The sequence below is a fragment of the Nitrospirota bacterium genome, from assembly GCA_035516965.1.
In the GTDB taxonomy this organism is placed as follows: domain Bacteria; phylum Nitrospirota; class UBA9217; order UBA9217; family UBA9217; genus MHEA01.
The window spans coordinates 1-45,240 of sequence record DATIZR010000030.1 but is presented as its reverse complement, the minus strand read 5'-3'; the positions used below and the strand labels follow the sequence as shown (position 1 = coordinate 45,240).

The window sequence follows — 45,240 nt, the reverse complement described above, 5'->3', positions numbered from 1 at the left end:
TGCCTTCATGTCGGGAACGCCAAGCTGGGCCATGACGCAGCCGTCGATGTACTCCACCATGGAATGGATTATGCTCTGGGGATGGATATGTACGGATATATTCTCGGGCGGCATAGCGAATAGCCACTTTGCCTCTATAACCTCAAGGCCCTTGTTCATCATGGTTGCAGAATCGATGGTGATCTTCCTGCCCATGCTCCAGTTGGGGTGCTTGAGGGCCTGCGCCAGGGTCACGCCGGCCAGGTCCTTTTTCGTAAAGTTCCTGAAGGGGCCGCCCGACGCGGTCAGGATGAGGTTCCTGACGTCCTGGTTCGCGCCGGCCCGCAGGCACTGGAAGATCGCGCTGTGCTCGCTGTCCACGGGAAGGAGCGCCACGCCCCGGGACCGGCACTCGGCCATGACCAGTTCGCCCGCCGTGACCAGCACTTCCTTGTTCGCGAGCGCGATCGTTTTCCCCGCACGGATCGCCGCCATGGTCGGCACCAGCCCGGCCGTGCCGACGATGGCCGAGACCGTGATGTCCGCGGCCTCGGCAGCCGCGACCTGGATCATGCCTTCGACCCCGGAAAAGATACGGACCTTCACGTCCGAGCAGCGCTGTCGCAGCATCCCTGCCGCTTCGGCGCTTGCGACCGCGACGCTCTCCGGCCGGAAGCGGCGGACCTGACGCTCGAGCATCTCGATGTTGTTCCCCGCCGCAAGAGCGACAACGCGGTACCGGTCGGGGAACTTTTCGACGACCGAGAGCGTGGATTGCCCGATGGACCCGGTGGAACCGAGGATGGAGATCTGCTTGACCATAGTGAGGAGTCAGGAGTTGGCAGCCGGGAGACAGGTTACGGACAACAGCGCAAAGACCGTTCTTCCGTATTCTGCCTCGCGGCTCCCCTCTTCCAAATGCTTCATCTCATCTTCAAATAATAGTACAGCACCGGCGCGGCGAACAGCATGCTGTCCATGCGGTCCAGGATGCCGCCATGGCCGGGAATAATGCTTCCCGAATCCTTGACCCCGGCCGCGCGCTTGATGAGCGATTCCACCAGGTCCCCGGCGGTGCCGATTGCGGCAAGCGCCAGGGCAATGCCGACCGCCTCCGTGACGCCGAGGGACGGCATGAACCAGGACCTGCAGATGAGCGCCATCCCCGCCGCTGCGGCCAGCGCGCCCAGGAACCCCTCGACGCTCTTCTTCGGGCTCACCTTTACGTACAGCCGGTGCTTCCCGAAGGGGATCCCTATGGAATAGGCGCCGATATCGGACGCCCAGATGATGAAGAACAGGAACACGAGCCATTGTTTCCCGTCCGCCAGCATGCGGACCGCCACCTGGAAGCTGAAGAGAAAGGCCACGTAGAAAACGCCCAGGGCGGTCACCGAGATGTCCTCCAGGGCTCCGTCCACGGACCGGGGCGAAAAAAGCCTGCCGATCATGACCGCGAGCATGATGGCCGCAAGGGAATACCGGAGTTCGCCGGCGGGGACCGGATGATAGGACTCCAGGACCACAAGCGCGCCGAGGATCATTCCGAGCACGCTGTCGGGCGTGATCCCCCGCGCCTTCGCCATCCGGTAGAATTCATGCTGCCCGACAACAACAGCCACGAGCACGAGCGCCGTGAAGTAGACGGGGTGCAGCCTCCACGTCACGAGGTAGAAGACCGGAAGGAACAGCAGGCCCGAGAGTATCCTTTGTGTGAGCATTCTTGTTCTCCCCGGACCGGGGTCCGGAACAGGTGGATTGCCCGCGCCGGCTACTTGCGGACGAGCTGGTCCTGGGTCAGACCGAAACGCCGCTGCCTGCCCTGGTAGTCCGCGAGCGCGGCCAGGAGGTCCATCTCTGCGAAGTCAGGCCAGAGCGTGTCGGTGAAATAAAGCTCGGCATAGGCGGCCTGCCATAGAAGGAAGTTGCTGATGCGCTTTTCGCCGCTCGTTCGGATGATGAGGTCGGGATCGGGCAGGCCCGCGGTGTCGAGGCATGCCGAAAAAGCCTCCTCGGTGACGACCAATGCCGATCCGTTTGCGGACCACAGCCGCCTGATCGCCTCGAGGATCTCGCCGCGGCCGCCGTAGGAGAGCGCCAGGTTCAGCACCATTCCCGTGTTGTCCGCGGTCTCCGCCATGGCCTTCTCGATCCAGGTCCTGGCCGATGCCGGCAGGCGTTCGATCCTGCCGATGGCCCGGAACCGGATGCCGTTCGTCTTCATCGTGGTGATCTCGGCCTTCAGGAATGTGCCGAGCAGGTCCATGAGGAATCCCACCTCCTCCTTGGGCCTGCCCCAGTTCTCGTCGGAAAAGGCATAGAGCGTCAGCACCGATATGCCGAGCCGCCTGCACTCTTCGGTCACGCGCCGCACGGTCTCGACGCCGCGCTTGTGCCCCGCGAGCCGCGGCAGCCCTTTTCGCAGCGCCCAACGCCCGTTGCCGTCCATGATGATCGCGACATGCTTCGGAAGTCCGGCCCCATCGACCCGGGCGCGCAGTTCTTCAATCGTCGGATGTTTTGTCTTCATTCCTCTGCCGGGTTTCCGGTCGCCCTCAGCCTGCGGCGCCTCGCGCACCCGGCCTCCCTCACTTTATGGTAAAGGTCATCACCTGCTGCTGGTCCTTGGTGAACAGGCCGCCCTTCGTCCTGACCAGCGCCGCGATCCCGGCTCCCTGGCCCGAGGGCAGGGCGCGGAAGTCGTAGACGGGGCCGGGCACGCCCTTGTTGCTCCAGACCGTGTCGAACCGCGCCCCGGTCCAGCCCATGCCGTACAGTTCAGCGCCCGTGAACCCGCCGAGGAGCAGCGAGGTTGTGTTCTTGGGCACGAGGATCTCATCCTTGCCGTCTCCGTTCAGGTCGAGAGCCACCACCCTGCCTCTGAGCCGCTCACGCTGGCCCTTGTCCGGCTGTTTCCCGAGCGCCGCGGAGATGCCCGTAACGGGCTTGTACACATAAAAGTCCATGATGGGATAGGTGTCCGCGCTCTTCCATGCCATCATATCGCCGGAATAGACAACCAGCCGGTCATCTTCGTCGAGCGCGACGAGCAGCGGCTGGCGCTCTCCGACATTCGCGTAGGTCCATCCGTAGAGCGGCAGTCCCTTCGGCAATGCGAGTTCCTCGCCGGGCGTGTATTTCCCCTGGGACCAGACATACTGCCTCGGCTGTCCGGCATAGAAGGTCGCCGGATCGTACGCCTGTCCGAGCAGGATCGTACCCTTGCCCGGGTAGTTGACGACGCGCAGGAAACCCGGAACATCGGCACTGCGGCGGTAGGCGCCGTCCTGGAACTCGATGACCCACGAGACGACCTTTCCGTTCACCATGGCCGTCACGAAAAGCTCCGGCCGTCCATTGCCGTTGATGTCCGCGGCATCGAGATTGATGAGCTGGATCGCATTGATTTCCTCGGTGACCGTGGTCTGGCCCTGCCACTCCATGACTGCGCCAGGCTTGTGCGCGGGGATCTCGGTCCATACCTCGCGCCAGCCCGAGGGTTCGTTCCGGTACACATGGACCCTGGTCCCGTCGGAAAAGGCATATTCCAGTCTGCCGTCGCCTTCGAAATCCGCGGAAACAAAGGACTGTGCCACAAAGGGCAGTTCCGCGCTGATCGTACTTTCCTCCTTCACGGGGACGAAGTAGGGCTTGATCTCGCCGAGCGAAGTCTTTTTGGACTGGAGATTGAGCATGGCCACGATCGTGTCGAGCTGGCTCGCGTCCTCGGTGTAGAAGATCCGCGCGGTCACCATGAGCCTGCCCTCGGAAGGATACATGCCGAGGGAAATGACGGCGTCCAGGCCGAAGGCGGTCCCCAGTTCCTTCACCGTGGAGGTGCCCATGGTCTTGCTGTTCCTCACGAAGGCATACACTTTGTCCGGGTCGAGCACGTTGAACCTGCCGAACTCGTTCAACCGCTCGACGAGGGTCCGGACGATCTCCGGATGGTCCGGCTGGATCGGAAGGACCGCGAGGTTGATCCGCCGGGGAGTGATCCGCGCCCGGTCTCCGACCGCCGGGTCCTTCAGCTTTTTCTTCATGATTGCCGTCGAGGACGCCTCGCCGACGCTGGTCACCTCGATCGTGCCGATCTCGTCCTCGGCCCTTCCGATCACCGCGTTCGTCACGGGGTGCAGGATCTCCTTGCCGTCGCGCCAGAGCGTGAGCATCATGCCGGGGATGATGCCGTCCTTCTTCGCGAGCGACAGCGTCAGACGGTCGCCCTGAACGGCCTTCACGTCGCCCTGGGCCTTGGGGAAGTACGTCGACAGGGACACGGCGAGCTCCTCCACCGACGTGAACTCCTCGACGCCGAGCGGCTTGTCCGCGGCGATTGCTGCTGAACCGAGGAACAGGACGAACAGAAACAGAACTATGATCTTCTTCATGCTTATTACAACCTCGCTTCTCTGACCTTTATGACCCTTCTTCATTTTTCATTGTCCATTCGTTACTCGATGGCAACCGTGATCGTCGTTTCCCAGGCCGCGCCCGGCCTGAGCGATATGCGCCAGAGAGGCATCACCATCGAGCTCTGGTACACGCGCTCGAATCCCGCTTCGGACTGAGAGACGGTCTCCACCGGCGCCCGCCAGAGCGCGGCCGGCTGGCTGAAGGCGAGCGTCAGCTTGAGCTTGAGCCACTCGTCGACGAGGCTCACCCGGCTCACATTGTTCGTTTCGCCCGTGGACGCGAGGTTCCTCCTGTCCAGCACATGCCCCGGGATGTCGTAGTAGCGGTCGGGGGCGTTCCCGGCAAGGAGCGAAATGTTGAACTCCGAGCCGAAACTGGCATTCAATTCTTCTTTGCTGCGGTTCGTGATCTCGTAGTGGACCGTGAACTCCGGAGCTCCGCCGGCGAGCGAGATCTCTTTGTGGAGCTTCACGGCCAGCCCGGAAACGGCTCCGTCGCGCTCAAGGACCACCGATGACCGGGAGCCCGTCTTTTTCGATCGCATCACGTACGCGCCGGTGAGAAAATCGCCGGCCTCGGGATAGTCGGACCGCATGAAGCCCTCGAGGTCCGCGCCCGATCCCAGGAAATGGTCGAGGAGCGACCCGCGGCTGTACCGGTCGTACGTGAGGTGGTCCTGAAGCCCCTCCTCCTTCACGGCAACCCGCTCATGGATCGTTTTCGCGCCGCCCCCGGACTGGCCTGCCGCAGCGTCCCTTGCCAGCTGGAGCAGTTTCTCGTGATAGACCTCGTTCCTCCGGGTCAGCGTATTCGCAAGGTTGAAGGAGCGGGGCTTCCAGTCCAGCTCGGCGAGCCTGCCGCCGTCTGCCGGATCGACAAAGAGGTTCAGGAGCTCGGAGTTCAGCATCACTTCTTCGCGGCCGTCCGCGTCGAAATCCCCGGCCTCGATATCGAGCCAGGACGCCTTTTCTTTCCGGGTTGTCCCCTTGCCCCCTGCCCCTTCCGCCCTGCCCGTCTTGAGCGCCTTGTCCGCAAGATACTCCGCCTGGATCAGATGCTCGTACACGGCCGACCTCAGGTGGGGCAGGTAGAGCCCCCCGAACACGCCGTGCCAGTACGCGTCATTGCACTGGGACTGGTACAAATGGTCGACCATGCGCGATGCCTCGGAGCCTTTCCTTCCCGTATCGATCGCCTCGCGCACCTTGCGGCTCACCATCAGCATGCGCTTGTGCATGTGGTTGCTTTCCGGGTACTTGGAGAGAAAATTCCGCCAGAAACCGCCCTTGATGAAGGGACGGATCAAATCGAAGTCAGGGCCGCTCTTCGCCCTGGCCAGGACGTCGTCGTACTCCTTCATGGCACGCGGCGGGAGCGACCACTCGCCCATTTCCATGTAGGATGCCGTGGGCAGGTAGATCCTTCCAAGCGCCGGCTCCTTCTGCAAATACCCGGAAAAGGTCGTGGTCTCGAGCCAGCCGGCATTCTGCTCGATCAGGGTAAAGAACCGCTCGAGCCAGCCTTCTTCGTATACGGACCGGTAGGTCTCCGGCCAGACGCCGAACTTTTCCCCGTCATCGGCCATGACCGCCAGCCTGTTCCGCTCCGGGGAGCGGAGCCCGGAAAGATGGGCGATCGTCTCCTCGGGCTGATGGAACGGGATCAGGTAGCGCAACCGCTCGCTCCCCGGGAAGATACGCACCACCGCGTCCTGCTCTTCCGTCAGATAATAGCCGTCGAGCTCGTCGTCGTGGAGGCCGGCCATCTTGAAGTGGAAGTCGTCCACCACAACGTGATTGATGCCGGCCGCTGAAATGAACTTGGGCATATGCGGCTCCCAGACGCGCTCCGCGAGCCACATGCCTTCCGGCTGCCGGCCGATCACGCGGCCGATATAAGCCGACAGCGCGCGGATCTGGCCGACCTTGTCTTCGTCGGGCAGCACGGCGAGGATCGGTTCGTAGAACCCGCCGGAGAGGATCTCCGCCCTTCCGTCCGCCGCGAGCCGCTTGAGCCGGTCGATGAAATCGGGATGATGCTTCTCAAAGTAGCGATAGAGAATGCCCGTGTAGTGAAGGGTTACCCTGATCCGCGGGTGGCGCTCCAGCAGTTCAATGAACGGAAGGTAGGACTTGCGATACGCCTCTTCCGCAACGAAATCGAAGTTCCCGACGGGCTGATGGTTGTGGATCGCAAAGATGAATTGGACTTTGGGCATTCTGGAAATCCTCTATTTTCATGGTGTTTTGACCCGCGGGCAGACCGAAAATAGATTGAAATATTAGCCTCATGGGCGCGAAAAGTCAATCGAAAAGGGGGAAAGCGGCAAGGAAAGGACTTGATTTTTATCTACAAATCTATGGCTGAATAATAGCCGGCAGATCTCAAGATCGCTTAAAGGCGGGAAAACCGCATGGACGAGTGTTCTCTTTTCAAATGGCCCTTCAACGGAGGTCCCCCTGAGAGAGGCTTGATTCCTCGTATGACATATTGAAGTATAAGAAAGGACCGGATCGATTCCGGAAGCAGGGAAATAAAGATCCTCGATTTTTTTGTTTTGCGCTCCAGACCGGTAGTACGAATCATATCGACATCAAAACCTGCAGATTCAACAAGCTTTATTGCGGTTTCCCGAACAAAAAACCGCAAATGCGTTTTATCGAGAATCCCAGCTTCAGTATATTCCCATTTTCCCTTGAACAGAAGCGGGAAGAGGATCCTTCTGTTCCTGATGTTTGGAACACTAATGATCAGCGAGCCGCCGGGCTTGAGTAACCTCTGGAGACTCGAGGTGACCTGCCAGGGATCTACCAGGTGTTCAAGAACATCCAGGCAGAGAATGAGGTCCAACGTTGAAGGGAGTATCGGAAGATCGAGTTGTTCGATGTTCCCCTGGTATAAAGCATCCAGTTTGGCCGCTGCTTGAGTTGCGGCCGCACGGTTCATTTCCACACCGCCAATCCACTCGCACCCGCGATTTTCCTTCAGCCATGCTAAAGTGTTCCCGGTACCGCAGCCGACTTCCAGGACCCGATTGAGCTGAGCAGGCAACAACGGCAAAATATCTTTTCTTATATTAGAATAGTATTCGTTCTCTGTGGTCATCGAAGGCGCCCTTTGATCAGACTTTTCACGTGATGACAGTAGAATAATTCAGTGCAGGATGCTCGGCGCTCTGCACATTACCGCGCATTCCTGTCTGACGAGAACGGGGATGTTCTCTGGTACGAAGCCGATGACGACAGAAAGGACGAGTTGTCGTGCCTGATGCCGGAATTCTTCCGTGCGAGCACGATGATGTGATAGGGCAGGACTGTTTGCAGGTCCAGGATCTCAAGACCCGAGTAGTCCACAATGCGTACGACGAGATCGGTATCGAACACATGCTGATGCAGGCAGCGGTTCTCAATGTTCTGCAGGGACCGCCGCCGGAATGATTCGAAATCTCCCGAGGGCGGGTCCATAGCCAGATCATGATGTTCCAGTATCTCCGGGAGATGTCCGAGGTCGCCCTCCCCGGTCGACCGATCATAATCCAAAATAAGATGTTCCAGCGTCGTCAGGGGCCTCTTATGATCGAAGGTCCCGTCCTTATGAGGAACAACCAGCACCAGCATGCCGCCGGTCTTCAAGACCCTGATCCACTCAGACAGGGCCTTGATTGGATTTGCGCTATGCTCGATACAGTGGCTCGACAGTACTGCGTCATATGTTCCCGGGGCAATGCCGTGCAGGCCTGTCGCCTCGAGCAGGTATTGATACCCGCCGGGCCTCTTATTGTGATATTGGTAATTTCCGGCCCCCTGCTTAAGCGTTCCCTGCCATATTGTCTGTTCACAGAAGTTACAGCCGTCAATGCCTCCCATGACCCGGTAGAGCGGGATCAGTCCGCGATCGGTAAAGATGTGCGAAGGTCCGCCAATCTCGAGCCCGTTCTTCCCGTTCAGAGACTCAGCGTAGAGCGAAAGTTTTTTTATTCGCTTCCTTCGAAACAGCATGGACATTCCTTCGTGATAGGCGCCACACCGCGTACCCGGAAAGTATGCGGTTGAGAATTGTGCTTTTTTAGTGACCTGATGAAAAGTGTCGGTAAATTGAGCCGATCCCGTAGCTTGTGAACAAGCCTTTTTTCGCTTTCCACCGGAGGAGCTATGAGGACAGCATCGGCATTTTCTCTGCAGCGGAACGCACCGTGAGCTGTTACCTCCAGATGCATTTACGGAAAGAAATGTTAGCCTCACCGGGGTAAAAAGTCAATGGAAAAGGAGGGGTTCGAGGGTGGAGGAGGTCATCTGCGGTCAAGAATCCGGGGCCTTTATCATATAAATTTAGAAAGAGGCCGCCGGTCTCCTCTCATGCGGATGTGCGATGAAGCCATACCAGTGGGCGTCCGGCATCAGACTTCACTATTGGCATTTTTGAGGTTATCGAGATTCTGCAAAAGATCGTCCACGGCTTTCTTTATCACCCGGTCAGGCCGCGAATACATTGTTACCGACACGGGGTCTTCTCCGACGAACCCTTCGTCACTCCGCAGCCGTTGGTCGAGGTTGCATACCCATCATCTCTCGTGAGCTAAAACTTGGGACGCCATATTCTATTTCTTTTTCTTCAGCTCCGCATCGATAATTTGCTGGAAGTCTTCGAGAGAGCGAATTTTAACAAGCTTTCCGTTCATGAACATCGTGGGCGTTCCGCGCACGTCTGCCTGGCTGCCATCTTTTATGTCCCGATTAATGATATTTTCGATGGCCGGGTCTTTTAGATCCCTGTTGAACTTCTCGAGATCGAGGCCCAGTTCTTTGGCAATGTCCTGAATCTTTGCATCGTTCAGGGACGGACCTGCCTCAAACAACTTCTGGTGATACTCCCAGAACTTGCCTTGCCGGTTCGCGGCCAGGGCGGCAAGGGAAGCTTTCCTTGCGAACTGATGCATGGGTAGCGGAAAGTTCTTGAACACGAGCTTGACGTCTCTGGGGTATTTCTCCAGCAACTGCTGGAGTGCCGGCTCAAGCCGGGCGCAGTAGGGTCATTGGTAGTCGCTGAACACAGCGATCGTGACCGGGGCCTTCTCCGGGCCTTTGAAGGGAAGGCCTGCAAGGTCGAACTTGTACACTACGTCCAACTGGACAAGTTTGAGCGTTTTTCCCGAAGAACTCGTGATGATGAGCGTGTTGTCCGGCGCCGAATGCGCTATCCTGTCGAATGATTTATCCACGGGAATACGATTGACGATTTTATCTTCCGGCACGGAATAGACAAGTATCTCTCCCGAAGCAAGGACGTATATCCATTGACCGTCCGGTGAGGAAGCAACATCAATCGGGGCAGCCTCGAGGCTCAGCTGCTTTTTGAGGTTCCATTCGATATCTGCGTAGCAGGGGCTCACGAACTGAAACAGAAAAGCCGCCAGAAGAAATACAAGCGCTATGTTTTTTTTATTGCTCATGGCATTCACTCCTTTTGATAGGAACCACGTCCACCTGCTCATATTTTCATGTCTCCTCTTCATGCCGCCTTCTTGACTGTGCGATAGGGTTGAATCAAAACTTCCGCCGGAATACCCAACCCTCTGTGCAGATTACGGATCATCTCCATCGTGATCGCTCGCTTTCGGTTGAGCACTTCGGAAACGCGCGCACGGCTTCCGAGAAATTTTTCCAGGTCGCGACGCGTCAGTCCCCTGCTTTCCATGTAATACTGAATGGCATCGATGGGATTCGGAAGGGGGACGGCATGATGCTTTTCTTCATAGACACTTATCAGCGCTGTCAGGACCTCGAGACGATCGCCATCAGCGGTGCCAGGCTTAGCATCAAAAAGGCGCTCGGTTTCTTTCAGAGCGGCTTCGTAGTCTCTCTTTGTTTTTATAGGTTTGATTTCCATGAGTACCTCACCATTATATGCTTCCGGCAGCGATAGTATCGTAATCCTTATGCGTACGGACAAACCGGATAAAGACTATGCCAAAGTCATATTGTACGGCAGTAACGAGCCGGTATTTATTCCCCTTGATGTTGAATACGACCCTGTTTTTGGCTAGAAAGCTGGCATTCCGATAAACCGCCTTGATATCTGCCGGACTCTGCCAGTCGGCATGTTTGACGTCATGGTACCATGCCTGTAACGGCTGTTCGGCATCAGCATGTATCGCCCAGAACTCACGAAGTGTTTTTCGCGATATGATACGCACAAGAGATTATACTAGGCTCCCGAATTGGGAGCAAGCACAAAATAGCATGCAGGACAAAAAAGCAGGACTCAAGACACGCGCCTCTGGCGGGGAGTGTTCAGGTCTTGCGGTTTGATTTTGGGGGGAACATACGGGACGTTGATACGCGACGTGCATTTAGTCTGGAGCACCAATGGGGTCAGGCTAAGTTTATTAGTTTTTATTCCCGCGCGTGAGGTGCCCCTGCAATGCCGTCAGGTCTCCGGTGAAGAGGTCCCGCTTCCGGTCATATGCAGATATCGACGGCGGCTCTTTATCCAGATATCCTGCAATCTCGATCCCTCTATACCCATGCGCTTTTGCTGCAAGCGTGAAGAGACACCGTCCGGCCGATAATGACCTGGTCCTTTCCCGGGAACGCAGCGCCTGCGAATGTAACTCATAGAGTTTCGCGACTCCTTCCGCGATCTGGTCCAGGGTGTGCTCCTTCTTCCATGGCTTCACAGGGCCCGGGAGCACCAATGGGGTCAGGCTAAGTTTATGGGAGCACCAATGGGGTCAGGCTAAGTTTATTAGTTTTTATTCCCGCGCGTGAGGTGCCCCTGCAATGCCGTCAGGTCTCCGGTGAAGAGGTCCCGCTTCCGGTCATATGCAGATATCGACGGCGGCTCTTTCTCAAGGTATACTGCGATCTCGACGCCCTTATACCCCTGATCCTTTGCCGCGAGACTGAACAAACAGCGACCAGACGACAACGGTCTCGTTCTTCCCGAAGAACGAAGCAACTGTGGGCTTATCCCATAGAGTTCCGTGACCCCTTCTGCTATCCGGTCCAACGTGTACGCTTTTCTCCACGGTTTTACCGGTGTCTTTTCGTATTTTCTCAGCACTTCTTCGGCAAATTCATCGCTTCCCTGGACACGCTGGTCGATCGTGGCATACACCTCGTCTTTCTTGAGTCCGCCTGCTTCCTCGATAAACGCTCGATACAGTTTGCGCGCCCTTCCCTTCCTCTCCGAGAACAGACGAAGGACCTGCTCCGTGTCGACAAGACCCAGCAGGTTGCTCTTTCCGGTGTAAGCATGGTGGCTGCTCCAGGGATGGTCGGCAAGCGTCTCTGCGATCTTGGCCCGGACGGGGTTATAATGGATGTACTTGAGAAGTGCCAGGAGATAGTTCTCCCGGTCACAGAGCACGGCTTTATACCTGCCTTGAAAGAGGTGGCCGACGGTATGATACTTCTTATTGAAATACACGGTATAGCTCTGGTTGATCCCCTGGAAGACCTTCGAAAGCGGCGTGTCCTTCGTTTCGATCAGGATGTGGACGTGGTTGCCCATGAGGATATAGGCATAGATAGAGCAGTGATAGCGGTTCTTGTAGATGGTGAGCAGTTGAAGGTATTTCTGGTAATCGGCGAGAGATTTGAATATCTTCTGTCTCTGGTTGCCGCGGGTGATGACATGGTAAAACGCGCCTTCGAATTCTATCCGGGGCTTCCGTGGCATGAACAGAGATTATCAGAAGAGGAGGGCGGCGCCAATAACTAATTATCTAAGCCTGACCCAATACGGTCCCCTGAGCTAAAACTTCGGACGCCATATTCTATTTCTTTTTCTTCAGCTCCGCATCGACAATTTGCTGAAAACCTTCGAGAGAGCGAATTTTAACAAGCTTTCCGTTCATGAACATCGTGGGCGTTCCGCGCACGTCTGCCTGGCTGCCATCTTTTATATCCCGGTTAATGATATTTTCGATGGCCGGGTCTTTTAGATCCTTGTTGAACTTCTCAAGGTCGAGACCCAGTTCTTTGGCGATATCCTGCATCTTCGCATCGCTCAGGGACGAACCTGCCTCAAACAATTTTTGGTGATATTCCCAGAATTTCCCCTGACGGTTCGCGGCCAGGGCGGCAAGGGAAGCTTTCCTTGCGAACTGATGCATGGGTAGCGGTAAGTTCTTGAACACGAGCTTGACGTCTCTGGGGTATTTCTCCAGCAACTGCTGGAGTGCCGGCTCAAGCCGGGCGCAATAGGGTCATTGGTAGTCGCTGAACACAGCGATCGTGACCGGGGCCTTCTCCGGGCCTTTGAAGGGAAGGCCTGCAAGGTCGAACTTGTAAACAACGTCCAACTGGATAAGCTTGAGGGTCTTTCCCGAAGAACTCGTGACGATGAGCGTGTTGTCCGGCGCGGAATGCGCTATCCTGTCGAATGATTTATCCACGGGAATACGATTGACGATTTTATCTTCCGGCACGGAATAGACGAGGATCTCTCCCGAAGCAAGGACGTATATCCATTGGCCGTCCGGTGAGGAAGCAACATCAATGGGGGCGGCATCGAGACTGAGCTGCTTTTTTATGTTCCATTCGACATCGGCATAGCAGGGGTGCACGAGCTGAAACAGAAAAGCAGTCAGAATAAATATAGACGATAGAATTTTCTTAGTATCCATGAAATTTACTCCTTTAGACCGTTTGACACCTACGGGTCTTCAGTTTCAGCATGCCCTAGAGTGTGGCGAATAAAACTCCTACCGCCGAAGCGCACGCAGATGGTGCAGATTCTCGATGACTTCCTCGGAAGTGAGAAGGCGAATAAGACAAGGAAACAAAGTCTCTAGATCTTTTTAAAAGGGTAAATTTCGTTTTCCGTTAGTAGTGTAATAGAGCTCATAATGTTCAACTGATTTTGGCCATATCTCTTCGCCAAAGGTATACCCTTCAAGCATTCGTATCGTACCTTTATTAATATACAAAATAAAACCTGCACCATTCTGAAGTCCATCTATACGGGCAGCCACATCACCAATATCAAATGATTGTTCGCTTGAAAGCTTTGGAGCGTCTTTAGGTATAGTAAAGTATATAAAAAAACCAGCACCTGTATATTCTTTTGATTTGACAACCGCAGACAAATATTGTTGCCTTAGCACGGATAATGTATTATTTTTGCCTGCTAGAAGATGGAGCATTACATCTTTTTCAAGTGAGCTCATCTCTTTATCCATTTTTTAACCTCTTGGCTTACTTTATAAATGCCGTTCCAATTTGTGCAACGCCATTGACAACATTTCCACGCACTGTAACGTTCTGTCCGCCGACATTTACCACAACTTCAAAGATACCAGTAAGATGTAATTCGTTAATGACATTTGTAGTCGCCTCTACAATCGCTGAGTATGCTTGTGATTCACTGCCGAATATGTTAATAAGGGGGTCTAAATTATGATCTACATTATCAAATATATGATGAAGTTTGTTAGCCAGTGCGAGCGCTTCTGACATCGCTGCTCTAGTTTCAGCGTTAATACAACTTCCTGCTTCCTCAAGTATCATGGCAGCTTCAGCCAAACTCCCCGCGGCCAGCGCCTTATAAAATGCAGTTTCAACTGTACTTAGCAGCCCTTGAGGATCAACTCGCCTGAGAGGACTGCTGCTAGCATAGGCATATATATGATTTTCCCCTTTCCTTATGCCAATTGGATCAGCTTGGATATATCTGCCAAGAGAAGGGTTGTAATCTCTGAAGTAATTGTAGTGATTCCCAGTCTCCGTATCGAAATACTGCCCCGGAAATCTCAGGTTGTTCGTGATTGTTGATACGGTGACAGTCGCTTCACCGAAGGGTTTGTAGTCTGCAGACCATACGACGGTTCCAGAACTGTCCGTCATCTTGTTCGGGGCCCCGAGATGATCGTTGTGGTAATAGTAAGTGTTTACTCCTCCGATCTTCGCGAGCGGCTGACCATTCAAGTATACATATTCCGCGGTAATAGTTCCAGAGCTATTTGATTCTGCGATGATCTGGCCGTTTTGATTGTAATGGAAGATGGTCGTTGTTCCGTTCACGATCTTCTTCACCCGCTGGCCATTGCCGTTGTAAGTGTAATAAGCAGTTGTGCCGCCATTGTTTACCTGGATCAACCTTTGATTCTGATTGTAAATGTATTGTTTCGAGCCTTCGGTTGTCGTATTCCCATTACTATCGTATCCGAAGGAAATTGCATTGGCATCAGTCAATTTATTCGTATTCGCTGCATAGGCATAGCTACTCGAATTTTCGGCCTGCCTGTTCCCTACCCCGTCATAGGTCCAGCCGAGTGCGCCCCATGAGCCATTAGCGCTCGCAAGACGATCAAGGGCATCATACGTAAATGTCTTATTCTTTGTCGCATCGAGGTTGTTCGTTACGCCGGTGATGTTCCCGTTTGCGTCGTCGGCATAGATCAGATTTTGGAGGGTCCCGGTAGCCATGGAAACGATACGGTAGTGATTGTCATAGCCGATGCTGCCAGCCAATCCATTTCCATACGTGATCGAACTCATCCCGCCGAAAGGTTTGTAGTTGATGTTCGTTGCGAGATTGGTCACGCCGTTCAGGACACTCACTGCATTATCGTTCGTGTAGTTGTATGTGATCACCTTGCCGGAGGGATAGGTCATGGTCTTAACGTTGCCGTTCTGATCGTAAGTATATTGAGTGACGTGCTGAATGCTATCGATTGTCTTCGTTTCTTTATTAACTTGTCCTTTGGGTGAGTACACGTAGGTAGTCGTACCTGAGGCATCTGACATTGAGCACAGCCTGCCCTTGCCGTTCAGGCACGTATCGTAGACATAAATGATGTCGGTATCTGTCTGGAAGTCGATCTTTGTCAGCCGATTCGCTGCGTCGTATATGTAGGCGATGGAGATACCCTTCGCATCGGTTTTCCTCGTTAGATTTCCTGCAGGGTCATATTGGTAAGTTGTATTCCCGGTATCCGGCGAAATGACCTGATAAACCCTTCCTTGGTCGTCGTACTTGTAGGTTGTTGCATTGTTATTGGCGTCGGTTACAGAGGTTAAATTGTTGTTCGAGTTGTAGCTATAGGACGTCGTGACGCTGCCGGGCTGGATCACGGTAGTGAGTCTGTTTAAAGCGTCGTATTGATAGGACGTGCTGTTCCCATTTGGGTTCAGCGTACTAGCGCGATTGCCCCTAGAGTCATATCCAATCTGAGTGAAGGTAGAATCGGGGTTTATGATCTGGGCAAGACGATTGAACACATCGTACTGATAACTGAGCGTCTTCTGGAGGCTTCCACTCGAATCTCTAATGTCTTCCTTCAGCTTGTTCCCTTCCGAGTCGTAGGTATAGTTGATGCTGTTGCCGAGGCTGTCACTGATCGAAGTGAGGTTGCCTAAACCATCATCGTAGTGATAATTAATCGTGTTCCCTTCAGGCAGCGTTATATGGTCAATTCTGCTCGCGCCGCAGGATGGGCATCCGCCGGATGTATAGAAATACTGCGTTGCGCTCGTATCTCCCGGCGCTTTGACGGTCAGCACTCTGCCCATTGTGTCATAGGTATAGGTCGTGCTGTTTCCGTTCGGGTCGGTTACGGTCTGCGGTTCGCCGAGGGCGTCAAAGTTGGCGTAGGTGGTCGTTCCCGCGAGGGGCTGGGTCATGCTGGTGAGGTATCCGGTACTCGAATCATAGTAATAGTTCGTTATGTCCTGGACGTCGGTTCGCGGCCCGTCGATGGTCGCCAAGCGACCGTTTGAATCGTACGTATATGCTGTTGTGTAAGAATAGGGCGTCCCGTCTCCCAGAAGTCCGGCCTCGTTGGTTGTGAGGAGATTGCCAGTCGTGTCATCGTAAGTATTGGTCGTAACCTTGTTCTGGTTGGGATCTACTACGCTTTTGACGGTCGTTGTCAGTACACCGTTGAACGTGGGATGGTATGTGTACGTTGTGGTCCTTTCCTGCGGCGTGCCCTGAGCCTCGGTCTTGGTCAGCATGTTGCCCTTGCTGTCATAAGTGTAGTTATTTGCGGTTCTGAGCACGAGGTTCGGGGAATCGACCGTTCCCGTATTCTCCCAGTATTCTTCGCGAAGAAGCTTGGATGATTGCGAATCCCGAATGTAGTTGGTAACGTTGCCAAAAGTATCGGTATTTTTGTTCACCATTCCCAAGCCGCTGAATTCCACCGTCCGGGTCTGGGTATTAAGGGTTGTTCCATCGGGGCCCGTCACCGTAGTGGTAATGTTGACCGTCCGATTCGGCCAGTACGCGATATCGATCACGCCTGTGCCGTGTGTTTGTTTAGTGACCCGTCCTTGATTGTCGTAGGCATTGATGTAAGTACCCTGGCCTTCGTCAATGTCGGTAAGACTGTGCCGGTTGACCGGGCTGTTGTAGCCGTAAGTGGCGACTGTTGAAGGACCGCTGATCCCGTTCAGGTTGCCGATAGTGTCGTGGGTGTAGATAACGGAACGGCCGGTATTATCCCAGAGGCCGTTCAATCTTCCTGTGGACGGATCATAGGAAAACGAGACCCTGTTGCCGGTGGGATTACTCGTACTGTCTCGTTCCTCGATCATACTCAGCCGGTAGTCATAGGATACGATTTGAGGATTCGTCTGGTCCAGGTTGAAGAGGGAGAGGCCTGTCATGGGGCCGCGAACGTCGGACCCGTAAGTAAAGACAAGGGAGTTGCCTTTTGGGCTCACAACATATGCGATCCTGCCGTGCAAATCGTAAATTTCCCTTGATCCGTTAATATCGGTATAGGTGTACGTACCATCTATATTCTGAACGATAGAACCATATTCCCCAGATGGTGAAGTAAAACCCGAGCCACTCCGGATGAACCGCAATTTCCGTCCGCAATCCTTACGCACAATGACCGAGTTGTCGGGATAGGTGTAGATCCTCTTGTCGTAATTCAGGGACCAACCATAACCAAGCGAACTGTCATAGGCCGATGTGCTGTTATACTGACGCTGGATGGTTATGGGGTAGAGGTTGCCGACGGAAAGATCGGTCTTTGTCATTGTTTCGGACCCGGTAAAAAGATTTACGGGCTTTCCTGCCATGCTTTTGCCGCTGCCGTCTGATGAACCGTCAGAGCAACTGGTTTCTTCGTACCTATCAATAATCTCGTCTGCAAAGAGAGGAGACGCATAACAAGTCAACAAAAACAAGATAAGAATTAATGGTGCAAGTCCATGATATCTTATTTTCTGGTTCTTTTTTAGAGACCCTGACATACTCCCCCCACTATCGCTATAATCATTATTTTCCACCAGTCATTGCTCGTTACTATTATTATGTTGTACTCTTTCCAGTGTTATCTAAACAAGGATCGCAGCCGGTATCCGGCTTCTCCGCGCATAAGTGATTTTTTCCATCGCATTTCTCGGTATCCTCAGGCAATACCTGCCCTTTACAATCCGTGTCCCATTGGCAAAAGTTACATGCTTGGCTGCCGCCGCGGCAGATCCCCTTGTTTTCTGTTCCATCCGGTCCGGTGTAGCAATGCCTCGTCTCGCCCGGTTTGCATTCAAACCCATCCGCAGTCTCGCCATTGCAGTTATGATCCTTGTCGTCACACTGTTCCTCTTCAGGCAGGACTTCTCCAATGCAGGTAGGGTCCCATTGGCAGTTCATGCATGACTGAGTTCCACCTCGGCAGATCCCCCTGCCCTCTGTTCCACCAGGTCCTTCGTAGCAGTGTTTTGTATCGCCGGGTTTGCATTCAAACCCATCCGCAATCAGACCATTACAATTATGATCCAGATTGTCACATTGTTCTGCTTCTGGTAAGACTTCTCCATTGCAGGTAGGGTCCCACCTCCCGCCTATACACGTCTGGGTCCCATCATGACAGATGCCCTTACCTCGTGTCGAATCAGGCCCGTAATAGCATGGCTTAGTTTCTCCGTTGAAGCACTCACAATTTGAGCCCATCACCCCACAACTTAACTCTAAATCGCATGAATCTAGCTGCGGTAGTACCTGCCCTACACATGGCCCATCCCACTCGTGATTTGAACACGTTTTTATACCGCTTTTACAAATACCTTGGCCGAGACCGCCTATCCCATCATAGCATGACATTGTTTCTCCATCTTGACAATTATATATTGGAACAACTGCATATACCCCACAACTTGCAAAAGCTTCATCAACAAACCATGGATAAAATATTCCATCTGGAATATTTGCTACACAAGACCAAATGATATCGACGGCTTCGGCAGGAATAGTGCTGTCTATACATGCGGGAAATGATCCAGGATACGAAAGGTCTGGAAATACAAGTGGTCCTTGCCCGTAGTCATATCCTGGCCACCAATTCAGACCCCATAAAAGCACAATAGAATATGCGTGATGATCGGTTGGGAATGTGTATGTCCTATTGGCATGAACGACATCCAACCTTTCGTCACCCGACGTCAATACTTTTGTTTCTAATACATTTAGCGAATATCCGCCGACTGCATATTTTTGCCAATAGCATTGATACCCCGGAATGCACGGGTCATAGCCAGGTAGAGTCCATGTTTCTCCTCCAGCCCATACATTGCGATCTCTAACTCCGCACCAATAATCGGCACAGCATTCGGTTACAGCACGAACTTCTGCGGGTATGAATATCAAAACTATGGCGGCAAGCAATGTACTTATCATTATAATAACCGCTTTTATTTTCACATTTCTTCCTTCCCGGCTAATATCTGTCGCCCTGGTGATCTTAATACAAATTATGGCTTTCTAAAAAATGATATCTGCACCTCGAAGCAATCCTCAATTTAAGGAGATAGCAAGATTAATTCAATATCTTGAGCACGCCCTTTGCATTCGAACTCGCACCTGTTTCCAGATTCACAGCTTGAACAGAAACCGTATAATCCCCCTCTGTCAAGACCTGCAGTTTTTTCCCTGATGCATCCGATGGGTCAATCCCGTTCCACTGAACGATATGAACTCCGGCAGACTGAAGTTCTCCGTTCAGTATATTGACAGCAGAACCCCAAGGAGAAATTAACTGGATTGAAATATTCGCATCGCGGGATAATGCATAACTTATCCGAGTGAATTCGCCATACGAAAGCTGAATGCCATACGGATCTGTCTTCAGTTGTGACACAAACGGGGTATTGCCGCTCGCGATAATCACGTTCTCTCCCAGAAGCGATGCAACCTCGCATACTGCCGTTGCTGTTCCTCCGGCAAGGATCCTTCCCTCCGGACTTCTTCCGTTCCAGTCAAAAGAATAGCTGTTTGCAGCCCTCGGAACACCGGTCAGCACCTTGAATACACTTCCTGACCAGTTAATGCTAAGATTCACCCTTGCCGGCTGAGAAACACTGTAACTAACGGTCAAGGGCTCGTTCCGGTAGGGATCATAGCCTTCACCTTGAGAACAGCTTATATTACCGGTTCCCGTCGGTACCGGCGGATTATAGAGAACTGTGTTTGATCCGTCTGAAGCCACTAAGACATACAGATACGCCTCATCGGGCACGATATTCCCCTGGCCGTCGTGTCCATCCCAAGTGAAAAGATAGGGACCGGCAGCCGGACATACCTGTGACATCTCATACACGGGCGCCCCATTCGGACCCAGTTTCTCAGGGATGATCTTGAGGGCGACAGTGCTCGGTCCGTTTATCGTAAAGAAGATGCTGCTCTGTTCCGAGGCAGCCGTATTCAGCGTGTTGCTGCTGATGGCCACATCGGAGAACAGGTAGCTGCCCTGTCCGGACGAGATGGGATCAATCGTGAAGCTAACTTCCGCAGACCCAACATTGCCCGCGGCATCAGTTGCCTCCACCCGCACCGTGTGAGTGCCTGTAGGCTGAGGATCAAGAACTCCTCCTGACAATTTTTGGGTTCCGTTGCTGTCAAGATAGACGACCACAGTTCCATCGGATACGGTATACCGCAATAAGGGCATATTGTTGTTCGTGTGGCCCGCGGCAGGGGACAGTATCGTCACCACGGGTGGCGTTGTATCGAGAAGAATAGTCGCTCGGAATGGCGCAGACCAGTTGCCGCCGATGTCCTGGAACATGGCGTACACCGTCTTTTCCCCGTCTCCAGAGGTTATCATCCAGTCTTTGAATATTCCGTACGGCTCCTGAGCAGTCCAAGTGGCGCCGTCGTTACTGAATTTCATAAAAGCGATAAAATCAGGTCCATAGACGTCCCAGACATTCATTTTCAGCACAACATTTACGTTGTTTGTAGCATAGGCTCCCTCATTGATGGTGATAGTATTGTTCAGAGTAAGGGCATTGCTTGACGAATGAGGCACGCTCGAAGACTGGGTGGTCCCATCGCCCAACTGTCCGTAGTTGTTCAAACCCCAAGACCATAACGTACCGTCTGCCTTCATTGCCAACGTGAATTTGTCTCCTGCTTCGATCGACGACCATGTATTATCAGAGCCTATCGGCACAGGCGCATACTTGTCATCCGTGGTCCCGTCGCCTAATTGCCCGTTTGAATTCCCCCCCCATGCCCATAATGTTCCGTCGCTCTTGATTGCAACAGTATAGGCAAGCCCGGCCGAAACTGCCTTCCACGTCGCGTTTCGCTCTATCCATTCCGTCGCAGGACGACTGTCCGTGGTTCCATCACCCAGTTGGCCGTTCCAATTCGCACCCCATGTCCACAAGGTTCCGTCGCGTTTGATGGCTACCGTGTGATAAGCACCGGCAGTGACCATCGCCCAGTCTTGATCGCCGTTAACCTGCACGGGAACAGACTGATCTTCTCCCGAACCGTCTCCCAGCTCCCCGTCCCAATTGGCGCCCCAAGCCCATAAAGTACCGTCCGACTTAAGCGCCACGCTGTGATAATATCCAGCGGCTACCGCCACCCAATCCTTATCATTGCCGATCTTTACCGGTGCATATCTCCAGTTGTCGGTACTGTCGCCCAACTCACCGTAGGAGTTGAGTCCCCATGCCCATAAGGTGCCGTCTTTTTTGATAGCAAGGCTGTGGAATCCGCCCGTTGCAATCACTTTCCAGTCGTTTGCCGTGCCGATGCGAATGGGAACGGTATAGTTGGTATCGGTACCGTCACCCAACTGCCCAAAGTCGTTGCTTCCCCAGGCCCATAGTGAGCCGTCGGTTTTCAGCGCGAGATTACTCGTGACACCCGCTGCTACAGTCGCCCAGGAATGATTGGTCACTATTCCCTTGGGCCAAGCCATAGGCACCCAAGGCACCTCTCCACCGCCGACAAAGACCGCGCCCCACTGCCAAAGATTACCATCTGCAGTAACCGCTATCGCCTCGTTGTTTCCTGCGGCAAGATGTACAAATGAGAGCCCTGCCGATCCAAATGTCGGCTGCGATACGACTGTGACGGATACGGCACTGGAAACAGTTTGAGCAGCAGCATCGGTAGACACAACCTGTATTGTATGGGGCCCTTCCGTCAAGGGATTCAGATGATCCCCTGAGGCCGTATTTACGGGTGAACCATCCACCAATACCGTTACTGTGCCATAGTTCACGGAATATGTGAGCAACGGGTTGTTAACAGTAATTATCCCGGCTGTTGGTGAAGTGATGTTGACTGTCATGGGCGTATTAACGATACTAAAGGTGACCTCAGCGGAGCCAACTGTATCAAAATCGTTCTCTGCATCAATATGTAATGTATGCGTCCCGATATCCAAGGGGCCAATGAGATCGCCATTGCCAAAGTCCGTTTCAACTCCGTCCAAAAACACGGTGTCCCAAGTATCCTGGCTGACGCTGTAATTCAACACGAACGTATTACTGGTCGTAAAACCAGCGCTAGGTGTCTTAATAGTCACAACCGGCGGTCCGGATTCGAGAACAATCCAGTTGCTGTAGGCAGCCGACCAGTTCCCTGCGGCATCCTGGAACATTGCGTACATGGTCTTTACGCCGTCTCCGGCGCTCAGGGTCCAGTTCCTGGTCGCTGCATACGGTTCGGGATCGGACCACGTTGACCCGTCGTTGCTGAACCGCATGAAGGCCACTCCGCTTGTTATATCCCATGCGTTCATCGTGAGCCTGACGGAGGCGTTGCTCGTCATATAATCCCAATCATTAATAACGAATGGGTTGTCTGAGCCCTGAATCGAAGCTATCACATGCGGCATTATGCTATCATTTGTAGACCCGTCACCAAGCTGTCCGTAGCCGTTCCATCCCCATGTCACCAGGGACCCATCAGCGGATAGCGCAAGGCTGTGGCTTACTCCCGGAGCGACGGCGACCCAAGTATTCCCCGTACCGATCTGAACAGGAGTATGTTGATCGTCAGTTGTCCCGTCTCCTAGCTGGCCGTTCCAATTTGCTCCCCAAGCCCACAAGCTGCCATTGGATTTGAGCGCCATGGTGTCGTAGTATTGCGAAGAGACTGAAACCCAGTTCGTATCACTTCCTACTTGAACCGGTTCATACTTGTTATCATAAATTCCGTCCCAGCACCCGCCGCCGGTGCCGTCTCCAAGCTGGCCATGACAATTGGCTCCCCATGCCCATATCGTGCCATTGCTCTTAAGGGCCACAGTATGATCGGCGCCTGCCGATATGGCGGTCCAATCTGTCTCTCCGCCAATCTGCACAGGGGTATATTCATCGTCGCTCGTACCGTCTCCCAGTTGACCATCACCGTTGTATCCCCAGGCCCAGAGGGTGCCGTTGGATTTAAGCGCGACAGTATGATAGAAACCTGCTGAAACGGACACCCAATCACTGTCTGATCCGATCCGGGTCGGGACATATGTATCGTCCTGGCTTCCGTCGCCTAACTGTCCGTTCGAGTTGAAGCCCCATGCCCACAAAGTCCCATCCCTTTTGATGGCCACGCTGTGCTGTCCGCTCGTAGAAATCATTTGCCAATCGCTGCCCGTGCCGATCGAAACGAGAGCGTATTTCGCATCCGTTGTCCCATCCCCCAATTGACCGTATGAATTATCTCCCCACGCCCACAGCGTGCCGTCGTTTTTCAGGGCCAGAGTGCTGCTCAAGCCGGCTGAGACGGAACTCCAGGCTTTGTCCGTGCCGATCTGTTCGGGATAGGAGTCTGGCGCATACGTTCCGTCGCCGAGTTCTCCTTCGTCGTTCATCCCCCAGACCCACAAAGCGCCGTTCGCGGCGATAGCCACCGAATGAGCATCACCCGCCGAGAGTTTTGACAATTTCGGCATTTTCCCCGTCAGCGGCGGCTCAGTATCAAGTATGATTGCTGCGCTTGTTACAGACGTATTGCTATTAGTGTCTATATATTTCACATATATATTCTTCTGCCCGTCTCCAGACGAGAGCTGCCATGTCCTGGTTTGAGCATACGCTTCCAACGGTGTCCATGATAGATTGTCAGTGCTGAATGCCATCTGGGCGCACGGGCTCGACACGTTTGAACAACTGAGTGCGAGGGTTACCGCTTGGCTGTTCGTATATGCCGCGCCAGTGTTGATCGCAATGCTTCTCACAGGCGGCACGGTATTAATCACATACGCTGCCGTCTTCACCGTCTCGCTGTTGCCAGCCCTGTCTATGGCGAAATACTTGAGTATCGTCGAGGCCAAGAAATTGAAAGGCACCGTATAGACCGGGGAACCCGTCGTAGGCGTAGTGCCATCGGTCGTAAAGTAGATCGTGGCTGTTTCGCTTGATACGAGCGTTACTGAGATGCCGGGAGGATAGACACCTCCTGGCGGCGTGGCCGTCGTTACCGGAGGCGTGGCGTCGAGCACAATCGCTGTTACCACCGGGTCCGAGTTCCCTGCCTGGTTTGTGGCTGTTACACTTATGGCGTTGCTCCCCTCGGTCATGTTCGTAAGCATGGCCTGCCAGGTCGTGGTCGTCGGGTAGGACACTGGATTAATCGACGCTGTCGGACAGGTGACGATTATAGTCGCGCCGGCGTCCATGGTCCCGGTGATCGTCTGGCTGGACTGGTTAGTCGGGGTCACGACCGGGTTGATCGCCATTGACGGCGGTCCGGCATTGGCCGAATTAATTGAAAGAGAGCTGACCGTGGCGCTGAGACTGCCCCCACCCGTGGCAATTCCGACCCAGATTGCTATTTTGGTGGCGCTGGTTATGCCTGCAACTGCTCCATTTTTCAACTGAGCCAGCGTATAATTGCCGCCACCGGGGATCAGGGAGTTAAACGTGCTGTTCGCGTCGACATTCAGCACGTTCTGGACGCTGGCAGGACCCAGGATGTACTTGTCGCTGCCCAAGTCCGATAAAACGTTCCCGCTCCACGTGAAGAACTCGCCGTTGTTGTCCGCGTCAAACCAGATATTGATGCTTACCGGATCGGACCCGGTCGAGGTTACAAAATCCAGACCGTTGAAATCTCCGAGCGTCCCCACGGGCAGGTAGAAACCGATGTCGGCGTAACCGGGGGAGTTGTTGATGGTCAGCCTCACTGAGCCGTCCGCGTTTACCGTCTGCGACACCGTGCCGCTCCCTACCGGCGTGGTCGCCGGAGTAAGTGACCGTGTAAACTGCGTTCCGTCGTTCGTCGAGTAATATCCCACGTGACTCGACACCGATGCCGGGTTTACCGTAAGAGAGCTGACCGTTGCGTTTAGACTGCCTCCACCCGTGGCAATGCCGACCCAGATCGCTATTTTGGTACCGCTCGTTATTCCAGGTGCTGCACCGTTCTTCAACTGAGCCAGCGTATAATTACCGCCGCCGGGGATCAGGGAGTTAAACGTGCTGTTCGCGTCGACATTCAACACATTCTGGACGCTGGCGGGACCCAGGATGTACTTGTCGCTGCTCAACCCCGATAAAACGTTCCCGCTCCACGTAAAGAACTCGCCGTTATTATCCACGTCAAACCAGATATTGACACTCACCGGATCGGACCCGGCCGCGGTCACGATATCCAGACCGCTGAAATCTCCGAGCGTCCCGGCATTAAAATAAAAACCACAATCGGCATAACCAGGGGAATTGCTGATGGTTAACTGCACTGCACCGTCGGTTTTGGTAGTTTGTGATACAGTACCGTTCCCGACTGCTGCGCTCGTCGGAGCTAAAGATCTCGTGAACAGAGTCCCGTCGTTTATCGAGTAATAGCCGACTTGGCTAGCAACAGTCTGGCCAGCAGCCCATGAAACGGTTGGCATTAAGAAGACATTCAGAAGGACGGAATACCAGAAGATGATGGAAAAGAGTATAAGGCGGTTGCTGCTCTGGATTAAGCGACGTTGGGTATGGTCCCCCATCTTGTCCTCCCCATCTTCCGGATAGCATGATGTATGTTCAAATTTTGATTCTGCTGCGATATATTGATGGTTTTGTAGCCGACTTGACGGGTAGCCAAAATGCCTGGAGATCCGGCCGGCTCCAAGGCCCCATTAAGAAGTATATTCAGGAGACTACCGATGATGAGAGTGTCAGTCTTTTTCAGACAGATGGTATCGGCAGGGATGTTGAGAACATTAACGGGAGGTTTTGCGTTGATGGAAGGATCGTCCATGGGGAAATGGCTTTTGACAAGACTCAAATAATCTCTGAGCGCCTTGCGGTAGCCATCCGACACGGCGCGGTCTTGGTCGACTGCCGACAAGCCGTGGAGATACGTGTTTTTTTCCTGCAGTGTAAACCGTTCTTCGGGCAGAAGATATGTTGCAGGAATCCGTACCGCGACAGTCCTGAGTCGCGACAGCTGCGCCAGCGCTGCAATCCCCTGTGTGAGATCGGCCTTGCCGCTGTGTGCGACGATCTTGCTCCTACCGAGGTCCTTCTGGAGATCTCCTTCAATATCGTCATCGGATGTGTCAGCGGAAACAGGAGAAAGAATAAAAAGAGAATAAACGAGGAACAACAGGGCAAGTACCCGCGGCGGACGATGCAGACAGAGGGGTGATGAAAGGGCCTGCTCCCCGGCTGTGCCTTCCGTAACACTTAGCAATCGCATGCGAGAAAATCCCACCAATCCCCCCCCTAGACGTGAAAAGGACAGATCATCCCATATCTAAAAAAATAAGAATAGCTACTAAAGGAGTAATGGAGGACGACTATACCAACACTGTAAGATTTGCGTCAAGAAAAAAATTCTTTCCTACGGCTTAAAAGCTAATTCAATCTGTGGAAAGCATGCGCAATAGATTAGAATATTGGATAAAAAAAGAGCGGGGTATTTTTGGGGTATGGATACATTAAGCTGTAGAATGTTGCAGTAAAAAGCCAATGGATTCCGGGTCAAGCCGGGAACGACGGCTAAGCTCAAGAGCTGCAGTAATCCTATAGTACCCGCCGCTTCCGGCATTTGAGATTCCGGAAGCCGTGCTACAATTTAATCAAGATTAAATTGAGCTTTTTTAGCCCTCTGCCCGGCGAGGACATAAAACCTGAGGGTTTGTTCGAAAGAACTCCGGGCAATGAGGGAGGGCGCATCAGGAAAGGAGGTTTACTATGAACGCACATCAGGAAACCATGAAGCATGAGCCAGAACTGGCTCAGCACGCAACTTTTGTCCACTATATCGCTCCGGCCGGTCTGGTGCTCGCCGTGGGAGCGGCGGGTACAGCTGTTCTTGCCGGCCTTGGCCACCGTTGGGGCTGGTGGTATTTCATGACCGGTTTCTCCCTTCTGCGTATTGGAGCGGTCATCGGCCTCGCGGCGGCGGTGGTATCACTGCTCGGCGGCCTTCTGGCGAGACATGAGCACTACCGAAACGCCTATCTTGTCGCATCCGTTGGGATCGTGATCGGCCTGATCACGGCAGGAATTCCCGGAGCGTGGATGCAGGCGGCAAAGCGGATGCCCGCGATCCACGACATTTCAACGGACATGGTGAATCCGCCTGAATTCCATGCGATCATGCCGCTCAGGGCTAACGCTGAAAATCCCGCGGAGTACGGAGGACCATCGGTCGCCATGAAGCAGACTGCCGCGTATCCCGATATCCACCCGCTGGTTCTTGCCATGCCGCCGGCGTCCGCCTTTGACCGATCTCTTGCAACGGCAAGGGATATGGGATGGCAGATCGTGAGCAGCGACTTACGGGACGGGACGATCGAGGCAATTGCCACGACCTTCTGGTTCGGGTTCAAGGATGATGTCATTGTTCGCGTATCTGCGCTGCCCGGCGGGAGCAGGGTCGATATCCGCTCGGTTTCGCGCGTCGGCGGGAGCGATATCGGGACCAATGCAAAACGGATCAGAAGCTTCATGCACAAGATGGAGAGCGCGGGCAATAGCGCAGGCGGGAATGCAGGCGGCTACAGCGTCGGCTATTGAGCGGGAGATGCGCGCGGCAAGAATTGCCTGAACGCGGGCGGCGTGCCGGAGTTCCCCTCCCCTGAGGGGCTCCGGAGCCGCTTGAGGTATTATGGAGTCTGTGCATGCTAAGAAGAGCGTGAGTTGTTTTTCCCGGCCGGACAATGTCGATGCAGCACCCCACTCAACAGAGTGACCGTACGGACGTTTTAAAATAGCAGAATTCTAAATCGCCCGCTCTCGTCCCCTCCGATACAACCGCACGATCGCATACAGCGCGATCATTGGGGTCCAGATCCAGATTATCTCATTGTAGAGGACGTGCAACCCCGCGTGGCCGAAGAATCGGGGTATGCTCATGGGAGAGGCGTCGACCGGCCGCCAGAGCATGAAATACCGGGTGTTGTCGAAGGGGATGAAGAACCCCACGCCCATGCCCTTGTCGGTCATGGAGTCGAGTAATCCGTGAGAGGCGGTCACGACAAAGAAAAAGGCGAGCAGCGCCCACCACCGCCGGGAGAACCGGGAGATCGCGGGAAAGGCGAACAGGACGACCAGCAGGGCGACGATCAGCGCGAAGAGGAGCGAATGAAAGAATCCCCGGTGGCCGAAGAGGTCCCCATATTTAACGCCCAGATAAAAACCGGCCACGTCCACGTCGGGAAGGATCGAACAGACGGCGGTCAGGACCCAGAACCGCGGCGCCATCGGCTCTTGCGGGAAGCGCGTCTTCCCGAGCATCTCTGCAACGAATATGTGCGTGAAGGCTGAAGGCATGGCAGTTCCATCAAGCTCCGAAGTTCGCAGGGCACATCAGCATGAACCTGAAATTTCTTTTGTCCTCATCACGCTCTCCTCACCAGCCTGCCGGCAAGCCAGAAGAACAGCACGGTATAGGCAAGCAGCACGAGGACCGAGGCCGCTGACGGCTCCCTGCCTGACGCGAGTTCACGCAGGAGCATGCTCGCGTGCGTGAGCGGATAGACCAGGACCGCGCTCTGAAAGGGCTCGGGCAGCCGGTCGGGCGAAAAGAAGGTGCCCGCCAGGAACGACATGGGGATGATGAAAAAGCTGTTGAAGTTGGCCATGTCCTCATGGGTCTGCGCGAGCATGGCTGCCGCAACGCCGGCGGCGCCGAAACAGAACGCGGTGAGCGCCAGGACCAGGAACAGGTTCAGCGTCACCTGCATCCGCACGCCGGAGGCAAGACCGACCAGCATCAGCATGAACGCCGAGAACAGGCCGCGGGCGAGGCCGGTCAGTGTCCTGCCGAGCACGATGTCCCAGGGGCTGAGCGGCGCTACGAGAACCTCCTCGAGCGTCTTGGTGTAGAGCTTGCTGATGTTGAGCGATGTGGAGACCGGGCCGAAGCTGTTGTTCATGGCCGAGAGGGCGAGGATGCCGGGCAGGATGAAGTCCAGATACCGTCCGTTGCCGACGTTCATGCCCCGGCCGAGCCCCCAGCCGAAGGTCACGAGGTAGAGGATCGGCATGACCAGGCTCGAGGCCAGAAAGCGCCAGGGCTTCTTGCGGACGAGCATTATTTCTTTCCAGAAGATGGGGTAGAAGTTCATGATAAACCTTTATCGAACCACAGATGAACACGGATAACCGCAGGTAAAGCCCGCCGCAAGAAACCGATGCGAAACCTTTAATAACCACGGGTGAGCACGGTTAAACATAGGACGAAAATGATAATGAAACCACAGATGGCCACCGGTAAACACAGATGTTGAAACATGCGTCAGTCATGAAAAAACACGGACGACAAAGCTTTGTTCTTTCGTTCTTGCCGTTCATTCGTGATCGTAACTGCCTTCGTCTGTATCCGTGTTCACCTGTGTTCATCTGTGGTTAATAATAATTACCCTTCGATCCTCTCCCCGGTCAGCTCGATGAACACATCCTCCAGCGTCACGTCGCGGACCGCGACGCTGCAGCCGAGGTCCTTGCCGGAATCGAGCGCGTCTTCGCGGGAGTGGAAAAAACGCCTCGGCAGGTCGTGTCTTCCCAGGCATTCCAGGATATACCTCCCCGTCAGGGCCTTCAGGTCCGCGGGGGCGCCGAGGGCCATGATCTTGCCGGCCCGCATGATGGCCACCCGGTCGCAGAGGAAGTCTGCTTCCTCGATGTAGTGCGTTGTGAGCATGATCGTGATGCCGCTCTTCTTGAGCGATTCGATCAAGCCCCAGATCAGCCGTCGGGCCTGCGGGTCGAGCCCCACGGTCGGTTCGTCCATGAAGACCACCGCGGGATGGTGCATCAGCCCGCGCGCGATCAACAGGCGCCTGCGCATGCCCCCCGACAGGTGCTCCACCGGCGTATCCTTCTTTTCCCAGAGCCCGACAAACCGCAGCAGCTCCTCGGATCGCGCACGCCGGTCCGCCGCGTCCATCCGGTGAAGCCTGCCGTGGTACTCGAGGTTCTCGGCGCACGTCAGGTCGATGTCGAGGTTCAGCATCTGGGGCACCACGCCGATCGAACGCTTGACGCCCAGAGGATCGGCGGACACATCATTCCCCGCGACCACGGCCGAACCGGAGGTCGGCGCCAGGAGCGTCGTAAGCATCCGGATCGTCGTCGTCTTGCCCGCTCCGTTCGGGCCGAGCAGGCCGAAGACCTCGCCTTTTCCGACGGAGAAACTGGCAGACTGCACCGCGCCTACGGCGCCGAAGTATCTTGTGAGATTACGGGTCTCGATCATAGAGCTAACGGGAAACTTATACCGCGGATGAACACGGACAAAGGTAAAAAAGAGTGATCTTTCAATAAAACGGGATTGCGGAGCTTTTCCCCGGCCATAAAGCAAGATTCCTTCGCCTTCGGCTCGCAATGGAGGCGAGGGGCCTTTCGCAAGGAGGGCGAAAACTCAACAGCCTGCTAGTCTTCAGTCTCGATCCCGAGCGCCTTGATCTTCCGGTGCAGGTTGCTGCGCTCCACGCCGATGGCGTCGGCCGTGCGGCTCACGTTGCCGCCGTTTTCGCGGAGCTTGTGCGTAATGAACGCCCTCTCGAACTCCGCCCTGGCATCCCTGAGCGTGGCATGGGCGTATCCGTTCCTGCCCGCCCCGGGTCCGCCTGCGGCAGCAGGCGCCGACCTCCCTGAGCTGACCGGCGCCGGAACATCCGCAGACCGGAGCATCGGGCCCGGGACCATGATGATCAGCCGTTCGATGATGTTCCGCAGTTCCCGCACGTTGCCCGGCCAGTGGTATTTCCGGAAAAGGGCCAGGGCCTCGTCGTCGAGGGTCTTCGGCTTCTGTCCGTACTCGGAGGAGAACTCGTTCAGGAAATGCCGGACGAGCAGCGGGATATCGTCTGCCCGCTCCCGGAGCGGGGGGACCTCGAGGGGGATCACGTTCAGCCGGTAGTACAGGTCCTCCCTGAAGGAGCCTTTCTTTATCTCCTCCGCGAGGTTCTTGTTCGACGCCGCGATGACGCGCACGTCGGCCCTGAGCGTCTTCGTGCCGCCCACGCGCTGGAACTCCTGCCCCTCCAGCACGCGGAGCACCTTGGCCTGGGTGGCCATGCTCATGTCAGCGATCTCGTCGAGGAAGATGGTCCCGTTGTGTGCCAGTTCGAACTTGCCGCGTTTCATCCCGGCGGCGCCGGTGAAGGCCCCCTTCTCGTGGCCGAAGAGCTCGCTCTCGATGAGATCCTGCGGGATCGCGGCGCAGTTCACCTCCACGAAGGGACCCGAGGCCCGCTTGCTTGCGCGATGGATGGCGCGGGCGACCAGCTCCTTGCCGGTCCCGCTCTCGCCGTGGATCAGGACCCAGCCGTTCGTGGGTCCCGCACGTGCGATCTGGTGCTTGAGCGTCCTCACCTGCCCGCTCTCGCCCACGATCTCGGAGCGGCGCTCGATACTCCTCCTGAGCGCCTCGTTCTCCTCGCGCAGGCGCGTTTCCTCGATCCCGTGCTTCACCACCAGCGTGAGCTGCTGCAGCTCCGGCGGCTTCACGATGAAGTCGTAGGCCCCCATCCTGGTCGTTTTGACCGCGGTCTCGATCGTGCCATGGCCCGTGATCATGACCACGGGCATTTCGGGCCTGGCCTCCTTCAAGCGGCGGAGCGTCTCGATGCCGTCCATGCCGGGCATGGCGATGTCGAGCAGCGCGATCGCCGGGTGGGTCTCGTGCATCAGCTCGATCCCCTCGCTGCCCGACGCCGCGGCAACGACCTCGTACCCCTCGTCCTTCATCACGCCTGCCAGGGAGTTCCGCACGCTCTCTTCGTCGTCAATGATGAGAATGGTTTCACTGGACATCTGGCATCCTTACACTCCAAAATCCGGAGTCACGCATGGGCCTCAGGTATACCGAGCGGGTGATGGGCGCGGTTCCCAGCGGCCCACAGGACCTGCACGTTGAATCAGTGTGTCGGGTTTCGCTTTGCTCTACCCAACCTGCGTCTGACCTGTGTTTTGGCGCCTGGTGCTTGTATGCTCTCGGGAGCCTGGAATTTATCGAGTCAGTCCGCTCTTCAGCTTCTCGACCACCGCGTCGATCTCCGCCTCCGTGGTCTCCCTCCCGAGGCTGAAGCGGATCGCCCCCCGCGCCAGTTCCGGGTCCGTCCCCATCGCAGCCAGCACGTGCGACGGCTCGACGAGGTCGCCGTGGCAGGCGGCTCCCGGCGATACGGCAACTCCCGGAAGCGCCTCCATCACCGAGACGGCATTGGCGCCTCCAAAGCTGATGTTCCAGGTATTCGGAAGCTTATGTTCCGGGTGTCCGTTCAAATGCACCCTGAGGCCCGCTGCCCGCAGGCCCTCGAACAGCCGCGTCCCCAGGCCTGCCAGACGCGCCCCCTCGGCCTGAAGGATCGGCATGGCGATCACGGCCGCCGCGCCGAGCCCGACGATCGCGGCCGTGTTCTCGGTCCCGGGACGAAGGCCGCGCTCGTGTCCTGCTCCGTTCAGCAGGGGGGGAAGTTTCCGGCCGTTCCTGATGTAGAGGGCCCCGATCCCCTTCGGCGCATAGAACTTGTGGCCCGCCACGGTCAGGAAATCCACGCCAAGCTCTTCCACCGAGACCCGGACCTTGCCCGCGCTCTGGGCCGCGTCGGTGTGGAAGAGCACTCCCCGGGACGAGGCGACCCGCGCGAGGGCCGCAATATCCTGGATCGTCCCGACCTCGTTGTTCGAATGCATGATCGAGACGAGCGCGGTGTCCTTGGTGATGGCCTTTCCCAGCTCAACGGGATCCACCATCCCGAACCGGTCGACCGGAAGATAGGTCACCCGGTACCCGAAGCGTTCGAGATGGCGGCAGGGCTCAAGCACCGCCGGGTGCTCGATCGCCGAGGTGATGAAATGCTTCCCCTTGCCCGCCGCCTTGGCAACGCCCTTGATCACCATGTTGTTCGACTCGGTCGCGCCGCTCGTGAAGATGACCTCCGGGGCCCCGCACCCGAGCAGGAGGGCCAGCCGCTCCCGCGCCTGCTCGATAGCCGCGCGGTTCGCGACGCCGAAGGAATGGCTGCTCGACGGGTTGCCGAACCGTTCCCGGAGATAGGGCAGCATCTCGTCGAGGACCTGCGGATCGACGGGAGTGCTTGCGTTGTAGTCGAGATAGATGGGTTTCATGGGATTCCGCGCTTCACGAGACGATTTTGCTCACGACGAAGGATTCAAGATAATATTCCAGGAGGTTCATCGCCCCGACGATGACCGCCGCCGAGAGAAATGAGCCGAGCGCATACCAGGCGGCCCGTCCCTTCCCGAGGGACGCCAGTTCCCTGATGCCCAGGTAGAGAAGATAGACACTGTAGAGGATCGCCGCATCGATGATCCAGCCCATGCGGGGAAGAACGGCAATGAAGCCGGCGATAAAAAGCGGGGTGAATGAATATGCCGCGATCTTGAACCCTTGAAGCGCATCCCACCGGGATCCGGGGCTCGCCATGACCGCCGTTACGATCATACCGGCCGTCATAACGTTCAGGACGTACATGCAGTACCACAGCGTGTTCGTGAGTGCCGCGGACAGCAGGGAGGAGCCGGGGGCGCCGTTCGGCACCGGGCCGTCAAAGATCATCCGTGCCGTGACGGCGGCCGCCGGGGGGATCACTGCAAGGATGCCGACATAGCGGAACAGGATGCGGTCATACGTTGTTGCCTCGTCCCTGACCGCCTGCCACTCCTGCCCGGGGCGGATGAGCATGTTCTTCACTCTCGGAAAAAGAGCATTCATGCCCCTGTCTTTCTGTCGAACACGCCCGTGGTCAGGTACCGGTCACCCACGTCGGGGAACACGGTTACGACGCGTTTGCCCTTGCCGAGCCGCGCGGCGACCTGCATTGCCGCCCAGCAGGCAGCTCCCGAGGATATGCCGACAAGCAGTCCCTCCTCGCGCGCAAGCCGGGCGGTCATATCGGCCGCATCATCGTTCGTCACGGTGATGATCTCGTCGTAGATCTTCGTGTTCAGGATGGACGGTACGAAGTTCGGGCCGAGCCCCTGGATCGTGTGCGGGCCGGGCTGTCCTCGGGAAAGGAGCGGCGAGGACGCGGGCTCGACGGCGATTATATTGATGTTCTTGAACTTCCTTCTCAGGACCTCGCCGACCCCCGTGATCGTGCCGCCCGTGCCGATGCCGGCCACGAACGCGTCGATCCTCTTCGCGCCCGTGAAGGCAAGGATCTCCTTTGCCGTGGTCCTGCGATGGACCGCCGGGTTCGAGGGGTTCCCGAACTGGTCGGGCTTGTAAAATTGCCCGCCCGACGCGACGATCTCGTCGCATTTCATGACAGCGCCTTTCATCCCCTGGCCCGCCGGCGTCAGGACCAGCTCCGCTCCATATGCTTCCAGAAGCCTGCGGCGTTCGACGGTCATGGACTCGGGCATGGTCAGGATGATACGGTATCCCTTGACCGCGGCCACCAGGGCGAGGCCGATGCCGGTGTTGCCGCTCGTGGGCTCCACGATGGTCATGCCCTTCTTGAGCCTGCCGGCCTTCTCGGCGTCCTCGATCATGGCGAGGGCGGGCCGGTCCTTGACGCTCCCGCCGGGGTTCTGGCCCTCAAGCTTGGCCCAGACCTCGGCAAAGCCTGCGGGCACGAGCCTGTTCATCTTCAGTGTCGGCGTGTTCCCGATAAGGTCAAGGATATTCTTCGGCTTGGGCATTGTTCATCCTTTCTTCGCTGCTGGCGCCGGGGTCCTCACCCCGGGCCCGGCATTCCGTATGGCGGCAAGGATGTCCTCGACGGCAAGCAGGGCTCCCCCGGGCCTTCCGAAGAACGAGACCCCGGCCCTGCCGTTCACGGCCAGCCGGACGTCCTCCACCATCTGCCCCAGGTTCATCTCGACCACCAGGAACCGACCGATGCGCTCCGCGGCCCCGGCGATGATTTCCTCGGGGAAGGGGAAGAGCGTAACGGGCCTGATCAGCCCCACCCGGATGCCTTCTGCGCGGGCAAGGCCGACCGCCGTCTTCGCGATGCGGGCCGCCGTGCCGAAAGCCACCAGCGCGAGCTCGGCGTCGTCGAGCATCACCGTTTCGCACATCACCTCGCGCTCTTTCATCCGGTCGTACTTGGCCTTCATCTTATAATTCTGCTGCTCGAGCATCCCGTCCTCCCCGGGCAGCATGAAGAGCGACCGGATCACCTTCCCGGGCCGGCCCTTCGCGCCGGACAGCGCCCAGGGCTTCTCGGTCTGCACGGGCCGGATGTCCGGCAGCTCCACCGGCTCCATCATCTGGCCCAGGACGCCGTCTCCGAGGATCATCACCGGATTGCGGTACTCATCGGCCTTCTCGAAGGCCTTCACGGTAAGGTCCGCCATTTCCTGCAGGTTGGAGGGCGCGTAGACGAGCAGCTTGTAGTCGCCGTGGCCGCCGCCTTTCACGGCCTGGAAATAATCGGCCTGGGAGGGTGAGATGTTGCCAAGGCCCGGACCGCCGCGCTGCATGTTCACGATCACCGCGGGAAGCTCGGACGCGGCCATGAACGACAGCGCCTCCTGCATCAGACTGATGCCGGGACTGGACGAAGAGGTCATCGCCCGCTCGCCCACGGCCGCTGCGCCGTAGACCATATTGATCGCGGCGATCTCGCTCTCGGCCTGCACGAAGGTCCCGCCCACCTCGGGCATGCGCCGGGCGAGGTACTCCGGGATCTCGTTCTGCGGAGTGATGGGGTAGCCGAAATAACGCCGGCATCCGGCCCGCACCGCCGCCTCGGCGAGCGCCTCGTTGCCGGTTATGAGAATCTTGGACATTGCTTACCTTCCTCCGGCGCCGGCGGTCCCCGTGAAGCTGTTCGAGGGGTGTCCTTCCTTACGCCTCATGCCTTACGATTCTTTTACTTCCACACCTCGATGGCCACATCGGGGCACATCTCCGCGCAGAGCGCGCAGCCCGTGCAATCGTCTTCCCCGCCGCAGAACTCGACCGTGTAGTACCCGTTCTTGTTGAATTCCACGCCGATCCTCAGCAGCTTTTTGGCGCATGCCGTGGTGCAGAGCCCGCAACCCTTGCAGTATTCTCCGTTGATGACGACCTTGCCCTTCGTTTTTCCTTTCATCCCCTTATGCCCCGCTCCATTCTGTTTCACACGCTTCCCCGCTCGATCATCTCCTCGGCGTGCCTGATCGTCGCCTCGGTGATCGACTTCCCGCCGAGCATGCGCGCGATCTCGTCGACGCGCTCCTGCTTTTCCAGCAGCCTGACCTCCGTGCTCGTGCGGTCCTTCTTCACGGACTTGGCCACCCCGTAGTGGCTCGTTGCCATGCTCGCGATCTGGGCCAGGTGGGTGATGCAGAAGACCTGCCGCTTTGCCGAGATGCGCCGCAGCTTCTTCCCGACCTCTTCCGCCACCGCGCCGCCGATGCCGGCGTCGACCTCGTCGAAGACCAGCGTCGGGATGCTGTCGCCCTCCACGAGGAGCGTCTTGAGCGCCAGCATGATCCTCGACAGCTCGCCGCCCGAGGCGATCTTCGCGAGCGGCTTCGGCTCCTCGCCGGGGTTGGGCGAGATCAGGAACTCCACCCGGTCCGCTCCGCGGGGCCCCAGCCTGAGCCCGCTCAGGGTATCGCCGCCCGGCTCCTGAATGATCGCAATGGAAAAGGTCGTCTTCTTCATGCCCAGGTGACCCAGTTCCGATTCGATCTTCTTTTCGAGCTCCTTCGCGGCAACGCCGCGCTTCCCGGTGAGCTCGCTCGCCCGGTCGGTCAGTCCGAACTTTATGGCCTGGATCTCGGACTTCCGCTGCTCGATCTCCTCGGACGCTTTTTCCATGCGCTCCAAATCGGCGGCCGCCCGCTCTCCGAATGCGATGACCTCCTCGACCGTGTTACCATATTTCTTTTTCAGCTTCTGGATCAGGTCCAGCCGGTCGCCGACCTGCTCCAGCCGCCGGGGGTCGAACTCGATCCGGTCCCGGTAGGCTGCGATCTCCCGGGCAGCCTCCTCCACCTGCGCGCGCCCGGACTCGCACAATTCCACGGCCCCGGAGATCCGGCTGTCGATCGCGCTGATGTCCTTCAGCCCGTTGATCGCCTTTTTCAGGTTCACCAGCACGGAATCGTCGGAGGAGTGAAGCACCTCGTCCACCATGGCGGAGGCGGCGGCAAGCTTCTCCGAGCTGGCAATCACCTTCTGCTCGTTCGCGAGCTCGTTGTCCTCGCCGGGCTTCAGCAGGGCGGCCTCGATCTCGTTCTTCTGGAAGCGCAGCATGTCCTCGCGCTGGGCGCGGTCCCGCTCCCCGGCCTCGAGCCCGGCAAGCGCCTTCCGGACGTCCGACAGCCGTCCGTACTCGGCAGCCACCTCGTCGCGGAGCGGCGTGAGTCCTCCGAAGGAGTCGAGCAGGTCCATCTGGCGTTCCAGCGACAGGAGCGACTGGTGTTCATGCTGGCCGTGGATGTCGGCGAGGCTTTGGCCGAGCGCCGAGAGCGTCGCGAGGTTGGCCAAACTCCCGTTGATGTAGACCTTGTTCTTGCCCGATGCCGCGAGCACCCTGCGCACGATCAGGTCCTCGGCCGGGTCGAACTCGATGCCCTGCTCGGAAAGCAGTCCCTTGACCTCCTCCGTGCCGCGCCCGTTCAGCTCGAACGCCGCTTCCACCACGGCTTCCTCGAAGCCCGTCCGGATCAGGTCCGAGCTTGCCCGCTCGCCGAGCGCCAGGCCGAGCGCGTCGACGACGATCGATTTGCCCGCGCCGGTCTCTCCCGTGAGCACGTTCAGCCCCGGTCCGAACTCCACGCGGAGCTGGTCGATGATGGCAAAATTCTTAATGTTCAGTTCTTTTAGCATAAGAACCTGACCCGGACAAGCCGGATCAAAACCAGAAGCTAAAGGCGTCTCTCGCGGAGCACGCGGAGGACGCAGAGTTTAAAACCAAAACCCGAAAGTCTTTCATGGCGAACTATTTTTTGATTTTCTCTGAGCTCTGCGCCTCTGCGAGAAATTTTCTTGCCCTTTTGTAAAGAATTTGATTTGTTAGATACTAAGGTCTTTTTTGCCGTTTCCCCAGGGCCCTTCGCTTATTTCCCCGCCGCTGCTTCGGCCTTCTTGAGTGCGAACCTGCCCTGGGTCGAGCGGCCGTTCCCTCCGGCGAGGCGGTAGTATGACGCTGCATCGCCTGCCCTGCCCATGCGCTCTGAGGCCCTTCCTGCCCAGTAATACGCCGTGCCCACCCACATGCCGGACGAGGGATAGAGGCCGGGAATCTTCAGGAACTCCTGGACCGCCTCCGCGTCCCTTCCGAGCAGAAAGCAGCAGAAACCGATCCAGTACTGGGTCTCGGGCCGCGCGCTTTCTTTCTGGCCCCTGACCGCGGCGCGGTACGCGTCGAGCGCGTTCCCGTAGGATCCGAGCCGGAACCACGTGTCTCCGATATGTGAGTGGATGTCGCTCCGGGTCACGCCCTCAGGCGGGGATTCGAGGAGCTTCTGATACAGGGAAAGGGCGTCCTGGAACCGGGATGCAGTGAACAGCTTCTTTGCCGTAAGATAGTCCTGTGAGGCCGGATTGGGTTCGGCGGCGCACAGCAAGGACCACGGGAGAAGCACGATGATGAGTGAGAGCAACGGGCTCTTTACCATGCGGACCTCCCCCGGTATTTGAAGGAAAAACTGTAGCAAATTTACCACAAACAGGGGAGTCTCTTCAAGACTTATCTTTCACTGGGCGTGGCGCTGTCCGGCTCGCCGCGGAGCGGTCACTGAAAGCATCACCGGGCCGCACGCGATCGCGCTATGGCAGCCACAAATAGGTGAACTTCATCCCCGGCTTGGCCAGTTCACCGAGGTTCACATTGAACAGGCTCATGTTCAAAGAGTAGATGTTCGGACGGTATTCCCCGGGCCGCAGATAGGTCACGATGGTAGCGCGGTCGATGCCCGCGAGGTTCCTCGCCTGGGAAAAGGCATCCTCGAGATAACCGATGCCGTCGATCAGGCCCGCGTCCTTTGCCTCGCTGCTGGTATAGATCCGCCCGTCCGCAAGCTGCCGGACCCGTTCGGGCGCCAGCTTCCGCTCGGCGACGATCAGTCCCACGAACCTGCCGTAGAGATCGTCGATCATGGACTGGAATATCTTCTTCTCCTCCGGCGTGACCGCCCGGAACGGAGAGCCCATGCCCTTCTCCGGACCCGACGATATCTCGAGGGCCTGGATGCCGATCTTCTGCATCAGGCCCGTGGCGTCGACGCGCAGCATGGTGACGCCGATGCTTCCCGTGATGGTCGTCGGCTGCGCCGTGATGCGCTCCGCGGCAAGCGCCGTATAGTAGGCGCCCGACGCCCCCGTGTCCGTGAAATGGGCCACGACTTTCACGCCCGTCTCGTTCCTGAATTTCCGGATCTCGTGATAGAGCATGTCCGAGGCCGTCACGCCGCCGCCGGGGCTGTTGATCCTGAGCACCAGGGCCTTGACGTTCTTATCCGAGCGAGCGCGGTCAAGCTGCTCGCGCAGCACGGCGACCATGCCCGGCTCCTTGGTTGCCCCGAGCGCCGTCCCGCCCTCTTCGGTCGTGATCACGCCGGTTATGTCCACGAGCGCGATCTTGTCCCTCCCCTCTCCCGAGATCACCTGTTCCTCCAGCGGCTGCGCCTCGGGAAGCAGGTTGACCTTGATGACGAAACAGCCGGACAACAGCGGCAGGAAAGCGGCGAGTAACACAATTCTCTTGGCTCCTTGCATGGCAAACCTCCTCGGGAATGAAGGGCGACCGGAAAGAGGATTGACCGGTGAAACGCCCTGTTCGTTGCAGTGCAATTTACCCTGTTCATCATACCTTGTATCGCTCTCATTGGTTGATTTTCACGTCCGCCTTGCTCCTGAGCTCGGCGAGATACCGGGACATCTGCTGTCCGAGCTTTTGCCTCTGCAACCCGGCCGTGATCTGCTTCTGGACGTCGCTGAACCGTTTTCCCTCGAAGCGGTCCCGGTGCGCGTTGAAAAACTCCTCAGCCTCGTCCCGGTCCACCCGGACGAAGAGGCTGATCTTTTTCTCGACGAACCGCTCCACGAGCAGCCGCTCGCCCAGCATGCGGCCGAGCCGTTCCCTGGTCATGTCCAGACGCTCCAGAAAATCGTCAAGCGCCTTTTCGGAGCCGAGCCTTTGAGTGAGCTTTTCGATTTCCGCGGCGATGTCCTGGTCCGAGATCTCTACGAACTTGAGCCGCCGCGCCTCCTGGACCAGAAGATCGCGGTTGATGAGGCCTTCCAGTGTCCCGGCCCGGATCGCCTCGGTGTTGCCTCCCCCGAGCGCCGCATTGAAACCCACCGCCTGGTTCAGTTCGCTCAGCGTGATGACATCATGGCCTACAGACGCTACCACGCGGTCGATCAGTTCGGCCCGGACCGGCCAAGGGAGCAGGATCAGGAGCATGAGCAGAGGCAGGACGAGAGCCGCGGGGCGGCGGAGCGGCAGGCTCGAAAAAAAAGCCGGGTCAGGTCTCATCGTGCGCTTCACGTCCTTCGCCTTTCTTGTCGCCGGGAATTGCAACACGTCTGATGCTCCTACTCCTGTTTCAGGTCCGTCATCGGGATCCCCTTCAGGTATTCCACGACCCTGTCCTTCCGGATGCCTTCCAGCTGCTTGACGATCTCCGCGATCCTGATCGCGTTGCTCAGGACCGCTTCGAGACGCGCGGCCATCTCCGGGTCCTTCTCCCCGTAACGCTCCATCAGGAGCTCCGTATTCCCGATCACGGTCGTCAGGGGGTTGTTGATCTCGTGCCGCACGGTCACGACCACCTGGCCGATCGCCCCGAGCCGCTCGGCCTGCACGAGCATCTCCCGCATGCGTTTCTGCTCGGTCACGTCGCGTGCCGTCACCTGGTATCCCGCGAACTGTCGGTTCCTGATAAGCTTGCGGGCGCTCGCCTCGATGAACACCGGACCCCCCTCCTTCCCGGCGACCTCGAACTCCGTCCACCCCCGGGTCTTGAACCCGTTGTGCAGCAGGCGACGGGCGGCCTCTGCGCCCCCGGGGGAGAGAAAGTCGAAGATGCTCTTGCCGGTGAGCTCCACCTTGGAATAGCCCGAGAACGTCTCGGCTGCCTTGTTCACGGCGGTGAGCCTGCCCGACGCGTCCATGGTGAACAGGATGTCCGTGGCATTCTCGAAGAGGTCCCAGTATTTCTCGCTCGATTCCTTTACCTCGGCGTAGAAACGGAAGTTCTCGACCGCCATTCCCAGCTGCACTCCCATGGCATCAAGCATCTGGACATCGGAGGGTTTCAGCTGAAAATCCTTCTGGGGATAGAGAAAGACGACGCCGAGTACGATCCCGCGGGACTTGATCGGGATGATGATGTGGGAGTGGTCCTCCCCGCTGTCGGGCCTCGTGTGGCGCGGGTCGTCACAGCCGTGCCCGGTGTACAGGAGCTCCCCGTTCTGGGCCGCGATGCCGCAGAGGCATTCCCCCATCCTGATCTCGGACTCCTGCTGCACGAACTCGGGGGAAAGGCCCCGGGAGGTGACGAGTCGCAGCACCTCCCCGTCCGGTTCGCACAGAAAGATCCCGCCCTTGGGATCGATCCCGGAAAGGCTCTCAACGATCCTGAGCAGCGATTTGTCCAGCACGTCCTTCAGCGTGCCGGCCCGGCTCAGGGTGAGTGCGACGGCGTCGAGCGACGCCAGCTCGTGGGTCCGCTCGTACAGTTTCTGCTCGAGGTCGGCATAGGAGACCCGGAGCCGGTGGGCCATCTCATTGAATCGCTCTCCCAGCCTGGCGATGTCGTTTTCGCCGTGCACCTGCACCTGGTAATCGAGGTTCCCCCGGCTGATTTCCTCCGTTCCTTCCCAGAGATCGAGGAGCGGAACCGAGACCTTGCGGTGGAAGTACAGAACGAAGGCGAAGAGGGCGCCCAGGGATGTTATGAGGATCGCGAGGAGAAGGACGTTGATCCACAGATTGTTCCGGTGGAGCTGCTCAAGGACGATGCCCATCTGCGCCGCGTTCGCCTGCTGATACTTCTCGATGTCGCGCTTCATCCAGAGCTGCAGGCTGTCCAGCTCGGCCAGCAGGTCCGTGGCAAGCATCCGCTGCCGGGGGTCAGTGGGCCGCAGTGAAAAAACACGCTCCACCTTTGTTTTCATCAGGTCCAGGTCCGCCACGAGGCTCGACGGCGCGGCCCCGTCCCGTGCTGCCGGAGCTCCCCCCGGGAAGCCGGCCAGCGCCCGGTCCGCCTCGTTTCGGGCGGTCTCGTACCGGTTCCAGTAGCTCCGTTCGCCGGTCATCACGAAATTCTGCACGGCAATGGATATTTCGTCGAGCTGCCGTTCGATGAGCCAGATCCGCTCGGCATCGGCAGAGAACGCTCCCAGCTGCCGACTGGTGCGGGAAAAGGCTGCATTGATGTACTCGAACGACAGCGCCGTCACCGCCAGGATCACCAGCATGCCCGCCGCGACGAGGAACATCAGTCTTTTATGGATTTTCATGCCATGAAGCCTTTTCTCAAGGCGCGAATTGTCATAATCTGGCCACAGAGTCCACAGAAAACTTCTTGAATCTCAGGGATACAAACATTCTTGAAATACCTCACCCTCGGCGCCCTCTTTTTAATAGCGACTTACGCTCTTGCACCGTTTCTCAAAAAATGATGAGCGCGCAGAGCAAAATGAAAAAGCAGCCCTTTCGTGTTCAGAATTAACCCGGGCAGTCCTGAAGGCTCTCCGTGGTTTCGTCCTTCATGCTCTGTTTTCATTTAACTTTTGACAGCAACTCGACGCGCATGCGCCGCACCCGCAGCGGATGCATCTTTCAGAGACATCATGCACCAGTACCAGCCGGTTTTCCGTACGAATGCCGTGACGACCAGCGGGACCGTCGCCTTGCGCCCTCATTGCCCGCCCACATCGCACACAGAGCGGCATTGTGTTTTCCGCATCCACGCCATGTTCAATAATAGCACTGTGCGGCGTTTCCGTCCAGACCAGGCAGGCGGCGCGGAGCATCCGGTTCGGGGTCCAGCACGACGGGGACCCCGGCCCTTGACGCGCTCTGCCGCTGTTGTCCGGACCCAGACCGCGAAGGGGCATTTAAAAAGCGTGCCCGATGTTGAAGTGGAGCTCACCCCGGCTTTCTCCCGGCCGGCGGTTTATTTTCAGCCCGTAATCGATCCTGAGCGGTCCGACCGGCGTTCCATACCGGATGCCCGCGCCATAGGACGCGCGCGCCGGCGGCCGGAGCTGGTCGGGCTGGTTGATGAGTATCTGCTCATTCTCGTCAAGCCAGACCCTGCCCGCGTCGGAGAACAGCACAAAGCCAAAGCCTTCCGTTGCCATGACCCGGACCTCCGCGTTGAGCAGCCACATGGCCGAGCCTCCGGTCGGCGTGGTTGTGCCGTCCGGGTTGAGGTTGCTCGGGCCGACGGAATCCTGCGTATACCCGCGGATCGTGGTGCTGCCGCCCAGGTAAAATCGTTCATGGAGCGGGATATCGGTCGATTCATAATGCGGCCATGCCATGCCGCCGCGGGCCGAGAGCGCGGCCAAGACCGATGGACTCATGGGGATGTACCAGCTGCTCTGGAGCGAGAGCTTGGTAAAGTCGGCCTCCGATCCGATCTGGTGCATGGCCTGTTTGAGCACAATGCCGTGGATCGCCCCCGATTTCGGGTTGAAGATATCGTCGCGTAGGTCCCAGACCAAGGCGGGGATCAGGCTGCTGACGCGCACGTGGCCGATGTCCTGGAATGAGAGAATGACCCCGGGCTCCAAGTCATAGTTCGTCACATTTTCGTACGCGTACGTGAGCGAGGCTTTCATTGCTCCCAGCTTTTTTTCCACCCCGTAGGAAGCCGAGGCCTCGCGCGTATTGTAATAGATCTCGCGCGTCTGGGAATTGAGATGTTCCGTATTGGACCAGACGAGCGCGAATTTCCCCTGCATATCGTACCCGAAGAACCAGGGATGCTGGTAATTCAGGATCGCCCGCGTCAGGATGTCGCTCTTTTCGAAGCGCACGCCGGCATAATGGGCCAGCCCCCACAGGTTCCGGTAGGAAACTTCCACGGACCCGCGCGCACGGTCGAGATCGCCGTACCCCACGCCGAACTCCACGGAGCCTGCGGGCCGCTCCTCGATGGAGAGGAGCATGTCTTTCACGTACTCCTTCTCGCCGGGATTCAAGGGTTCGAACCGCACCCGGCTGAAGTATCCGAACCGGTAGATCCGCTGCTGGCTCTTCAGGATCTTCTCGTAGTCGTAGGCATCGCCGGGCTTCAGGAGCAGCTCGCGCCTGATCGCGCTCTCCTTCGTGCTTTCGTTGCCGCGGACGATGATCCGCCCGATCCTGACCGGCTGGTCCTCGGTTATCCGGTAGGTAACGTCGATGGTCCCGTCATTCGGTTTCCGGTCGACCTCGACGCGGGCGTAGAGATACCCCTTGTCGGAATAGGCGGAGAGGATCCGGTATCGGTCCTCATCGACCATGCGGTCGTTGTACGGCGACCCCGGCTTCGTGCTGAGCTTTTCCAGGAGCTGCGAGGCGGTCAGGGCATTGTTGCCCTCGAAGGCAATCGACCCCATCCGGGTCTGCGGGCCCTCCGAGATCAGGATGTGGACGTTCGCCTTTCCCTCCCTCTCGGCGAGGTCCACCTTGCTCTTGACCTCCGCGGAGAGAAAACCCGCATCCTGGTACCGGTCCCGCAGGTATTCCACGTCCTTGTCAAGCAGATCCTGCCGGAAAGGGCTCGACGAGAACCACCACCACGGTTCCTTGAGCGCCATCTCGCCCCTTATCTGCTTTGCCGGAAAATAGCGGTTCCCGTCCACGGTGATACGCTCCACCGTGATCCGTCTGCCTTCCTGGATGTCGAACACGAGATCGAGCCTCCCCGGCTGCGCGGTCCGCTTCACCGTGACCTTGACATTGTCATATCCGTCGGCCTGGTACAGGTTCCTGATCTTGTCGGAGCTTCCGTCGATGATCGCGTCCGATGCGTCACGCTCGGACCAGATGAGGAGCTGCTTGCGCAGTTCGCTGTCGCTGAAGGCCCGGTTTCCCGAAAAGGCGACCGTCACTTTCGGCCCCTCCTTGATCTCGATCAGAACAAAGGCCTGTCCCTCCCGGAAGCCGACGTCCACGGCCCCCTGCTTCACGGCCGGATACCCCGCATCGGCGTATTTCTCCACGATGGCGGGGATATCATGGTCGAGCAGCACATTCGTTCTGAGCGGCCCTCCGGGCTCGCTCTTCATCGT

The 45,240-nt window shown here is 57.1% G+C and carries 34 protein-coding genes and 2 pseudogenes; 1 reads left to right on the top strand and 35 read right to left on the bottom strand.

Annotation, left to right across the window (positions count from 1 at the left end; all coding sequences use genetic code 11):
• The 20 genes and pseudogenes from dxr to VL197_03750 all read right to left on the bottom strand — a co-directional run.
• Positions 1–801: 1-deoxy-D-xylulose-5-phosphate reductoisomerase (gene dxr, locus VL197_03845; GenBank protein ID HUJ17103.1), on the bottom strand; the 801-nt coding region annotated here is incomplete at its 3' end.
• 101 nt (positions 802–902) lie between these two features.
• Positions 903–1,700, bottom strand: coding sequence for a phosphatidate cytidylyltransferase (locus VL197_03840; GenBank protein ID HUJ17102.1), 798 nt, complete (start codon positions 1,698–1,700; stop codon positions 903–905).
• A gap of 50 nt (positions 1,701–1,750) precedes the next feature.
• Entirely contained in the window at positions 1,751–2,509 is a 759-nt protein-coding gene (locus VL197_03835) for an isoprenyl transferase (GenBank protein HUJ17101.1), read from the bottom strand.
• A 58-nt stretch (positions 2,510–2,567) separates the two neighbouring features.
• Positions 2,568–4,370 carry a VCBS repeat-containing protein gene (locus VL197_03830; protein ID HUJ17100.1) on the bottom strand — a complete coding sequence of 601 codons (1,803 nt, stop codon included), beginning with the start codon at positions 4,368–4,370 and terminating at the stop codon, positions 2,568–2,570.
• A 62-nt stretch (positions 4,371–4,432) separates the two neighbouring features.
• Positions 4,433–6,613 carry an alpha-amylase/4-alpha-glucanotransferase domain-containing protein gene (locus VL197_03825; protein HUJ17099.1) on the bottom strand — a complete coding sequence of 727 codons (2,181 nt, stop codon included), beginning with the start codon at positions 6,611–6,613 and terminating at the stop codon, positions 4,433–4,435.
• Positions 6,614–6,789: 176 nt separating this feature from the next.
• Entirely contained in the window at positions 6,790–7,500 is a 711-nt protein-coding gene (locus tag VL197_03820) for a methyltransferase domain-containing protein (protein HUJ17098.1), read from the bottom strand.
• A 77-nt stretch (positions 7,501–7,577) separates the two neighbouring features.
• Positions 7,578–8,393: a methyltransferase domain-containing protein gene (locus VL197_03815; protein ID HUJ17097.1), complete on the bottom strand. Its 816-nt coding sequence runs from the start codon at positions 8,391–8,393 to the stop codon at positions 7,578–7,580.
• Positions 8,394–8,992: 599 nt separating this feature from the next.
• Positions 8,993–9,412: pseudogene (locus tag VL197_03810) on the bottom strand (DsbA family protein).
• Positions 9,413–9,424: 12 nt separating this feature from the next.
• A complete protein-coding gene (locus VL197_03805) occupies positions 9,425–9,844 on the bottom strand; it encodes a hypothetical protein (protein HUJ17096.1) in 420 nt (139 codons plus the stop codon).
• 59 nt (positions 9,845–9,903) lie between these two features.
• Positions 9,904–10,281, bottom strand: a complete 378-nt coding sequence (locus VL197_03800) for a helix-turn-helix domain-containing protein (protein ID HUJ17095.1) — start codon at positions 10,279–10,281, stop codon at positions 9,904–9,906.
• A gap of 13 nt (positions 10,282–10,294) precedes the next feature.
• Positions 10,295–10,588, bottom strand: coding sequence for a type II toxin-antitoxin system HigB family toxin (locus tag VL197_03795; protein ID HUJ17094.1), 294 nt, complete (start codon positions 10,586–10,588; stop codon positions 10,295–10,297).
• Between the two features lie 192 nt (positions 10,589–10,780).
• Positions 10,781–11,071 (bottom strand): hypothetical protein, encoded by a 291-nt coding sequence (locus VL197_03790; protein HUJ17093.1) that lies wholly within the window; start codon positions 11,069–11,071, stop codon positions 10,781–10,783.
• 68 nt (positions 11,072–11,139) lie between these two features.
• Entirely contained in the window at positions 11,140–12,075 is a 936-nt protein-coding gene (locus tag VL197_03785; GenBank protein ID HUJ17092.1) for a transposase, read from the bottom strand.
• A gap of 97 nt (positions 12,076–12,172) precedes the next feature.
• Positions 12,173–12,592 (bottom strand): annotated as a pseudogene (locus tag VL197_03780) (DsbA family protein).
• A gap of 12 nt (positions 12,593–12,604) precedes the next feature.
• Positions 12,605–13,024, bottom strand: coding sequence for a hypothetical protein (locus tag VL197_03775; protein ID HUJ17091.1), 420 nt, complete (start codon positions 13,022–13,024; stop codon positions 12,605–12,607).
• Between the two features lie 174 nt (positions 13,025–13,198).
• The gene (locus VL197_03770) at positions 13,199–13,579 is read right to left on the bottom strand and encodes a hypothetical protein (GenBank protein ID HUJ17090.1); all 381 of its coding nucleotides are present in this window, start codon (positions 13,577–13,579) and stop codon (positions 13,199–13,201) included.
• A gap of 16 nt (positions 13,580–13,595) precedes the next feature.
• Entirely contained in the window at positions 13,596–17,606 is a 4,011-nt protein-coding gene (locus tag VL197_03765; protein ID HUJ17089.1) for an RHS repeat-associated core domain-containing protein, read from the bottom strand.
• 58 nt (positions 17,607–17,664) lie between these two features.
• A complete protein-coding gene (locus VL197_03760; protein HUJ17088.1) occupies positions 17,665–19,053 on the bottom strand; it encodes a hypothetical protein in 1,389 nt (462 codons plus the stop codon).
• 115 nt (positions 19,054–19,168) lie between these two features.
• A complete protein-coding gene (locus VL197_03755; protein HUJ17087.1) occupies positions 19,169–25,585 on the bottom strand; it encodes a chitobiase/beta-hexosaminidase C-terminal domain-containing protein in 6,417 nt (2,138 codons plus the stop codon).
• A complete protein-coding gene (locus tag VL197_03750; protein ID HUJ17086.1) occupies positions 25,558–26,280 on the bottom strand; it encodes a hypothetical protein in 723 nt (240 codons plus the stop codon). Before VL197_03750 ends, VL197_03755 begins: the two co-directional genes overlap by 28 nt.
• 497 nt (positions 26,281–26,777) lie before the next feature.
• Here VL197_03750 and VL197_03745 point away from each other — a divergent pair, with 497 nt between their 5' ends.
• Positions 26,778–27,605, top strand: a complete 828-nt coding sequence (locus tag VL197_03745) for a DUF1499 domain-containing protein (protein HUJ17085.1) — start codon at positions 26,778–26,780, stop codon at positions 27,603–27,605.
• A 204-nt stretch (positions 27,606–27,809) separates the two neighbouring features.
• Here the strand turns inward: VL197_03745 and VL197_03740 are convergent, their stop codons facing one another.
• The 15 genes from VL197_03740 to bamA all read right to left on the bottom strand — a co-directional run.
• Positions 27,810–28,361, bottom strand: a complete 552-nt coding sequence (locus VL197_03740) for a metal-dependent hydrolase (protein ID HUJ17084.1) — start codon at positions 28,359–28,361, stop codon at positions 27,810–27,812.
• 68 nt (positions 28,362–28,429) lie between these two features.
• Complete coding sequence (locus tag VL197_03735; GenBank protein ID HUJ17083.1) at positions 28,430–29,158, bottom strand: ABC transporter permease; 729 nt, start codon at positions 29,156–29,158, stop codon at positions 28,430–28,432.
• 290 nt (positions 29,159–29,448) lie between these two features.
• Positions 29,449–30,288 carry an ATP-binding cassette domain-containing protein gene (locus tag VL197_03730; GenBank protein HUJ17082.1) on the bottom strand — a complete coding sequence of 280 codons (840 nt, stop codon included), beginning with the start codon at positions 30,286–30,288 and terminating at the stop codon, positions 29,449–29,451.
• 176 nt (positions 30,289–30,464) lie between these two features.
• On the bottom strand, positions 30,465–31,850 hold the full coding sequence (locus VL197_03725) for a sigma-54 dependent transcriptional regulator (GenBank protein ID HUJ17081.1): 1,386 nt from the start codon (positions 31,848–31,850) through the stop codon (positions 30,465–30,467).
• Positions 31,851–32,045: 195 nt separating this feature from the next.
• The gene (locus tag VL197_03720) at positions 32,046–33,167 is read right to left on the bottom strand and encodes a cysteine desulfurase family protein (protein HUJ17080.1); all 1,122 of its coding nucleotides are present in this window, start codon (positions 33,165–33,167) and stop codon (positions 32,046–32,048) included.
• A 13-nt stretch (positions 33,168–33,180) separates the two neighbouring features.
• On the bottom strand, positions 33,181–33,774 hold the full coding sequence (locus VL197_03715; protein ID HUJ17079.1) for a Yip1 family protein: 594 nt from the start codon (positions 33,772–33,774) through the stop codon (positions 33,181–33,183).
• Positions 33,771–34,706 carry a cysteine synthase A gene (gene cysK / locus VL197_03710; protein ID HUJ17078.1) on the bottom strand — a complete coding sequence of 312 codons (936 nt, stop codon included), beginning with the start codon at positions 34,704–34,706 and terminating at the stop codon, positions 33,771–33,773. Before cysK ends, VL197_03715 begins: the two co-directional genes overlap by 4 nt.
• Before the next feature lie 3 nt (positions 34,707–34,709).
• The gene (locus tag VL197_03705) at positions 34,710–35,801 is read right to left on the bottom strand and encodes a 3-methyl-2-oxobutanoate dehydrogenase subunit VorB (GenBank protein ID HUJ17077.1); all 1,092 of its coding nucleotides are present in this window, start codon (positions 35,799–35,801) and stop codon (positions 34,710–34,712) included.
• Between the two features lie 83 nt (positions 35,802–35,884).
• Complete coding sequence (locus tag VL197_03700; GenBank protein ID HUJ17076.1) at positions 35,885–36,106, bottom strand: ferredoxin family protein; 222 nt, start codon at positions 36,104–36,106, stop codon at positions 35,885–35,887.
• Positions 36,107–36,132: 26 nt separating this feature from the next.
• Positions 36,133–37,833, bottom strand: a complete 1,701-nt coding sequence (gene recN, locus VL197_03695; protein HUJ17075.1) for a DNA repair protein RecN — start codon at positions 37,831–37,833, stop codon at positions 36,133–36,135.
• A gap of 230 nt (positions 37,834–38,063) precedes the next feature.
• Positions 38,064–38,624, bottom strand: coding sequence for a tetratricopeptide repeat protein (locus tag VL197_03690; GenBank protein HUJ17074.1), 561 nt, complete (start codon positions 38,622–38,624; stop codon positions 38,064–38,066).
• Between the two features lie 151 nt (positions 38,625–38,775).
• Complete coding sequence (gene sppA, locus VL197_03685) at positions 38,776–39,723, bottom strand: signal peptide peptidase SppA (protein ID HUJ17073.1); 948 nt, start codon at positions 39,721–39,723, stop codon at positions 38,776–38,778.
• Positions 39,724–39,829: 106 nt separating this feature from the next.
• Complete coding sequence (locus VL197_03680; protein ID HUJ17072.1) at positions 39,830–40,534, bottom strand: SurA N-terminal domain-containing protein; 705 nt, start codon at positions 40,532–40,534, stop codon at positions 39,830–39,832.
• An 11-nt stretch (positions 40,535–40,545) separates the two neighbouring features.
• On the bottom strand, positions 40,546–42,474 hold the full coding sequence (locus VL197_03675) for a PAS domain S-box protein (GenBank protein HUJ17071.1): 1,929 nt from the start codon (positions 42,472–42,474) through the stop codon (positions 40,546–40,548).
• Between the two features lie 600 nt (positions 42,475–43,074).
• Positions 43,075–45,240: outer membrane protein assembly factor BamA (gene bamA, locus VL197_03670; protein HUJ17070.1), on the bottom strand; the 2,166-nt coding region annotated here is incomplete at its 5' end.

What these genes read in the sequence shown, in the direction of transcription:
- VL197_03840 (HUJ17102.1), bottom strand. Translation starts at nt 1,700, where the DNA reads ATGCTCACACAAAGGATACTCTCGGGCCTGCTGTTCCTTCCGGTCTTC.
- VL197_03835 (HUJ17101.1), bottom strand. Translation starts at nt 2,509, where the DNA reads ATGAAGACAAAACATCCGACGATTGAAGAACTGCGCGCCCGGGTCGAT.
- VL197_03830 (HUJ17100.1), bottom strand. Translation starts at nt 4,370, where the DNA reads ATGAAGAAGATCATAGTTCTGTTTCTGTTCGTCCTGTTCCTCGGTTCA.
- VL197_03825 (HUJ17099.1), bottom strand. Translation starts at nt 6,613, where the DNA reads ATGCCCAAAGTCCAATTCATCTTTGCGATCCACAACCATCAGCCCGTC.
- VL197_03820 (HUJ17098.1), bottom strand. Translation starts at nt 7,500, where the DNA reads ATGACCACAGAGAACGAATACTATTCTAATATAAGAAAAGATATTTTG.
- VL197_03815 (HUJ17097.1), bottom strand. Translation starts at nt 8,393, where the DNA reads ATGCTGTTTCGAAGGAAGCGAATAAAAAAACTTTCGCTCTACGCTGAG.
- VL197_03805 (HUJ17096.1), bottom strand. Translation starts at nt 9,844, where the DNA reads ATGAGCAATAAAAAAAACATAGCGCTTGTATTTCTTCTGGCGGCTTTT.
- VL197_03800 (HUJ17095.1), bottom strand. Translation starts at nt 10,281, where the DNA reads ATGGAAATCAAACCTATAAAAACAAAGAGAGACTACGAAGCCGCTCTG.
- VL197_03785 (HUJ17092.1), bottom strand. Translation starts at nt 12,075, where the DNA reads ATGCCACGGAAGCCCCGGATAGAATTCGAAGGCGCGTTTTACCATGTC.
- VL197_03775 (HUJ17091.1), bottom strand. Translation starts at nt 13,024, where the DNA reads ATGGATACTAAGAAAATTCTATCGTCTATATTTATTCTGACTGCTTTT.
- VL197_03770 (HUJ17090.1), bottom strand. Translation starts at nt 13,579, where the DNA reads ATGGATAAAGAGATGAGCTCACTTGAAAAAGATGTAATGCTCCATCTT.
- VL197_03765 (HUJ17089.1), bottom strand. Translation starts at nt 17,606, where the DNA reads ATGTCAGGGTCTCTAAAAAAGAACCAGAAAATAAGATATCATGGACTT.
- VL197_03755 (HUJ17087.1), bottom strand. Translation starts at nt 25,585, where the DNA reads ATGGGGGACCATACCCAACGTCGCTTAATCCAGAGCAGCAACCGCCTT.
- VL197_03750 (HUJ17086.1), bottom strand. Translation starts at nt 26,280, where the DNA reads ATGCGATTGCTAAGTGTTACGGAAGGCACAGCCGGGGAGCAGGCCCTT.
- VL197_03745 (HUJ17085.1), top strand. Translation starts at nt 26,778, where the DNA reads ATGAACGCACATCAGGAAACCATGAAGCATGAGCCAGAACTGGCTCAG.
- VL197_03740 (HUJ17084.1), bottom strand. Translation starts at nt 28,361, where the DNA reads ATGCCTTCAGCCTTCACGCACATATTCGTTGCAGAGATGCTCGGGAAG.
- VL197_03735 (HUJ17083.1), bottom strand. Translation starts at nt 29,158, where the DNA reads ATGAACTTCTACCCCATCTTCTGGAAAGAAATAATGCTCGTCCGCAAG.
- VL197_03730 (HUJ17082.1), bottom strand. Translation starts at nt 30,288, where the DNA reads ATGATCGAGACCCGTAATCTCACAAGATACTTCGGCGCCGTAGGCGCG.
- VL197_03725 (HUJ17081.1), bottom strand. Translation starts at nt 31,850, where the DNA reads ATGTCCAGTGAAACCATTCTCATCATTGACGACGAAGAGAGCGTGCGG.
- VL197_03720 (HUJ17080.1), bottom strand. Translation starts at nt 33,167, where the DNA reads ATGAAACCCATCTATCTCGACTACAACGCAAGCACTCCCGTCGATCCG.
- VL197_03715 (HUJ17079.1), bottom strand. Translation starts at nt 33,774, where the DNA reads ATGAATGCTCTTTTTCCGAGAGTGAAGAACATGCTCATCCGCCCCGGG.
- cysK (HUJ17078.1), bottom strand. Translation starts at nt 34,706, where the DNA reads ATGCCCAAGCCGAAGAATATCCTTGACCTTATCGGGAACACGCCGACA.
- VL197_03705 (HUJ17077.1), bottom strand. Translation starts at nt 35,801, where the DNA reads ATGTCCAAGATTCTCATAACCGGCAACGAGGCGCTCGCCGAGGCGGCG.
- VL197_03700 (HUJ17076.1), bottom strand. Translation starts at nt 36,106, where the DNA reads ATGAAAGGAAAAACGAAGGGCAAGGTCGTCATCAACGGAGAATACTGC.
- recN (HUJ17075.1), bottom strand. Translation starts at nt 37,833, where the DNA reads ATGCTAAAAGAACTGAACATTAAGAATTTTGCCATCATCGACCAGCTC.
- VL197_03690 (HUJ17074.1), bottom strand. Translation starts at nt 38,624, where the DNA reads ATGGTAAAGAGCCCGTTGCTCTCACTCATCATCGTGCTTCTCCCGTGG.
- sppA (HUJ17073.1), bottom strand. Translation starts at nt 39,723, where the DNA reads ATGCAAGGAGCCAAGAGAATTGTGTTACTCGCCGCTTTCCTGCCGCTG.
- VL197_03675 (HUJ17071.1), bottom strand. Translation starts at nt 42,474, where the DNA reads ATGAAAATCCATAAAAGACTGATGTTCCTCGTCGCGGCGGGCATGCTG.